General features: G+C 67.7%; 55 protein-coding genes, 1 tRNA gene, 2 pseudogenes and 1 riboswitch. Of the genes and pseudogenes, 32 read left to right on the forward strand and 26 right to left on the reverse strand.

The features are described 5' to 3' along the window. Both A3A5_RS45670 and A3A5_RS38540 read right to left on the reverse strand, forming a co-directional pair. Positions 1-209: transposase (locus A3A5_RS45670; RefSeq protein WP_198293143.1), on the reverse strand; the 209-nt coding region annotated here is incomplete at its 3' end. A gap of 29 nt (positions 210-238) precedes the next feature. Beyond that, positions 239-595, reverse strand: a pseudogene (locus A3A5_RS38540) (LysR family transcriptional regulator); the annotation flags it as partial. Between the two features lie 151 nt (positions 596-746). Between A3A5_RS38540 and A3A5_RS0113740 the strand changes: the two are divergent. From A3A5_RS0113740 to A3A5_RS0113755, 4 genes are all read left to right on the forward strand, one after another. Beyond that, entirely contained in the window at positions 747-1730 is a 984-nt protein-coding gene (locus A3A5_RS0113740; RefSeq protein ID WP_018311146.1) for a tripartite tricarboxylate transporter substrate binding protein, read from the forward strand. A 52-nt stretch (positions 1731-1782) separates the two neighbouring features. Next, a complete protein-coding gene (gene ggt, locus A3A5_RS0113745; protein ID WP_018311147.1) occupies positions 1783-3408 on the forward strand; it encodes a gamma-glutamyltransferase in 1626 nt (541 codons plus the stop codon). Positions 3409-3582: 174 nt separating this feature from the next. Beyond that, positions 3583-4470 carry a PhzF family phenazine biosynthesis protein gene (locus tag A3A5_RS0113750; RefSeq protein WP_018311148.1) on the forward strand — a complete coding sequence of 296 codons (888 nt, stop codon included), beginning with the start codon at positions 3583-3585 and terminating at the stop codon, positions 4468-4470. A gap of 58 nt (positions 4471-4528) precedes the next feature. Continuing rightward, positions 4529-5146 carry a pyridoxamine 5'-phosphate oxidase family protein gene (locus A3A5_RS0113755; protein WP_018311149.1) on the forward strand — a complete coding sequence of 206 codons (618 nt, stop codon included), beginning with the start codon at positions 4529-4531 and terminating at the stop codon, positions 5144-5146. Positions 5147-5155: 9 nt separating this feature from the next. Here the strand turns inward: A3A5_RS0113755 and A3A5_RS0113760 are convergent, their stop codons facing one another. Continuing rightward, positions 5156-6610, reverse strand: a complete 1455-nt coding sequence (locus tag A3A5_RS0113760) for a CoA transferase (RefSeq protein WP_018311150.1) — start codon at positions 6608-6610, stop codon at positions 5156-5158. Positions 6611-6876: 266 nt separating this feature from the next. On the opposite strand from A3A5_RS0113760, the gene A3A5_RS0113765 reads away from it, so the two are divergent. The 7 genes from A3A5_RS0113765 to A3A5_RS0113795 all read left to right on the forward strand — a co-directional run bounded on the left by A3A5_RS0113765 (position 6877) and on the right by A3A5_RS0113795 (position 11409). Next, the gene (locus A3A5_RS0113765; RefSeq protein ID WP_018311151.1) at positions 6877-8634 is read left to right on the forward strand and encodes a glutamine--tRNA ligase/YqeY domain fusion protein; all 1758 of its coding nucleotides are present in this window, start codon (positions 6877-6879) and stop codon (positions 8632-8634) included. Continuing rightward, the gene (locus A3A5_RS0113770) at positions 8634-8876 is read left to right on the forward strand and encodes an RNA-binding S4 domain-containing protein (RefSeq protein WP_010813694.1); all 243 of its coding nucleotides are present in this window, start codon (positions 8634-8636) and stop codon (positions 8874-8876) included. Before A3A5_RS0113765 ends, A3A5_RS0113770 begins: the two co-directional genes overlap by 1 nt. A 64-nt stretch (positions 8877-8940) precedes the next feature. Further along, positions 8941-9324, forward strand: coding sequence for an MAPEG family protein (locus A3A5_RS0113775; protein WP_018311152.1), 384 nt, complete (start codon positions 8941-8943; stop codon positions 9322-9324). 14 nt (positions 9325-9338) lie between these two features. Beyond that, positions 9339-9926 carry a YceI family protein gene (locus A3A5_RS0113780; protein ID WP_018311153.1) on the forward strand — a complete coding sequence of 196 codons (588 nt, stop codon included), beginning with the start codon at positions 9339-9341 and terminating at the stop codon, positions 9924-9926. A 107-nt stretch (positions 9927-10033) separates the two neighbouring features. After that, positions 10034-10342 (forward strand): hypothetical protein, encoded by a 309-nt coding sequence (locus A3A5_RS0113785; RefSeq protein WP_013957575.1) that lies wholly within the window; start codon positions 10034-10036, stop codon positions 10340-10342. A gap of 111 nt (positions 10343-10453) precedes the next feature. Further along, entirely contained in the window at positions 10454-11002 is a 549-nt protein-coding gene (locus A3A5_RS0113790) for a YaeQ family protein (RefSeq protein WP_018311154.1), read from the forward strand. A 59-nt stretch (positions 11003-11061) separates the two neighbouring features. After that, positions 11062-11409 (forward strand): FKBP-type peptidyl-prolyl cis-trans isomerase, encoded by a 348-nt coding sequence (locus tag A3A5_RS0113795; protein WP_018311155.1) that lies wholly within the window; start codon positions 11062-11064, stop codon positions 11407-11409. A gap of 80 nt (positions 11410-11489) precedes the next feature. On the opposite strand, the gene A3A5_RS0113800 is transcribed toward A3A5_RS0113795, so the two are convergent. Continuing rightward, complete coding sequence (locus A3A5_RS0113800) at positions 11490-11810, reverse strand: hypothetical protein (protein ID WP_013957577.1); 321 nt, start codon at positions 11808-11810, stop codon at positions 11490-11492. 257 nt (positions 11811-12067) lie between these two features. Between A3A5_RS0113800 and A3A5_RS0113805 the strand changes: the two genes are divergently transcribed. Next, positions 12068-12805, forward strand: a complete 738-nt coding sequence (locus tag A3A5_RS0113805; RefSeq protein ID WP_018311156.1) for a gamma-glutamylcyclotransferase — start codon at positions 12068-12070, stop codon at positions 12803-12805. 17 nt (positions 12806-12822) lie between these two features. Beyond that, complete coding sequence (locus tag A3A5_RS0113810) at positions 12823-13623, forward strand: ankyrin repeat domain-containing protein (protein WP_018311157.1); 801 nt, start codon at positions 12823-12825, stop codon at positions 13621-13623. 69 nt (positions 13624-13692) lie between these two features. Here the strand turns inward: A3A5_RS0113810 and A3A5_RS0113815 are convergent, their stop codons facing one another. Further along, the gene (locus A3A5_RS0113815; RefSeq protein ID WP_018311158.1) at positions 13693-15408 is read right to left on the reverse strand and encodes a long-chain fatty acid--CoA ligase; all 1716 of its coding nucleotides are present in this window, start codon (positions 15406-15408) and stop codon (positions 13693-13695) included. 236 nt (positions 15409-15644) lie between these two features. Between A3A5_RS0113815 and trxA the strand changes: the two genes are divergently transcribed. Both trxA and A3A5_RS0113825 read left to right on the forward strand, forming a co-directional pair. Continuing rightward, on the forward strand, positions 15645-16490 hold the full coding sequence (trxA, locus tag A3A5_RS0113820; protein WP_018311159.1) for a thioredoxin: 846 nt from the start codon (positions 15645-15647) through the stop codon (positions 16488-16490). Positions 16491-16559: 69 nt separating this feature from the next. Then, a complete protein-coding gene (locus A3A5_RS0113825) occupies positions 16560-16937 on the forward strand; it encodes a cupin domain-containing protein (protein ID WP_018311160.1) in 378 nt (125 codons plus the stop codon). 6 nt (positions 16938-16943) lie between these two features. On the opposite strand, the gene A3A5_RS0113830 is transcribed toward A3A5_RS0113825, so the two are convergent. Beyond that, positions 16944-17384, reverse strand: a complete 441-nt coding sequence (locus tag A3A5_RS0113830) for a bacteriohemerythrin (protein ID WP_018311161.1) — start codon at positions 17382-17384, stop codon at positions 16944-16946. Positions 17385-17507: 123 nt separating this feature from the next. Here A3A5_RS0113830 and A3A5_RS0113835 point away from each other — a divergent pair, with 123 nt between their 5' ends. Further along, the gene (locus tag A3A5_RS0113835) at positions 17508-18086 is read left to right on the forward strand and encodes an ATP-binding protein (RefSeq protein WP_018311162.1); all 579 of its coding nucleotides are present in this window, start codon (positions 17508-17510) and stop codon (positions 18084-18086) included. 22 nt (positions 18087-18108) lie between these two features. On the opposite strand, the pseudogene tcdA reads toward A3A5_RS0113835, so the two are convergent. Then, positions 18109-18974, reverse strand: a pseudogene (gene tcdA, locus A3A5_RS38545) (tRNA cyclic N6-threonylcarbamoyladenosine(37) synthase TcdA). A 211-nt stretch (positions 18975-19185) separates the two neighbouring features. Here tcdA and A3A5_RS0113845 point away from each other — a divergent pair. From A3A5_RS0113845 to A3A5_RS0113865, 5 genes are all read left to right on the forward strand, one after another. Next, positions 19186-21543 (forward strand): AsmA family protein, encoded by a 2358-nt coding sequence (locus A3A5_RS0113845; protein ID WP_018311163.1) that lies wholly within the window; start codon positions 19186-19188, stop codon positions 21541-21543. 303 nt (positions 21544-21846) lie between these two features. Next, positions 21847-23040, forward strand: coding sequence for an MFS transporter (locus A3A5_RS0113850; protein WP_018311164.1), 1194 nt, complete (start codon positions 21847-21849; stop codon positions 23038-23040). Between the two features lie 144 nt (positions 23041-23184). Beyond that, complete coding sequence (gene pdxH / locus A3A5_RS0113855; RefSeq protein ID WP_018311165.1) at positions 23185-23823, forward strand: pyridoxamine 5'-phosphate oxidase; 639 nt, start codon at positions 23185-23187, stop codon at positions 23821-23823. A gap of 232 nt (positions 23824-24055) precedes the next feature. Then, positions 24056-25297: a cyclopropane-fatty-acyl-phospholipid synthase family protein gene (locus A3A5_RS0113860; RefSeq protein WP_018311166.1), complete on the forward strand. Its 1242-nt coding sequence runs from the start codon at positions 24056-24058 to the stop codon at positions 25295-25297. Between the two features lie 15 nt (positions 25298-25312). Beyond that, positions 25313-26392, forward strand: coding sequence for a DUF72 domain-containing protein (locus A3A5_RS0113865; protein ID WP_026200764.1), 1080 nt, complete (start codon positions 25313-25315; stop codon positions 26390-26392). Positions 26393-26523: 131 nt separating this feature from the next. Here the strand turns inward: A3A5_RS0113865 and msrA are convergent, their stop codons facing one another. From msrA to A3A5_RS0113890, 5 genes are all read right to left on the reverse strand, one after another. Then, the gene (gene msrA, locus A3A5_RS0113870) at positions 26524-27066 is read right to left on the reverse strand and encodes a peptide-methionine (S)-S-oxide reductase MsrA (protein ID WP_018311168.1); all 543 of its coding nucleotides are present in this window, start codon (positions 27064-27066) and stop codon (positions 26524-26526) included. A 78-nt stretch (positions 27067-27144) separates the two neighbouring features. Beyond that, positions 27145-28680 carry a class I adenylate-forming enzyme family protein gene (locus A3A5_RS0113875; protein ID WP_018311169.1) on the reverse strand — a complete coding sequence of 512 codons (1536 nt, stop codon included), beginning with the start codon at positions 28678-28680 and terminating at the stop codon, positions 27145-27147. Continuing rightward, a complete protein-coding gene (locus A3A5_RS0113880; protein WP_018311170.1) occupies positions 28677-29930 on the reverse strand; it encodes an acyl-CoA dehydrogenase family protein in 1254 nt (417 codons plus the stop codon). The genes A3A5_RS0113875 and A3A5_RS0113880 overlap by 4 nt, the downstream gene beginning before the upstream one ends. An 88-nt stretch (positions 29931-30018) precedes the next feature. Next, positions 30019-30840 carry an alpha/beta fold hydrolase gene (locus tag A3A5_RS0113885; protein ID WP_018311171.1) on the reverse strand — a complete coding sequence of 274 codons (822 nt, stop codon included), beginning with the start codon at positions 30838-30840 and terminating at the stop codon, positions 30019-30021. Then, entirely contained in the window at positions 30837-31907 is a 1071-nt protein-coding gene (locus A3A5_RS0113890) for a hypothetical protein (protein ID WP_018311172.1), read from the reverse strand. Before A3A5_RS0113890 ends, A3A5_RS0113885 begins: the two co-directional genes overlap by 4 nt. Before the next feature lie 160 nt (positions 31908-32067). Between A3A5_RS0113890 and A3A5_RS0113895 the strand changes: the two genes are divergently transcribed. Both A3A5_RS0113895 and A3A5_RS0113900 read left to right on the forward strand, forming a co-directional pair. Next, the gene (locus tag A3A5_RS0113895) at positions 32068-32625 is read left to right on the forward strand and encodes a flavin reductase family protein (RefSeq protein WP_018311173.1); all 558 of its coding nucleotides are present in this window, start codon (positions 32068-32070) and stop codon (positions 32623-32625) included. A gap of 17 nt (positions 32626-32642) precedes the next feature. Then, positions 32643-33098: a MarR family winged helix-turn-helix transcriptional regulator gene (locus A3A5_RS0113900; RefSeq protein WP_018311174.1), complete on the forward strand. Its 456-nt coding sequence runs from the start codon at positions 32643-32645 to the stop codon at positions 33096-33098. Here the strand turns inward: A3A5_RS0113900 and A3A5_RS0113905 are convergent. Then, on the reverse strand, positions 33095-33580 hold the full coding sequence (locus tag A3A5_RS0113905) for an Lrp/AsnC family transcriptional regulator (RefSeq protein ID WP_013957609.1): 486 nt from the start codon (positions 33578-33580) through the stop codon (positions 33095-33097). The two genes, A3A5_RS0113900 and A3A5_RS0113905, sit on opposite strands and share 4 nt — an antisense overlap. A 158-nt stretch (positions 33581-33738) precedes the next feature. On the opposite strand from A3A5_RS0113905, the gene kynB reads away from it, so the two are divergent. From kynB to kynA, 3 genes are read left to right on the forward strand one after another with little or no spacing between them, the layout of a single operon-like run. After that, complete coding sequence (gene kynB / locus A3A5_RS0113910) at positions 33739-34389, forward strand: arylformamidase (protein ID WP_018311175.1); 651 nt, start codon at positions 33739-33741, stop codon at positions 34387-34389. A gap of 36 nt (positions 34390-34425) precedes the next feature. After that, complete coding sequence (gene kynU, locus A3A5_RS0113915) at positions 34426-35682, forward strand: kynureninase (RefSeq protein WP_018311176.1); 1257 nt, start codon at positions 34426-34428, stop codon at positions 35680-35682. 13 nt (positions 35683-35695) lie between these two features. Further along, positions 35696-36583, forward strand: coding sequence for a tryptophan 2,3-dioxygenase (gene kynA, locus A3A5_RS0113920; protein ID WP_018311177.1), 888 nt, complete (start codon positions 35696-35698; stop codon positions 36581-36583). Positions 36584-36630: 47 nt separating this feature from the next. Here the strand turns inward: kynA and A3A5_RS0113925 are convergent, their stop codons facing one another. Next, entirely contained in the window at positions 36631-37440 is an 810-nt protein-coding gene (locus tag A3A5_RS0113925) for an IclR family transcriptional regulator (RefSeq protein WP_018311178.1), read from the reverse strand. Between the two features lie 248 nt (positions 37441-37688). On the opposite strand from A3A5_RS0113925, the gene A3A5_RS0113930 reads away from it, so the two are divergent. Beyond that, positions 37689-38882 carry an acyl-CoA dehydrogenase gene (locus tag A3A5_RS0113930; protein ID WP_018311179.1) on the forward strand — a complete coding sequence of 398 codons (1194 nt, stop codon included), beginning with the start codon at positions 37689-37691 and terminating at the stop codon, positions 38880-38882. Positions 38883-39033: 151 nt separating this feature from the next. Here the strand turns inward: A3A5_RS0113930 and A3A5_RS0113935 are convergent, their stop codons facing one another. Beyond that, a complete protein-coding gene (locus A3A5_RS0113935; protein WP_018311180.1) occupies positions 39034-39672 on the reverse strand; it encodes a peroxiredoxin in 639 nt (212 codons plus the stop codon). Positions 39673-39927: 255 nt separating this feature from the next. Between A3A5_RS0113935 and A3A5_RS0113940 the strand changes: the two genes are divergently transcribed. The 3 genes from A3A5_RS0113940 to A3A5_RS0113950 all read left to right on the forward strand — a co-directional run bounded on the left by A3A5_RS0113940 (position 39928) and on the right by A3A5_RS0113950 (position 41317). Beyond that, positions 39928-40254, forward strand: coding sequence for a YqjD family protein (locus tag A3A5_RS0113940; protein ID WP_010813729.1), 327 nt, complete (start codon positions 39928-39930; stop codon positions 40252-40254). A gap of 179 nt (positions 40255-40433) precedes the next feature. After that, complete coding sequence (locus A3A5_RS0113945) at positions 40434-40814, forward strand: phage holin family protein (protein ID WP_010813730.1); 381 nt, start codon at positions 40434-40436, stop codon at positions 40812-40814. Further along, complete coding sequence (locus A3A5_RS0113950; RefSeq protein WP_018311181.1) at positions 40811-41317, forward strand: DUF3318 domain-containing protein; 507 nt, start codon at positions 40811-40813, stop codon at positions 41315-41317. Before A3A5_RS0113945 ends, A3A5_RS0113950 begins: the two co-directional genes overlap by 4 nt. A 21-nt stretch (positions 41318-41338) precedes the next feature. Here the strand turns inward: A3A5_RS0113950 and A3A5_RS0113955 are convergent, their stop codons facing one another. The 11 genes from A3A5_RS0113955 to ybgC all read right to left on the reverse strand — a co-directional run bounded on the left by A3A5_RS0113955 (position 41339) and on the right by ybgC (position 52029). Next, the gene (locus A3A5_RS0113955) at positions 41339-44239 is read right to left on the reverse strand and encodes an EAL domain-containing protein (protein WP_035812600.1); all 2901 of its coding nucleotides are present in this window, start codon (positions 44237-44239) and stop codon (positions 41339-41341) included. Positions 44240-44356: 117 nt separating this feature from the next. Continuing rightward, positions 44357-44432: transfer RNA gene (locus A3A5_RS0113960), tRNA-Lys, on the reverse strand. Positions 44433-44488: 56 nt separating this feature from the next. Continuing rightward, positions 44489-45604, reverse strand: coding sequence for a YeeE/YedE family protein (locus tag A3A5_RS0113965; protein ID WP_018311183.1), 1116 nt, complete (start codon positions 45602-45604; stop codon positions 44489-44491). A 27-nt stretch (positions 45605-45631) separates the two neighbouring features. Then, positions 45632-46315 (reverse strand): 7-cyano-7-deazaguanine synthase QueC, encoded by a 684-nt coding sequence (gene queC / locus A3A5_RS0113970; RefSeq protein WP_018311184.1) that lies wholly within the window; start codon positions 46313-46315, stop codon positions 45632-45634. Positions 46316-46442: 127 nt separating this feature from the next. Next, positions 46443-47201 (reverse strand): tol-pal system protein YbgF, encoded by a 759-nt coding sequence (ybgF, locus tag A3A5_RS0113975; RefSeq protein WP_026200765.1) that lies wholly within the window; start codon positions 47199-47201, stop codon positions 46443-46445. Between the two features lie 17 nt (positions 47202-47218). Then, the gene (pal, locus tag A3A5_RS0113980; RefSeq protein ID WP_018311186.1) at positions 47219-47725 is read right to left on the reverse strand and encodes a peptidoglycan-associated lipoprotein Pal; all 507 of its coding nucleotides are present in this window, start codon (positions 47723-47725) and stop codon (positions 47219-47221) included. Between the two features lie 15 nt (positions 47726-47740). Continuing rightward, positions 47741-49114, reverse strand: a complete 1374-nt coding sequence (gene tolB, locus A3A5_RS0113985) for a Tol-Pal system beta propeller repeat protein TolB (RefSeq protein ID WP_018311187.1) — start codon at positions 49112-49114, stop codon at positions 47741-47743. A gap of 208 nt (positions 49115-49322) precedes the next feature. Then, positions 49323-50393 carry a cell envelope integrity protein TolA gene (tolA, locus tag A3A5_RS0113990; RefSeq protein WP_018311188.1) on the reverse strand — a complete coding sequence of 357 codons (1071 nt, stop codon included), beginning with the start codon at positions 50391-50393 and terminating at the stop codon, positions 49323-49325. 36 nt (positions 50394-50429) lie between these two features. Beyond that, a complete protein-coding gene (tolR, locus tag A3A5_RS0113995) occupies positions 50430-50873 on the reverse strand; it encodes a protein TolR (protein WP_018311189.1) in 444 nt (147 codons plus the stop codon). Positions 50874-50944: 71 nt separating this feature from the next. Then, positions 50945-51628: a protein TolQ gene (gene tolQ / locus A3A5_RS0114000; RefSeq protein ID WP_018311190.1), complete on the reverse strand. Its 684-nt coding sequence runs from the start codon at positions 51626-51628 to the stop codon at positions 50945-50947. Next, entirely contained in the window at positions 51625-52029 is a 405-nt protein-coding gene (gene ybgC / locus A3A5_RS0114005; protein WP_026200767.1) for a tol-pal system-associated acyl-CoA thioesterase, read from the reverse strand. The genes tolQ and ybgC overlap by 4 nt, the downstream gene beginning before the upstream one ends. 155 nt (positions 52030-52184) lie before the next feature. After that, a riboswitch (ZMP/ZTP riboswitch) is annotated at positions 52185-52330 on the forward strand. 127 nt (positions 52331-52457) lie between these two features. Between ybgC and glyA the strand changes: the two genes are divergently transcribed. Further along, positions 52458-53705, forward strand: coding sequence for a serine hydroxymethyltransferase (glyA, locus tag A3A5_RS0114010; protein WP_018311192.1), 1248 nt, complete (start codon positions 52458-52460; stop codon positions 53703-53705). Positions 53706-53860: 155 nt separating this feature from the next. After that, positions 53861-54328, forward strand: coding sequence for a transcriptional regulator NrdR (nrdR, locus tag A3A5_RS0114015; RefSeq protein WP_026200768.1), 468 nt, complete (start codon positions 53861-53863; stop codon positions 54326-54328). Positions 54329-54480: the final 152 nt, after the last annotated feature.

Raw genomic sequence — 54480 nt, forward strand, 5'->3', positions numbered from 1 at the left:
GTCACGGATGTCCTGTTGTCACAGTGCGTGCACATGTATCGCCCGTCTCCGAGTCGCCATCCGCCAGCTTGGCCGCAAGCCGGACAGACGAATCCGGTCGGCCAGCGCAGCCATTCCAGGTAATCCAGGCAGTCAGCATCGGACTGAAACCATGTCTGGAATTCACCGAAGGAACGAGGGTAGTCAATGTCTGCGGTTGGAAGCTCCATGCTCGAAGTATGGAATAGCTCCGGTTAAATGGATACCCCAGAGTGCGCTTCATATGCGCCACCGCATGTGACAGCCCGCCCATCACCGACACCACCGCACCCACCGCCACCGCGCCCGCCATGGCTTCGTCCGAGGCCAGCGGCAGGCGCATCTCGTCATACAGCGCCAGCATGCGCCGCGCCTGCGGCAGCAGCGCGCGGCCGTCGGCATTGAGCACGGCCACGCGGCCGTTGCGGTCGAACAGTTCGCGGCGCAGCTCGGTTTCCAGTGCCCGCATCTGCAGGCTGACGGCGGCCTGGGTCAGCGCCACCTGTCCCGCGGCCGCGGCAAACGAGCCATGATCGGCCACGGCGACAAAGGTACGGAGGAAGCGGACAGTGCTCATGGGTTCACACAAAAAGAGGGATCAGGCGCATCGTCGACAAGGCGCGATACTTAAAATTTCCTTGTGACATTGGAAAGAAATATTAGCTTTCTTTGTGACCGACCGCGCGGAATAATGAAGGCCGGCTCATGAATCGACACCGGAGACAAAAATGAAATCCTGGCTGCGCCGCTTCGGCATCGGCATCGGCCTTGGCTGCGGGCTTTGCCTGGCCGCCACGCCCGCACTGGCCGACACCTATCCCAGCAAGCCGATCCGCCTGATCGTGCCCTTCCCGGCCAGCGGCGCGACTGACCTGCTGGCACGCGCCATCGCGCAGAAAGTGGGCACCAGCATGGGCCAGCAGATCGTGGTCGACAACCGCCCCGGTGCCGGCGGCGCGATCGGCTCGGACATGGCCGCCAAGGCTGCGCCCGATGGCTATACGCTGCTGATCGCCACCACCAGCACGCATTCGATCGGGCCGTATATCAACACCCGCCTGCCATACAACACCGAGACCGACTTCACCCCGGTCAGCCAGGTGGCGATCGCCACCAACCTGCTGGTGGTGCCGAACAGCCTGCCGGCGAAGAACGTGCGCGAGCTGATCGACTACGCCAAGAAGCATCCCGGCGAACTGAACTACGCCTCCAGCGGCAACGGCACCGTGGTGCACCTGACCGCCGAGGCCTTCAAGGCGCAGGCGGGCGTGTTCATCACCCACATCCCCTACCGCGGCACCGCGCTGGCCGTGCCGGACCTGATCTCGGGCAAGGTGCAGGTGCTGTTCGACAGCATCGTGTCGGGCCTGCCGCATGTGAAGGACGGCAAGCTCAAGGCACTGGCGGTGACCAGCGCCAAGCGCTCGCCGCTGGCGCCGGAAATCCCCACGGCGAGTGAGTCGGGCCTGCCCGGCTTCGAGTCCGATACCTGGTTCGGCATCTACGGCCCCAAGGGCCTGCCGGCGGATATCGTCAACCGACTGAATGCCGAATTCAACAAGGCCATCCAGTCGCCCGAGGTCAAGGAACGCCTGGGCAAGCTCGGCGCCGAGCCGGTCGGCGGCACGCCGGCGCAGTTCGCCGCCATGGTGAAGAAGGACAGCGCGCGCTGGGGCAAGCTGATCAAGGATCGCAAGATCACGGCAGAATAAGGGCCGCAGAATTTGCGCCACAGACGCACCGAGCACAAGGACACAGACAAGCATGCAGAACTTCAACTGGACCAACCCCTACCCCTCCGTGCGCATCCCGCTGTTTGCGCGCAACGTGGTCTCCACCTCCCACCCGCTGGCCGCGCAGGCCGGCCTGCGCATGCTGCTCAAGGGCGGCAATGCGGTCGATGCGGCCATCGCCGCGGCCGCCGCGATCACCATCGTCGAGCCGGTGTCGTGCGGCCTGGGCAGCGATGCCTTTGCCATCCTGTGGGACGGCAAGGAACTGCACGGCCTGAATTCGTCGGGCGTGGCCCCGGCGGCCTGGAGCCCGGAATACTTCAAGAACAAATACGGCACCGATGCCAACGGCCTGGCCAACCGCCCGATCCGCGGCTGGGACTCGGTCACCGTGCCCGGCGTGGTCGCCGGCTGGGCCGCGCTGCATGAGCGCTTCGGCAAGCTGCCGTTCGCCGACCTGATGGAGCCGGCGATCGAGATCGCCGAGCGCGGCTATGCCGTGCCGCCGGTGGTGGCGCACAAGTGGGCCGCCGCGGTGCCTGAGCTGAAGGACCAGCCCGGCTATGCCGAGACCTTCATGCCCAATGGCCGCGCACCCGCCGTGGGCGAGAAGTTCACCATGAAGGCAGCCGCCGAAACGCTGCGCAAGATCGGCGCAACCCGTGGCCGCGCCTACTACGAAGGCGAGATCGCCGAGCAGATTGCCGCCTTCAGCCAGCAGTGCGGCGGCGCCATGACGCTCGATGACCTGCGCAACTACCGCCCCGACTGGGTCAAGCCGATCAGCAAGTCCTACCGCGGCTATGAGCTGCACGAGATCCCGCCGAACGGCCAGGGCATCGCCGCGCTGATCGCGCTGGGCATCCTGGACCAGTTCGACATGTCTTCGATCCCGGTAGACTCGGTCGATTCGCAGCACCTGCAGATCGAGGCAATGAAGCTGGCCTTTGCCGACCTCTACCGCTACGTGGCCGACCCACGCAGCATGGAAGTCACGCCCGAGCAGATGCTTGACGATGCCTACCTGAAGTCGCGCGCGAAGCTGATCGACATGCAGCGCGCCACGCATTTCGACTTCGGCATGCCCAAGGTGGGCGGCACCATCTACCTGACCGCCGCCGACGAGAACGGCATGATGATCTCGTTCATCCAGTCCAACTACATGGGCTTCGGCTCGGGCGTGGTGGTGCCTGGCACCGGCATCAGCCTGCAGAACCGCGGCGTGGGCTTCTCGATGGATCCGAAGTCGGCCAATGTGGTGGCGGGCGGCAAGCGTCCGTTCCACACCATCATCCCGGCCTTCCTGACCAAGGACGGCCAGCCGGTGATGAGCTTCGGCGTGATGGGCGGCGACATGCAGCCGCAGGGCCACCTGCAGACCGTGGTGCGCATGCTGGACTACCAGCAGCAGCCGCAGGCCGCCTGCTGCGCGCCGCGCTGGAAGGTCAACCGCGACTTCACGCTGGATGTGGAAAGCACCATGGACCCGGCCACGGTCGAGGGCCTGAAGGCGCGCGGCCACCAGCTCAAGTCGGTGGACGATCCGTACATGGATTTCGGCTCCGGCCAGTTCATCTGGCGCCTGTCGGACGACGCCGAGCACGGCTACGTCGCGGCCAGCGACAGCCGGCGCGATGGCCAGGCGGTGGGGTTCTGAGCCAGCTGGCTCAGTTGCCTTCGCCAGCGATACGCCCGGGTCCGCCCGGGCGTTTTTCATGGCGAGGCAGCACTGTCCGCAACTGGCCCGCTCGCGATCGGCCCAACTGTGCATGGCGTGTCCGCCCCCGCTCCGTACACTGGCGATCAACCAGCCTCCGGAGTTCCCCGCGCCATGACCACCTATGCTTTCCGCCTGCTCAACGTCTTTGCCGAATCCACCTTCGGTGGCAATCCGCTGTGCGTGTTCGAGGATGCGCGCGGGATGGACGATGCCACCATGCAGGCGCTGGCGCTGCAGTTCAACCTGTCGGAAACCACCTTTATCCTGCCGTCGGAGAGTGCCAGCGCGCGGGTGCGCATCTTCACGACGGGCTATGAGATGCGCTTCGCCGGCCATCCGGCGCTGGGCACCGCGCACGTGGTGCGCGAACTGGCCGGCACCGGCGACGCGCTGACGCTGGAGTTCCCGGCGGGCGTGGTGCCGGTGACCGCGCAGGGCGATGTCTGGACCTTCACCGCCCCCCACAGCGGCAAGCCGAAGACCGCGCCGGCCGGCCTGCCCGATGCCGACATGGCCAGCCTGCTCGGCCTGCAGGAACGCGACCTGCTGGTGTCGCCGATGTGGGTCGACACCGGCGCCGACCAGCTGCTGGTGGCGGTGCGCAGCATCGATGCCGTGCGCCGCGCCGACCCCGACAGCGCGCGCCTGCAGATCTGGCCGCAGAGCAGCCTGGGCCGCAAGACCGCCTATGTCTTTGCCTTCGACCCGGAGCAGCCCGGCCGCGTGCTGTCGCGCTACTTCTTCACCAAGCAGGGCGGCGGCGTGGCCGAGGATCCGGGCACGGGCTCGGCCTGCGCCAACCTGGGCGGCTGGCTGCTGGCCACCGGCCACGCGCTGCCGGCCGCGGGATTGGCGGCGGCGGGGTTGGCGGAATACGCGATCGACCAGGGCGAGGCGGTGGGCCGCCCCTGCCGGCTGCGCCTGGCGGTCGATGCCGAAGGCGCCATCCGCGTGGGCGGCCGCGTGCTGGAGATCGGCCGGGGTACCGTGACCGTGTAACAGCATCTGCGCTACATTGACGGTTTCGCCCCCCGCCGACCCACGCCCCCCGCCTGTCATGACCTCGCACGCCATCACCACGCTGGCCGAACTGGAAGCGCTCTACGCGCAGCCGGCGGCCCCGTCGCTGTCCAAGGAAGTCGACTACCTGCACCCGCACTACCGCGCCTTTATCGAGGCGGCGCCCTTCTGCCTGCTGTCGACGGTGGGCGAGGACTGGGCCGAATGCTCGCCGCGCGGCGACGGACCGGGCTTTGTGCAGGTGCTGGACGAACGCACTTTGCTGCTGCCCGACCGGCGCGGCAACAACCGCATCGACAGCCTGCGCAATATCGTTGCCGATCCACGCGTGGGGCTGCTGTTCGTGATCCCCGGCATCAACGAGACCATCCGCGTCAACGGCACCGCGCAGATCAGCGTCGACCCGGCGCTGATCGCGCGCAGCATGGTCGACGGCAAGGCCCCGACCACGGTGCTGGTGGTCACGGTGCAGTCAGTGTTCTTCCAGTGCGCCCGCGCGCTGATCCGCTCGCGGCTGTGGGCAGCCGATGCGCAGGTGGCGCGCCAGTCGCTGCCCAGCAACGGCGAGATCCTGGCCACGCTGACCGACAACGCCATCGACGGCGCCGCCTACGACCGCGACCTGCCCGAGCGGCAGCGCACCACGCTCTACTGATTTCGCCGCCTATGCCCTCGGCAGCCACTCCGGCGCGTGCGTGCCGAGCGGCTCGGACGGCAAGGTCCAGCGCGCCCGCGTTTCCGACAGTTGCGCCGCATGGCGCACCACCGTCAGCATGCCGAAGCCCGACGGCACCGCCTCTAGCAGGTCGGCAATGTCGTCGATCTTCTGCTCGGGCGCCTTGAGCCCGTCCGGCACGCGCCCCAGGCCGCGCAGCCACTGCCCCACCTGCGCCAGCGACACCCGCACATGCCAGCTGCCGCCCTCCACGGCGCGCCGGTGCAGCGCGGCCATCGCGCCGAAGGCCAGCAGGTAGCCCGCGGCGTGGTCCAGCACCTGCGCCGGCAACGGGCGCGGCGTATTGCAGCCGGCCTCGCCGCCGGCCGCCCGCGCTTCGGCATCATTGAAGCCGGTGGCGGTCTGCACCAGCGAATCGAACCCGCGCTTATGCGACCACGGCCCCACGTGGCCATAGGCGCTCAGCGACACGTAGACGATGCCCGGACGCGCGCGCGCCGCGGCCTCCGGCCCCACGCCCAGCTCGGCCAGGCCGCCGGGGCGATAGCCCTGCACCATCACGTCGGCACCGTGCAGTAGCTTGTGCAGCGTGCGCTTGTCGTCCGGATCGCGCAGGTCCAGCTGGCAACTGCGCTTGCCGCGGCCGGTGTCGATCACCAGCGGCGCAATCGACGGCAGGTGCGCGGCGGTGACCAGCAGCACATCGGCGCCATGCGCGGCCAGCGTGCGGCCCGCCACCGGGCCGGCGATGATGCGGGTGAAATCGAGCACGCGCACGCCCGACAGCGGCTGCGCGTCCGCGGATGCGGGCGCCGGCAGCGGTTGCGGCGGGGCGTCGCCGATGCGCTCCAGCGTCACCGGCGGCAGGCCGTGCAAGGCGGCCGCCTGCGGATGGCGGTCCCATTCCTCGAAGCTGCGCAGCGCGGCGACTACCAGGCCGGCGTCGGACGCCGCGGTCTCGAAGGCTTCGGCATCCCGCTTGTCCAGCGCGGCCTGCACGGCTGCCTTGTCATTGGTGGCGCAGCCCAGCAAGCGCACCACGCCGTCGCGGTGGTGCGGAAAATTGGTATGCAGGCGCACCCAGCGGCCGTCGCCGCAGCGGTAGATGCCGGCCAGCTTGTCCCACAGCTCGGGCGCGGGGCCGCCGTCGACGCGCAGGTAGCGTTCGCTGCGGAATTCGGTGATGGCGTGGCGCATGTCGACGCTGACGTCCTGCCAGCGGCCGGTGCGGCTGTGCCACAGCGCGGCGGCGGCCAGCGCCGCGGCGCCAAGGCTCGCCTGGGCGGCGGTGCCCACGGCAAAGCTTGACGGCAGCACCGGCTCCGCGCCGTCCAGCTTCAGGTGCGCCAGCGCCTCGGCGGGCAGGCCGGCATCGCGCCACAGCGCGGCAACGACATCAGAGGGCTCAAGCGGCACTGGCGCCGCATCGGGTTGGGCGTTCATGAGCATTCCTGCAGCGATGGACCAAAAGCCGGCCACCGCGGGCCGGCACGCTTCCATGCTACTCCGACACATCACTTTCGTCGCAGCCAGGCGCATCCGCGCGGGCGCAAATCCGGGATACGGGCGGAAATCCGCGGCGGCTCGCGGCGTGCGGCGGCTCCGGCACGGTAAAATCCCGTTATTGGCATTCCGCCACGCAATCTGACGACCCGGCCCGACGCACCCAGACACACCCAGACGCTTCAGGCCGGCCAACCGGCGCCATCATGAGCCACGACCACAAGCCTACCGACAGCACCCCCGCCGCTTCCAACTTCCTGCGCAGCATCATCGACCAGGACCTCGCCGCCAGCACCTATGCCGGCCGCCAGGACCAGGCCGGCGCACCGCTGCCGACCGTCATCACCCGCTTCCCGCCGGAGCCCAACGGCTACCTGCATATCGGCCACGCCAAGAGCATCTGCCTGAACTTCGGGCTGGCGCGCGACTACGGCGGCCGCTGCCACCTGCGCTTTGACGACACCAACCCGGTCAAGGAAGACACCGAATACGTCGATTCGATCATCGACGCGGTGCACTGGCTGGGCTTTTCCTGGGACAGCGAGGGCAAGGACGGCGCCAAACAGCCGCACCTGTACTACGCCAGCGACTACTTCGACCAGCTCTACGCCTTTGCCGAGACCCTGATCGAGCGCGGCGCCGCCTATATCGACAGCCAGACCGCCGAACAGATCGCGGCCAGCCGCGGCAATTTCTCCGAGCCGGGCAAGCCCTCGCCCTACCGCGACCGCAGCGTCGAAGAGAACCTGCAGCTGTTCCGCGACATGCGCGCCGGCAAGTACAGCGACGGCGAGCACGTGCTGCGCGCCAAGATCGACATGACCGCGCCCAATATCGTGATGCGCGACCCGGTGCTCTACCGCATCCGCCATGCGCATCACCACCGCACGGGCGACAAGTGGTGCATCTACCCGATGTACGACTTCACCCACTGCATCTCGGACGCGCTGGAGAACATCACGCATTCGCTGTGCACGCTGGAGTTCGAGAACAACCGCCCGCTGTACGACTGGGTGCTGGAGCACCTGCGCGACAGCGGCGTGTTCCGCGACCCGCTGCCGCACCAGTACGAGTTCGCGCGCCTGAACCTGACCTATGCCATCACCAGCAAGCGCAGGCTCAAGCAGCTGGTCGATGAAAAGCGCGTGGACGGCTGGGACGATCCGCGCATGCCCACGCTGGTGGGCGTGCGCCGCCGCGGCTACACCCCGGAATCGATCCAGCTGTTCTGCGACCGCGTGGGCGTGGCCAAGGCTGACAGCTGGATCGACATGAGCACCCTCGAAGGCGCGGTGCGCGACGACCTGGACGGCCGTGCCGCGCGCGGCGTGGCCGTGCTGGACCCGCTGCGCCTGGTGATCGACAACTACCCCGAAGGCCAGAGCGAAGAATGCTCGGCGCCGGTGCACCCGAAGCAGCCGGAACTGGGCCGCCGCGTGTTCCCGCTGTCACGCGAGCTGTGGATCGAGCGCGAGGACTTCAACGAGACCCCGCCCAAGGGCTACTTCCGCCTGTTCCCCGGCAACAAGGTGCGGCTGAAGTACGGCTACGTCATCGAGTGCACCGGCGTGGACAAGGATGCCGACGGCAACGTGATCGCCGTGCACGCCAGCTACCTGCCCGAAACCAAGAGCGGCACGCCGGGCGCCGACAGCGTCAAGGTGAAGGGCGTAATCCACTGGGTCAGCGCGGCGCACGCGTACGAGGCCGAAGTGCGCCTGTACGACCGCCTGTTCAACGACCCCAACCCGGACGCCGGCGGCAAGAACTTCCTGGATGCGCTCAACCCGGATTCCAAGCAGGTGATCACTGCCTACCTGGAGCCGGGCCTGCGCGAAGCGCAGCCGGAAGACCGCTTCCAGTTCGAGCGCCATGGCTACTTCGTCGCCGACCGCAGCGATTCGCAGCCGGGCAAGCCGGTCTTCAACCGCATCGTCGGTCTGAAAGACAGCTGGGGCAAGTGATGGCCAAACCTGGCAAGGCAGCCGTGCAAACCATCACCTTCCCACTCGAGGGCGAGTTCATCGCGCTCAATGACCTGCTCAAGCTGGCGGGCGTGTGCGACAGCGGCGGCGCCGGCAAGGCGCTGGTCGCCGCCGGCGAAGTCTCGGTGGACGGCGCGCCCGAATCGCGCAAGACTGCCAAGATCCGTGCCGGGCAGGTGGTGGGCCTGGCGGGCATCGAGATCCGCGTGGTCGCCGCCTGACCGCGCGGGACGGGCCGGTGGCGCCAGTGATGGCGGCCGGCATTGCAACCGAAAGGACTGGAATATGCCGATCGCTTTCTGGTGCGTGCTGCTGGCCGGCATCCTGCCGCTGGCGACGGTGGCCATCGCCAAGGCCAGCGGGCCTGGCTATGACAACCATGACCCGCGCGGCTGGCTGGAGCAGCAGTCCGGCCGGGCGCGCCGCGCCGACATGGCGCACCGCAATCACTTCGAGGCCTTCCCCTTCTTTGCCGCCGCCGTGCTGGCCGCCAGCCACCTGCAGGCGCCGCAGGCCCGCATCGACGAGCTGGCGGCAGTCTTCATCGTGGCGCGCCTGCTCTACACCGTGTGCTACGTGACCGACCGCGCCACGCTGCGCACGCTGTGCTGGACCATCGGCTACCTGTCGGTGGTGGGGATGTTCCTGCTGCCCGTGTTTGTCCACTGAACGCCGACTGAGCCATGGCCGCGCGCGCGCTGGCACTTGCTGCCGCCCTGGGCATCACCGCTGCGCAGGCGGCGCCGCTTGAATACACCATCGATCCGGCGCACACCACCGTTTATTTCTCCGCCAGCCATTTCGAGCGCAGTTCGGTGCGCGGGCGCTTCGGCAAGATCGACGGGCGCCTCGTCTATGACGCGGACAGCGGCGCCGGCGCACTCGATGTGACCGTGGACCTGGCCTCAGTCGATACCGGCAACCGCACCCTGGATGGCGTGCTGCGCTCGGCACAATTCTTTGATACTGCCCAGCACCCGGTGGCGCGGCTGCGCGCGGACCGCTTCCTGATGGAGGGCGGCCGGTTGGCTGCCGTGGAAGGTGAGCTGACGCTGCACGGCGTCACGCAGCCGCTGCGCCTGCAGGCCGAGCGCTTCCGCTGCGGCGAGGTGAACTTCTTCGGCGTGAGCCGGCAGGTCTGCGGCGGCGACTTCCGCGCCGAGGTGCCGCGCAGTGCCTTTGGCATGACCCGCTTCCTGCCAGAGGTAGGCGACACCGTGACGCTGCAAGTGGCGGTCGAGGCATCGCCCGCGGGCAGCACCCCACGGTAAGCCTATTCGTCACCTCTGGCGCAAATTTCTCTTGTAGAATCAGCGCTTTGCCCAATTCCCGCCACGCTCGCCTGCGTGTGCCTGTTGGGGCGCGCGAGACCGAGACCATGTTCGACATCCATTCCGGCGACATCGTGGCCGCCGCACTGGCAGCTGCCGGTGCCTGCCTGGCCTGCAGCATTCCGGGCGACTTCCTGCGCCGCTTCCCGCTGTGGGCAGTGCAGACCTACGGCCGCGGCGCGCTGCTGATGCCGTTCCTGGCGATGATGGTCGGCACCTGGCTGTTCCGCCTCGGGGTGGCTGGCCAGATCGATACCACCGCCGGACAGGCGCTGATCGTTGCCGCCGGCTTCCTGAGCACGCTGCTGCTGTCGGCGCTGCTGCGCTTCTACCTCAAGGAATACCGCAAGCGCTGAGCCGCTGCGCGAGTATGCCGGGCCGGCAAGCCGTGTCCGGCAAATGGCGTATGATGCGGCCTTTTGCGTCTCCCGCACCCCAGCCGGGGCGCCTGCCGCACACTTCACCTCATGGCGCTCAAATCCACCATCTTCAAAGCTGACCTGTCGGTTTCCGACATGGACCGGCCCTACTACGGCAGCCACAGCCTGACCATCGCCCAGCACCCGTCCGAGAATGACGCGCGCATGATGGTGCGGCTGCTGGCCTTTGCCTGCGAGGCCACCGAAACGCTGGCCTTCACGCGCGGCCTGGACGAACCCGACGAGCCCGACCTGTGGGACAAGCGCCTGACCGGCGACATCGCCCACTGGGTCGAACTGGGCCAGCCCGACGAATCGCGCCTGAAGCGCGCCGCCGCCCGGGCCGAGCGCGTGACCGTCTATACCTACAACGCCGCCAGTGCGCGCGAATGGTGGAAGGGCATGGCGGGCAAGGCCGGCAAGCTGCGCAACGTCACCGTCTACAATGTCCCGGCGGAAGCGGTCGAAGCCCTGGCCGCGCTGGCGCAGCGCGCCATGCGCCTGTCGGTGACGATCCAGGACGGCGACATCTGGGTGGCCGACGACGACCGCAATGTGCAACTGACGCTGGATGTGCTCCAGCGCGCCCAAGCCTGAACGCAGCCGCGCTGCGTTCTCCTCTCACCACGTCTGTTCCCATCGGAAGGAAATACGCCATGCAAACCACGCCCTCTGGCCTGCAATACGAAGACACCACCGTCGGCGCCGGCGCCGAAGCCATCGCCGGCAAGCACGTCACCGTGCACTACACCGGCTGGCTGTACGAGAATGGCCAGGCTGGCCGCAAGTTCGATTCGAGCAAGGACCGCAACGACCCGTTCGTGTTCCCGCTGGGTGCCGGCCATGTGATCCGCGGCTGGGACGAAGGCGTGCAGGGCATGAAGGTAGGCGGCGTGCGCCGCCTGGTGATCCCCGCCGACCTCGGCTACGGTGCCCGCGGCGCCGGCGGCGTGATCCCGCCGAACGCTACCCTGCTGTTTGAAGTGGAACTGCTGGCAGTCTAAGCCGGCAAGACGGTTGTCGCGCCTGCACAGGCAGGGGCGACAACCGCGGCAACTACCCGTTTTGCTGGCGCGCCCGCGCCTCAGAACCCGATGGCGGCATTGCCGACATCGACGCGGACCTTGTCCCGGTCCAGCAGCCGCGCCGCATGGCGGGCATAGTCCTGCGCCCAGGCAGGATCGCCGGAAAAGCGCGCTTCTCCGGAAAACTTGGCGACATTCAGGATCTTGTCGATCACCAGCACCTTGCCGACCGGGCTCGACGCCTGGCAGTCCAGCTCGGTGTATTCCCGGTCGAACCAGCGCCACGCGGCGTCCTCGGTGACCGCGGCCAGCTCGTCCGTGCCGATCGTGAAGTCATATTCCTTGCCGCTGCCGAACACCACCGTAAGCGTACGTGCCATCGCAGGTTCCCCCTGGTCGGATTGAGGCCACCATTGTAAGGACATGGCAGCCGCGCGGGCCAGCAATTCACGGCCGCCTGATCGCGGACAAAGGTGCGGCAGCGCTCTTCCGCGGCGAGTGACAGAGACGGCACGCCGCCGCAACCGTTGCGAACCGCCCACACCCGCCCCGCTCGCTCAGACAATTCCGAGGAAAACTGGCACTTATGTCATTTCCCCCACCTTCCCGAGGGGCAGCTTTGATTTATGCTTGCACCATGGCCATCACGCGACAGGACCTCGAATCCGACCGTCTGCGCACCTCGCTGTGCAGTACTCCGGTCGCCTCCTCGCTGCTGCCGGAAGCCGTGTTGGAGCAGTCCCTGTCCGATGCGCTGGCGCGCCGCCCGGAAGATCCCGCGCTTGGCGGCGATGTCTGGCTGTTCGGCTATGGCTCGCTGATCTGGAACCCGATGGTGGTGCACACCGAGCGCCAGCGCGCCACGGTGCACGGCTACCACCGCGGCTTCTACCTTTATTCCCGCATCAACCGGGGCACCTGGGACAACCCGGGCCTGGTGCTGGGCCTGGACCGGGGCGGCTGCTGCCACGGCATGGTGTTCCGCATCCCCAGCCATGTGGTCGAGCAGGAATTCCGCGTGCTGTGGCGCCGCGAGATGCTGACCGGGGCCTACCATCCGCGCTGGCTGCGCATCCGCACCGGCGATGCCTGCGCGCCTGAGCAGCGCGCCCTTGCCTTCGTCATGAACCGCTCGCACGAGTCATACGCTGGCCGGCTGCCGGATATCAGCGTGGTCGAGCGCCTGCGCCACGCTGCCGGACTGTACGGCCCCGCGCGCGAATACCTGCAGCAAACCCTGCTGGGCCTGGCCACCAACGGCGTCGACGATCCCTACCTGGGCCGGCTCTGGCGCCAGCTGCAGGCCGACGATGCCGAGCGCGCCGCCCTCGACGACGCAGCGCCCCTGCCTGCCTGCCCCCACGAAACCGTCTGAGCCAAGGAGCTGCCGCCATGACGCGCCCCGCCTCCCGCACCCGCAGACAGGCACTCAACGAGCTGCTGGGCCTGATGGGATTGCTGATGGGGGGCGGCCTGCTGGCGGCCCAGGGCGGGCAAACCCTGGCGGCACGGCCCGCCGGCGGCGCGGCCAGCCAGCCCGCCGCCCACCCGCCGCGCAGCGCGGCCATGCAGCCGCCGCCACGCCGCGACGCCATCGGCACGCTCGACCGCAACCTGATCACCGCCGCCGGCGCCGGTGACCAGGAACTGGTGGCGCGCCTGCTGGCCGCCGGCGCCTCGGCGCGCGCGGCCGATGAACGCGGGCGCAGCGCCCTGCTGGCGGCCGTGCAGAACCGGCACACCGAAGTCGCGCGCACGCTGCTGCTGGCCGGCGCCGATGTGAACCTGAAGGACGCCGATGCCAACAGCCCCTTCCTGCTGGCAGCCGCCACCGGCCAGGCCGACATGGTGCGCCTGGCGCTGGCGCACAGCGCCGACCTGGCCAGCACCGACCGCTATGACGGCACCGCGCTGATCGCCGCCAGCCAGCATGGCCATGTCGAGGTGGTGAAGCTGCTGCTGAAGGCCGGCGTTGCCGTGGACCATGTCAACGACCTGGGCTGGACCGCGCTGCTGGAAGCGGTGATCCTGGGCGATGGCAGCACCCGCTACGAGGAAACGGTGCAGTTGCTGCTGGATGCCGGCGCGGACGCCAACCTCGCCGACCGCGAAGGCGTGACCCCCACGCGCCATGCGCGCGAGCGGGGCTACAAGACGATGGTGAAGATGCTGATGCGGGTGCGGGGGCATTGAGGGCCGGCACCGCGTTAATGAAAAAGGCTGGTCGATCGACCAGCCTTTTTCGTTGGCTGCCCGGCTGCCTCAGGCTGCGGGCTTCTCCCCTGCGCCCGTGTTGCGCGCATTCTCGCTTTCCTGCAGATGGCGCCACATCACCTTGCCGGTGCCCGACTTCGGCAGCGCCTCGACGAACTCCACCACGCGCGGGTACTTGTAGGCGGCCATGTTCTCCTTGGCCCATTCGATGATCTGCTCCGGCGTGGTCTTGCCCCTGGCATGGGCGCGCAGCACCACCACCGCCTTGACGGTCTCGCCGCGGTACGGGTCGCGCGTGCCGATGATGCAGGCCTCCTGCACGTCCGGATGCTTGTACAGCAGGTTCTCGACCTCGGCCGGCCACACCTTGAAGCCCGATGCATTGATCATGCGCTTGAGGCGGTCGGTGATGAAGAAGTAGCCCTCTTCGTCCATGCGGCCCAGATCGCCGGTGCGGAAGAAAGTCTTGCCCTCGAACTCGATAAAGGCTTCGCGGGTGGCGTCCTGCTTGCCCCAGTAGCCCTTGAACACCTGCGGGCCGCTGACGATGATCTCGCCGATCTCGTTGGGCGGCAGTTCCTTGAGCGTGACCGGGTCGACCACGCGCGCGTCGGTGTTGAAGGTCGGCACGCCCAGGCACTGCAGCTTGGGCCGGTCCGACGGGTTGCTGTGCGTCGGCGCCATGGTCTCGGACAGGCCGTAGCCTTCCAGATAGCTCAGCCCGAACTGCTCGCGCAGGCGCTCGGCCACGGCCTGTGGCATGGCCGCGCCGCCGCCCCCGATATAACGCAGGCTGGACAGGTCGAACTGGCCCATGTTGGGGCTGGCCAGGAAGTCGATCACCATGGTCGGGATATTGGTCCAGTGCGTGACCTGGTAGCGCGAGATCAGGCGGCCGGCCACCTCGCGGTCCCAGCGCGGCAGCATCACCACGGTGGCGCCGCTGTAGATCGGGCCGTTCATGCCGTACTGCATGCCGGTGACGTGGAACAGCGGCAGCACCGACAGAACCACCGATTCGGCGCCCGAGCCCGACCAGGTCGCGCCGCCGACGATGTTGTGCATCACCGAGCGGTGCGTGTGGATGCAACCCTTGGGGAAGCCGGTGGTGCCCGAGGTGTAGGGCATCACCGCCATGTCGTCCGGGCCGGCGGTGTGCGGGCCGGGCTGCAGGCCGGCGCCCAGCGCCTCGGGCCACGCGGTGGCGCCCGCGGGCAGCGGATGCGGCGTGGTCAGCCAGGCTGGCGGCGCGTCTTCCGGGTGTTCGTGCGTGGGCGGCAGTGCATCGGCATACTGGGTCACCAGCAAATGCTGCAGACGCTCGGCCGGCGCCAGCTCCGCCTGCGCCTGCTCGACCCCGGCGGCCAGGTCGGCGGTGAAGATCGCCACGCGCGCCTGCGCATCGGTCACGTAATGCTTGAACTCCTCGGCGCGGTTCATCGGGTTGACCGGCACCACCACCGCGTCAGCGCGCAGGATGGCGTAGTAGCTGACGATGAACTGCGGGCAGTTCTGCATGTACAGCAGCACCCGGTCCCCCTTCCTCACGCCCGCCTTCTGCTGCAGCCAGCCGGCCAGCGCGGTGGCCTGCGCCTCCAGTTCACGAAAGGTGATGGCATTGCCGAAATAGCGGACTGCGGCCTTTTCGGCATAGCGGAGCGCCGAGACCTCCAGGTTGGCCCAGATCGAGGTCTCCGGCAGCACGATGGCGGTCGGCAGGCGCTTCGGCCAGAACTGGAAATGCGGGCGGGCTGGGGTCTGCATGCAACGTCTCCTGTGCGGTCTCGCGGACCGGGTCTTTCGGTATGGTCAAGGACTATAACCGAACGATCGTTCTATTTTCAACCAGAGACTTTCCCGAACACTGCGGGCGCGGGATTGGCACGGGGCGTTGCATTCGGCGCCTTCGCCCTCACAATAGAGGTATAGATTGCCCTGACTTGCCCCTTCGGGCGGCCCGCCGCTGGCCGCTCCCGCCTCTCCCAGATCCAGGATTCCCCATGAGCGACGTCACCCTTCAGAATTTCGAGACCGAAGTGATCGAGGCCTCGCGCCAGGCGCCCGTGCTGGTCGACTTCTGGGCGCCGTGGTGCGGTCCCTGCCGCACGCTGGGCCCGATGCTCGAACGGCTGGAGGCCGAGGCCGGTGGCCAGTGGAAGCTGGTCAAGGTCAATGTCGACGAGAACCAGGACCTGGCCGCGCACTTCGGCGTGCGCAGCATTCCGCACGTGGTGGCAATTACCGACGGCCAGGCGGTGGACCAGTTCATCGGCGTGCTGCCTGAGTCCGGCCTGCGTGAATTCCTGGGGCGGCTGATGCCCAAGCCCGCGCAGATGGCCCTGCACGAAGCGCTGCAACTGGCCGCCGAGGGCGACCGGGCCGGCGCCGAGGCGAAGTTTGACGAAGCCATTGCGCTCGACCCCGAGACCGATGCCGCCCGGCTGGCCTATATCGGCTTCCTGCTGGACGGCAATGCGATCGCCGCCGCCAGGTCGCAGTTCGAGGCCCTGTCGCCACAGGCCGCGCAGCAGGACGCCCATGCCGCGCTGCGCACGCGCATGGATGCGATGGAGGGCCTGTCCGGCCTGCCAGACGAGCCCACCCTGAGCGGGCGCATCGCCGCCGACCCGCGCGACCTGGCGGCGCGGCTGGACCTGGCCAGGCTGCTGATTGCGCGCCAGCAGTACGAGCCGGCGCTGGAGCAGTTGCTGGAAATCGTGCGCACCGACCGCACCTTCGAGGACGATACCGGCCGCAAGACCATGCTGTCGGTGTTCGAGATGCTGGCCGACCGGCCCGACGTGGTGTCACACTGGCGCCGCCAGCTGAGCACTGCGCTGAACTGAGAGGCCGGGCCGCGGCCCCGGCGCGGTAAACTGGCGGACTCACTTCCGCCATTTTTCTTGCCAGCCGCCATGCCAGCGCCCCGCCTGATCGACTTCAAGACCGAGCCCGCCCCCAGCCACGACCGCCCGCGCCCAGACCGGCTGGTGTCAGGCAACCCCGACCGCACCACCTGGACGCACTACAGCGCGCAGCACGGCGACTTCGACTGCGGCATCTGGGCGTGCGAACCCGGGGCCTGGCGCATCGCCTTCCCGGCCGGCAAGGAAGAGTTCTTCCATGTCATCAGCGGCCGGATCCGCATCAGCGACGATGCCGGCCAGGCCTGTGACTTCGGCCCCGGCGACGCCTGCGTGATCCCGGCCGGCTTTACCGGGCTGTTCCAGGTGCTGGCGCCGGTGCGCAAGTATTTCGTGGTGATCGACCGTGACGCCGCCCACCTGGCCTGATTGCGCTCAGGCCGCGGTGACGGGGCCTTCGACCAGCGTGAAGCCGTGCTCGCGCATATGCGCCACCATCATCGCGTCCATCGACTTGACATGATGGTCGAACCAGCCTGAGAGCTCGGCCACCAGGCGGCGGCCCAGCTGGAACTCGGCATCGGTGTGCACCTTGTCGCGCACCGCGGTGGCCACGGCCAGCACCTGCTGGTGCTCGCCCGCGTGGCAATGGCGCGGGCCGAAGCCCATCGCCTCCATCCACTGCTCTTCCTGGGCGAAATGATGGCGGGTATGGTCGATCCATTCGTCCATCGCCGCCAGGAAGCCGGCGTCGTCGGCGCCGGCCACCGCGGCCAGCAGCTGCACGAACTCGGCATGGGTGGCGTCGGTGACCGGTTCGCCCAGATGGAGGTGGCCCGGCAGGCCGGCGCAGGAAAGCTGGTCTTTGGCGTCCATGGGATCGACGGCAATCGTTGAGGAAAACCGCAAGGATACCGAATCGGCGCGGCCCGGGCCTGATCTGGCGCAAGCCAGGGGTATGCTGTGGGCGATGCGCCCTGTCCGCTACACCTATCCCTCATGCCACGACTGATCTTCTTCTGCGGCCATGCCGGCACCGGCAAGACCACCCTCGCCCACCGCCTGATCGGCCCGCTGATGCAGGCCACCGGCGAGCCTTTCTGCCTGCTCGACAAGGACACCCTGTACGGCCGCTACAGCGCCGCAGCCATGGCCGCGATCACCGGCGACCCCAATGACCGCGACAGCCCGGCCTACCTGGACAACCTGCGCGACCCGGAATACCAGGGGCTGCTCGACACCGCGCGCGAGAACCTGGCGCTGGGCATCAGCGTGATCGTGGTCGGCCCGCTGTCGCGCGAGGTCAAGGCCCACCTGCTGCATGACCCCGAGTGGCTGCACGTGCCCGCCGGCACCACGGTGCGCACGGTCTGGGTTCATCTGCCGGAAGACGAGGCCCATGCACGCATCATCCGGCGCGGCAATCCCAACGACGCCTACAAGCTGGGCCACTGGGAGGCCTACCGCACCCGGCGCTTCATGCCGGCTCCCAAGGACTATCCGGAACTGATCTTCTTCGACAACCAGGCACCCGGCGACGCCGAGATCGACGGGCTGCTGCGCGCGCTGATCGCCTGAGCGGCCGAGCGGCCGAGCGGCTTCAGCCGCGCGCGATCTCGCCGATCACCGCCGACGCCGCGACAAAACCGAATACCGCCGTCACCGCCACCGACGAGCCAAAGCCCGCGCACGCCAGCCCCTGCGGGCCGCGCATGGCTGGCCCGGCTGCCCGTCCACCGGCGGTGCCTCGTCGATCTCGCAGGCCTGCTGCTCGGGTTCCGGGTATTGCAGTGGCTCGTCCGAATAGACCGCGGCAATGCCGAACTTCTTCTTCGGGTCGCGCGTGAAGCCCCATTGCTTGCGCAGGCCGGCGCGCACCTTGGACAGCAGCGGGTCCTGGATCGTGCGCGCCAGGTCGTCGATACGCACGCGCGTGGGGTCGAGCTGGCCGCCCGCGCCGCCGCAGGTGATCACCGGCACGCCCTGGCGCCGGGCCCAGCCGAGCATCCCGGTCTTGACGCGCACCGCGTCGATGGCGTCGATCACGTAGTCATAGCCGGCGCCGAGCAGCTCGGGCACGTTGTCCGGCGTGACGAAATCATCGACCTGCGTTACCTGGCAGCGCGGGTTGATGGCCACGATGCGCTCGGCCATCGCCTCGACCTTGGCGCGCCCGTAGGCATCGCCCAGCGCATGGATCTGGCGGTTGGTGTTGGACAGCGCGATATGGTCCAGGTCGATCAGCGTGATGCGCCCGACCGCATTGCGCGCCAGTGCCTCGGCCGCCCAGCTGCCGACGCCGCCAACGCCGACCACGCACACGCTGGCCGCCTCCAGGCGGGCCAGGCCGGCGGCGCCATAGAGCCGCGCCACGCCGCCGAAGCGGCGGTGGTAGTCATCTTCGGCCGGGCTTTCGTGGGTCAGCGGCTCGGGCAGGCCGGCCAGGTCGCGTGCGGCATCGTTCATACTGGAGGAATCAGGTCGATGGAGGTCGGCAGGGCAGGCGCCCGGCTGCGCCGGGGCAAGAATCCGGCATTTTCCGGCGGCGATGTCAGCCAATCGCCGACAAAGTCAGGAAGCGCGCAACTATACAATAGACGTGCAGTGGTCCGTTCGCCGCCCCGCGCTGGCGTGGGCGGGCCCGGACCTGCCCCCGCCAGACAGGAGAGGCCGCCTCATGCCCGTGCGCCGCAAGGTTGTTCTGTGGAGTGTGCTGACCCCGGTTGCGCTGATCGCGCTGCTGGTGGTCGTGATCCTGACCTTCGACTGGAACCGCCTCAAGCCCTGGCTCAACGACCGCGTCTCGCAGGCCATCGGCCGGCCCTTTGCCATCAACGGCGACCTGACCGTGACCTGGCGCCACGGCGAGGGCGAGAAAGGCTGGCACACCCTTGTGCCGTGGCCGCGGCTGTCGGCGCGCGACATCACCATCGGTAATCCCGACTGGGCCAAACAGCCCCATCTGGCAAGCGTGCGCGAACTGATCTTCGTGCTGCGTCCGATACCGCTGCTGGCACACCAGATCGCAGTGCCGACCATCGTTGTCGACAGCCCGGCGGTGTGGCTGGAGCGCCTGCCGGACGCCCGCAACAACTGGACCCTTGAGTTCGGCCCCAAGAAGGGCCCGTCCGAATGGGAACTGGATATCGGCGAGGTGGTGCTTGCGCGCGGCAACCTGGCGCTGGCTGACCAGTTCAAGAAGATCGAGCTGCAGGCGGAGCTCGACACCATCGGCGACAACCCGCTCTATGACAAGGCCCGCGACGGCGCGCTGGTGGCGCCCGAGGCGTCCCAGGTGCCGCCCGGGCCGCCCGCCAGTGCGGCCGCGGCCGCCTCCGCGCCGGCGGCTTCGGCATCCGGCGCGGCCAGCGCACCCGGGGCCTCGGGCCCGCCAGCCTCGGCCACCGCCGCCAACGGCCGCTACGGCATGCGCTGGAAAGCCACCGGCCGCTACAACGAGGCCACCATCAACGCCAGCGGCAAGGCCGGCACGGTGCTGAGCCTGCGCAATACCGACGTGCCCTTCCCGATCCTGGCCGATGTGCGGGTTGGCACCACCCGCGCCGTGATCGAAGGCACCGTGACCAACCCCGCCCATCTGGCCGCGCTGGACATGCATCTGACGCTGACCGGCGACAGCATGGCCAAGCTCTATGCGCTGACCGGGGTGGTGCTGCCGTCCACGCCCCCGTATCAGACCCGCGGCCGGCTGATGGCAACGCTGCGCAAGCAAGGTTCGGTCTACGAGTACCAGAAGTTCACCGGGCGCGTCGGCGGCAGCGACCTGTCCGGCACGCTGACCTTCACCAAACGTGACCCGCGCCCGTTGCTGGCGGGCAACCTGGTGTCGAACCAGCTGCGCTTTGTCGACCTGGCCCCGCTGATCGGCGCCGATGCCAAGCCCGGCCGCCCCGCCAAGGACAGCCCGGTAGCCCAGCCCTCTGACAAGGCACTGCCGGTGGCCCCGTTCCGCACCGAGCGCTGGGACGAGATCGACGCCGACGTGCGCTTCACCGCCAAGCGCATCATCCGCGATGCCGAACTGCCGATCAGCGACCTGGTCACCCACCTGAAGCTGCAGGACGGCGTACTGCTGCTCGACCCGCTCAACTTCGGCGTGGCCGGCGGCAACCTGGTGTCGACCATGCGCCTGGACGGCAAGCGCGAGCCGATGGGCGCCATGGTCGACATGACCGCGCGCCACATGAAGCTCAAGCAGCTGTTCCCCACCTTTGACCTGATGCGCGCCAGCATCGGCGAACTCAACGGCAGCGCCAAGCTCTCGGCCACCGGCAATTCAGTGGCGGCGCTGATGGCCTCTTCCAACGGCGAAGCCAAGCTGCTGGTCGAGAACGGCACGGTCAGCAAGTTCCTGCTTGAAGCGATGGGGCTGAATCTGGGCAGCGTGGTGATCCGCAAGCTGTTCGGCGACAAGCCGGTGCGGATCAACTGCGGCGTCAGCGACTTTGCCTTCACCGACGGCATCGCGCGCGCGCGCACCTTCGTGCTGGATACGGACGATGCGGTGATCGAGACCACCGGCGGCATCGACCTGCGCAATGAAAAGCTGGCGCTGACCATCCATCCGGACTCCAAGGGCCTGCGCGTGTTCTCGCTGCGCTCGCCGCTGTATGTGGGCGGCACCATGAAGAAGCCGTCCGTCAGCCCCGATATCGGGGTGCTGGCGCTGCGCGCCGGCGGCGCGCTGTCGCTGGCGCTTCTGGCACCGGTGGCGACGGCGGTGCTGCCGCTGGTGGACCTGTCCCCGGGCGGCGAAGACAACCTGTGCGCAACGCTGCTGGCTGACCTGCGCAAACGCCCGGTCGCGCCGCCACCGGGCAAGACCTACAAGGATCCGCGGACCGGCAAGAGCGGCATGGTCGCAGGCAAGCCGATCCCGAAGGAAACGCCGGGCACCGCCGCGCAGGCTGACGCCCAGACCCGCCAGCCGGCACGCCCCGGCGAGCGCGACGAGCGCAAGCTGCCGCCGGCGCCGACGCGCCCGGGCAACGATGCCTTGTACAAGGGCAATTGAAGTGCGTGCGCAGTGTGTCGCCTGGCGGCCACGCGTCCGCCCTTGCCTGAAGCAAAATCGCAACACTTTGCCCCGCTGCGACGCCCTGCCGCACGCAGCCGTTGTGCCGCGCCCACGCCCGGCGCATAATTAAACGGCCATTTACAAGAAGTTTAAGCATGGCAAGCATCGGAGGCGGCGCGGGTTCGCCCGTCTGCATCCTTCTGAAGGCGCGGCTGCGGCCGCCCTTTGTTTCCTCTTTGTTTCCCGCCTCGGCATGGCCGCCGGCCGCCATGAGCGCGGTCACCGCGAGCCCCCGTTCCCATGTCGCTGCCGCACGCCGCCGTCCCGCCGATCACCTGGCTGATCGCGCTGACGGTGTGCAACCACGTGGCCTTCAATGCCAGCCGCGTGGTGGTGTCGCTGTTCGCCATCTCCCTCAAGGCCTCCACCGTCACGCTCGGCGTGCTGATGTCGCTGTATGCGGTGCTGCCGATGCTGCTGGCAATCCGCGCCGGCAAGCGCATCGATGAGATCGGGCCGCGCAAGCCGATGACCGCCGGCTCGCTGATGGTGGTGGCGGGCACGCTGCTGCCGGCGCTCTGGCACGACCTCGGCGCGCTGTACCTGTCATGCGCGCTGATCGGCGTGGGCTTCATGCTGGTGCAGGTGGCAATGCAGCTGCTGATCGGCCAGGTCTCCACCAGTGAGACCCGGCTGCGCAACTACACCTGGCATGCGCTGGGCCTGTCGGTGTCCGGCACGCTCGGGCCGGTGGCGATGGGCTATGTGATCGAGAATGCGGGCTTCCGCCCCGCCTTCGTGGTGCTGGCGGCGGTGGGGCTGGTCGGCCAGGCCGGCCTGCAATGGGTGCGTCCGCGCCTGCCGGCGCAAGGCGGCAATGCCGGGCGCATCGCCATCGAGGACGGCAGCCGCCGCTCCACACTGGACCTGCTTCAGCATCCCGAGCTGCGCGCGGTCTTCATCGCCAGCGCGGTGCTGTCCGCCGCATGGGACCTGCACGCCTTCCTGATCCCGATCCAGGGCTCGCGCATCGGCTTGTCGCCGTCGTCGATCGGCTGGGTGCTCGGCGCCTTCGCCATTGCCACCTTTGCCATCCGCGTAGCGATGCCGGCGGTGTCGCGCCGGCTCTCGGAGTGGAAGATCATCCGCGGCGCGCTGCTGGTGGGCGCGCTGGCCTACCTGGTCTACCCCTTCGTCACGCAGTTCTGGCTGATGTGCGGGCTGGCCTTCGTGCTGGGCCTGGCGCTGGGCAGCGCCCAGCCCAATGTCATGAACATCCTGCACACGGCGTCGCCGCACGGCCGCGCCGGCGAGGCACTGGGCTTGCGCTCGGCGGTGCTCAATACCAGCCAGGTGGTGTGGCCGCTCACGTTTGGCGTGGTCGGCACGGCGCTGGGCATGCTGCCGATCTTCCTGTCGATGGCGGGCGCAATGGGCGCGGCCGGTTACTACTCGCGGCGCCAGGGGCGCAAGGTGCTGCCACCGCCGGTTTAGCCCCCCTGCAGGTGACGCTGCCAATACGCTTGTCGCCACGCAAATGCGATCCCCGATGCATTCGCTATACTCGAATCAGCCGGACCTGCGGCCCCCGCCCCCGGGCGCACCGCGCATCCCGACCGATACTCTGATGATTGCGACATGACTCAACTTGCCGACCTTCGCCGTACCTATGTGCTGGGCTCTCTGTCCGAAACCGACGTAGCGCCCGACCCGATGAGCCAGTTCAAACGCTGGTTCGACGAGGCGGTCACGGCCAAGCTGCCCGAACCCAATGCCATGACCCTGGCCACGGTCGACGCCGACGGCCAGCCGTCCGCGCGCATCCTGCTGCTCAAGGGCATCGATGACCGGGGCTTCACCTTCTTCACCAACTATGAAAGCCGCAAGGGCCTGGACCTGGCGGCAAACCCGCGCGCGGCGCTGCTGTTCCACTGGGTGCAGCTGGAGCGCCAGGTACGCGTCGAAGGCCGCGTCGAGAAAGTCTCGGACGACGAGAGCGACGCCTATTTCGCCACGCGCCCGCTGGGCTCGCGCGTGGGCGCCTGGGCCTCTGCGCAAAGCCGCGAGGTGCCCGGCCGCGACGTGCTGGAGCAGCGCGAGCAGGAATACCGCAGCAAGTTCGGCGAAAACCCGCCGCGCCCGCCGCACTGGGGCGGTTACCGCCTGGTGCCGACCGCGCTGGAGTTCTGGCAGGGCCGGCCGTCGCGGCTGCACGACCGTATCGCCTTCCGCCTGCAACCCGGCGGCGACTGGCAGATCGTGCGACTGTCGCCCTGACGAGGCTGGCGCGCGTCTGAACATGCGCCAACAGCGCCGAACGGGTCGCTAGTGGAGTCTTCTGGGCGGTGCGCTGCACAGGCTGCGTAATTGGATTAAAGTGAGACAGGCGTCGCTTGGCTACTCTTTTCTTGCAGCGTTCGCGACGGATTGGGCAAGGTTCCAGCTCAGTACCAACCTTGTCTGATGCGTCGGCCGAAGCGTGTGCCGCAACCATCGGGAGGTAAAGCGCATGTTTTTCAAGCAAGCCCTGGAAAAGCAACTCGACAATTGGATCGCCGACCTGCGAGAGAATGCCGATCTGCCGGTCAGCTTGCGGCTGTGGAATGGCACCGAATACCCGCTCGGGCACTTCGACAAGCCGGCTGTCACGCTGACCGTACGCGAGGCCGCGGCCCTGCCGCTGCTGCTGACGCCGAGCCTGGACAACCTGGGCGAAGCGTATGTGCAGGAGAAAATCGACTTCGAGGGCAGGCTGACGGACATCATCAAGGTCGCCTACGGCTTCTCGGCCGCGGCCACGCACCGCGCCGGCGGCGCGCTGTTCAAGGTGGCGCAGCACTTCGCGCATACCAAGCAGGAAGACAAGAACTCGATCCAATACCACTACGACGTCTCCAACGACTTCTACAAGCTGTGGCTTGATCCCAACATGGTCTACTCCTGCGCCTATTTCGAGCACGGCGACGAAGACCTGGCCACGGCGCAAGTCAAGAAGATCGACCACATCCTGACCAAGATCCGGCTGCAGCCGGACCAGACCCTGCTGGACATCGGCTGCGGGTGGGGCGCGCTGGTGCTGCGCGCCGCGCAGAAGTTCGGTGCGCGCTGCGTGGGCATTACGCTGTCGCAGAACCAGTTCGACCTGGCCACCGAGCGCGTCAGGGCCGCGGGCCTGTCCGACCGCATCGAGATCCGGCTGCAGGACTACCGCGACACCGCCGGCACCTTCGACCGCATCACCAGCGTCGGCATGTTCGAGCATGTGGGCAAGGACAACCTGCCCGGCTATTTCAGCCGCATCCGCGAACTGCTGGCCGACGACGGCTATGTGATGAACCACGGCATCACCTCGCCCGACCCGGACAACGGCGCGACGCCGATGGACGGCGCCGAGTTCATGGACCGCTATGTGTTCCCGCAGGGCGAGCTGCCGCATATCGGGCTGGTGCTGCGCACGCTGCAGCAAGGCGGCCTGGAAGCCTTCGACGTCGAACTGCTGCGCCGCCACTACGCGCAGACGCTGCACCACTGGGCCGACAACTTCGAGGCCCGCGGCGACACCATCCGCAGCCTGGTCGGCGAGAAGAAGTACCGCATCTGGCGGGTCTACCTGGCCGGCTGCGCGCATGCCTTCGAGACCGAGAAGATGTCGATCTACCAGGTGGTCTGCCACAAGGCCGGGCTGCCGGCCGATACCCTGCCGTGGTCGCGCCGTTATATCTACGACCAACCCATTGGCCGCAACGACTGAAGGCAACGCTGGCGCTTGACTGAAGACCTCTTTGGCGGGCTGCCCCTGCCCACCCCACCTGCCCCGCCGGAACGGCCCGCCTCCCACCCGGGCGCGGCGCTCCCGTGCGCACCTGCCGGCAAACCCGCGCGCGGCAAGAGCGTGCAACCCACACCGGCGGACGAAGCCCTGCGCGCGCTCGCTGCACAGCTGCCATCGAACCTGTACTTCGGCACGTCCTCCTGGGCTTACCCCGGCTGGAACGGGCTGGTCTATGACGGCGAGTACGGCGACAGCCTGCTGTCGCGCAAGGGCCTGGCCGCGTATTCGCGCCATCCGCTGCTGCGCGCCGCCGGCATCGACCGCGGCTTCTACGGGCCGATCCCGCTGGCGGACTACCTGTCCTACGCCGCGCAGGTCCCCGACGGCTTCCGCTTCCTGGTCAAGGCGCCCGCCAGCGTCTGCGATGCCTGGCTGCGCGGCTCCGACGGCGCCGGCCGGCTGGCCAACGCCGCCTTCCTGGATGCGCAGATCGCGGTGCGCGACTTCATTACGCCCGCCACCAGCGGGCTGGGCAGCAAATGCGGGCCGCTGCTGTTCCAGCTCTCGCCGATGGGTCCGCTGGCCGACAGCGCCGCGTTCCTGGAACGGCTCGACGCCTTCCTGGGCGCGCTGCCGGCGCTCGATCCGTCGATCACCCCGCACGCGCGCTACACCGTGGAGTTGCGCGACCCGGCACTGCTGACGCCGCGCTATATCCGGCTGCTGCGCCGCCACGGCGTGCGCTTCTGCCTGTCGGCGCGCGACCGCCTGCCGCCGGTGCCGCGCCAGGCCGCGGCGCAGGCGCTGATGGACGAGGAAGCGCCAGGTCCGCTGATACTGCGCTGGATGCTGCATGGGGGCCGGCCCTACGCCTACGCGGAAAAGCGCTACGCGCCCTTCGACCGCATTGTCGACGACGACCCGGACACCCGCCATGCCATCGCCGATGTGGTGGCGCGCACGCTGCGCGCGGGGCAGCCTGCCATCGTCATTGTCAGCAACAATGCCGAGGGCTGCGCGCCGCTGAGTTGCGTGCGGCTGGCCGAGGCGATTACTGCAAGGCTGGAGCGGTGAACGGCTGACGACCGGCGCACAGTGGCCGACAGGCCGCTCCCTCGGGCAACGGCCACCGAGTCCGTGCCGCAGGTGATTGTTTGCGCAGGGAAATTAGGGCCGGTTTTGGCACCAACCCAAACGCCCATCCCCTACTTCCGCAACTTCCCCCCAAACTGCTTTCGAAACTTGGCCAATTTCGGCGAGATCACAAAGGCACAGTACCCCTGGCTCGGATGGTCCTGATAGTAGTTCTGGTGACTTGCCTCAGCGCGCCAGTATGGCTGTTCCGGCTCGACTTGCGTAACAATCGGCGCATCAAAAACCTTGGCAGCAGCCAACTCCCGCATCACGTATTCCGCCGTGGCCCGCTGCGCCTCTGAATGCGTAAAGATCGCCGACCGATATTGCGGCCCCACATCGTTGCCCTGCCGGTCCGGCGTGGTCGGATCGTGGATGGCGAAGAAGATCTCAAGGATCTGGCGAAAGTTGATCACCGACGGATTGAAGGTGACACGCACCACCTCGACGTGCCCGGTGCCACCCTCGCAGACTTGCTGGTAAGTCGGGTGATCCACATGCCCGCCGGTATAACCGGACTCCACCGCCACCACGCCATCGACCTGCTGGTAAACCGCTTCCAGGCACCAGAAGCACCCGCCGCCCAGCGTAGCCGTTTCAAGTCCATGTTCCATTTGCGCCGCCCCCTTGCGTTGTCGTCTGTGGTGTCACGGCCTCAAGCATAAGCGCAGATCGGCACCTCTGCAGTGGATTCAGCCAGGCTGGCGCTGTGCCTCCAGCATCGCACGCAGTTGCGGCTTGAGCACCTTGCCCAGCGCGCTGCGCGGCAGGTCGTCCAGCAGCACCACCTCGCGCGGCAGCTTGAAGCGGGCAATGCGCGTGGCCAGCAGTTCGCGCAGCGGCTCCGCCCCCAGCGCGTCGCGCGGCGCGCCCGGCGCGGGCACGATCACCGCCACCGGCACCTCGCCCCAGCGCGCATCGGCCACGCCGACGACCGCGCACTCCTGCACGCCGGGCAGGCCGACCAGCACGTTCTCGATCTCGGCGGGATAGATGTTCTCGCCACCCGAGATGATCATGTCCTTGCTGCGGCCGACGACTTCGATGCAGCCGCCGGCATCGCGGTGCGCAAGGTCGCCGGAATGGAACCAGCCGTCGGCCAGACCGCTATCAGGCTGGTTCCAGTAGCCAGCCATCAGGTTGGCGCCGCGCACCCAGAGTTCACCGACTGCGCCCTGCGCCACCTCGGCACCGTCCGGGCCGGCCAGCCGCACTTGCGCCTCCGGCTGCGGCCAGCCGGCATAGCCAGGGCGGGCCACCGCATCCTGCAGCTTCAGCACCACCGACACCGGACCGGTCTCGGTCGCGCCATAGACCTGCCCCAGCGGCACGCCGCGCGCATGGAAGGCCTCGATATACGACCGCGGGATGGTCGACGAGCCCGCCATCACGCCGCGCAGCGCTGACAGGTCGGCCCCGGGCCAGCCGGGATGCTCCAGCACCGCGCGCAGCGTGGCCGGCACCATCAGCGACAGGCTCGGCCGCGCCTGCGCGACCGCGCCGAGCCAGGCATCCGGCGCAAAACGGTCGTGCAGCGTGACTTGCGCCCCGGCCAGCAGCGCCGGCAGCGTCTGGATGCACAGCCCGCCGACATGGAACATCGGCAGCACCGACAGCACGTGGTCATCCGCGGTCATGCCGTGCGCCCACCAGCTGGCGCGCGCATTGGCCAGCAGCCCGGCCTGCGTATGCACCGCGCCCTTGGGCTTGCCGGTGGTGCCGGAAGTGTAGGCGAGCAGCAGCGGTGCATCGTCCGGCACCGGCGGATGGGTCACGCCGGACGGAGCGGGGTAGTCGATCAGCCGGTCGAGATGCGCGAGCTGGCAGCCGCCGCCAGCCTCCTGCGCCAGCCCTTCATGGCGCTCGTCATGGAACAGCGCGGCCAGTTGCGCGTGGGCGGCGATCGTACGCAGCTCCGCCGGCGCCAGCCGGTAGTTCAGCGGCACGAACATCGCCCCGGCACGCGCGCAGGCAAACAGCAGCACCAGCTGCAGCTCGTGGTTCAGGCACAGCGTGCCGACGCGGTCGCCCGCGCGGATGCCCCACGTTGCTGCCAGGTGGGCGCTGGCACGCTCGACGCGCCGCCACAGCTTGCCGTAGGTGAAGGTGCGGCCAAGGTAATGCAACGCCGGCCGCCCCGGCGCCGCGGCGGCATGGCCATGCAGCATGGCCGGCAGCGCCCCCGCCCCGGCTGCGCCCGCACGCATGGCGCGGCTGGTGGCGCTCATTCGTCGCGCTCGCCGGATTCGTACAGGGTCTCGCGCCCCATGCGGTCCAGGATCAGCTCGGCCGTCCAGGGCAGCATCAACGCGCCGCAGCGCGAGTCGCGGTAGAGCCGCTCCAGCGGCAGGTCCTTGAGCATCGACTGCCCGCCGCAGGTGCGGATCGCCAGCCGGGCGATGTCGTTGGCCCCTTCCATCACGGTGTAGTGCGCGGCGTACAGGCGCAGGCGCTCATCCTTGGTCGGATTGGGCCTGGCCTCATGAATCACGCGCCAGAAGATCGAGCGCATGGTTTCCAGCTGGATGCGCATCTGCGCCACCGCGATCTGCTTGGTCGGATACATGCGGCGCTTGACCGGCGGCTGGCCCGGCACCTCGCCGCGCAGGTACTGCACGGTGAAGTCGTAGGCCGCCTGCGCCACGCCCAGGTAGGTCGGCGACAGCGTGAAGAACATCGCCGGCCAGGTCTGCGCGGCACGGTAGTAGACGCCGCGCGGCATCAGTTGCTCATGGTCGGGCACGAACACGTCCTTGAGCAGCAGCGTGCGCGACACCGTGCCGCGCATGCCCATCGGGTCCCACTCGCCGGTCACGGTCAGCCCTTGCGCCTTGCCGGGCACCGCGATATAGAGCGTGTCGCGCATGTCGGGGTGCTGGTCGCCGCGGTCCTCGGTGCACAGGATGCCGTAGTAGTCCGCCGCGCCCGACAGCGAGGCGAAGATCTTGCGCCCGTTCAGCACCCAGCCGCCATCGACCTTGCGCGCGGTGGTGCCGAACGGCGCCTTGCCCGCGGCGGCGGCGGAGCCTTCGGAGAACGGCTGCGCATAGACCGCGCCGTCGCGCACCACGCGTGAGAAATGCAGCCCGCGCCGCGCCTCGTGCTCGGCGCGCTGGTCAGGCGTCATGTCGATGCCGTCGGACAGCACGCCGGTCCACATGGTCGAGCAGATATGCATGTTGTATGTCAGCGCCGTGGCCCCGCAGAAGCGGCCGATCTCGGCGCCCACCATGCAGTAGGTGGCAAAGTCCGCGCCCTCGCCCCCGAACGCCTGCGGCACGCACAGGGCCAGCAGGCCGGCCTCGCGCAGGTCGTCATAGTTGGCGAAGGGGAAGCTGGCCTCGCGGTCCCAGGTGGCCGCGCGCGCCGCAAAGCGTTCGCGGCCCAGGCGGTTGGCCAGCGCCAGCAGGCGCGCTTGTTGCGGGGTGAAGTCCGCCGTACCGATGGCGGGAATGAAGTCGAGCTGTCCGGATGGCATATCGCGGTCTCCTGGTTTCCTGCTCGCGCCGGGTGCGGTGGCGGCGCGGCGGCGGTTCTTGTGTTGTGTTGCCGGGAAGCGGCGTGGTTCAGTGCAAGGGGAAGCGCCGGTGCAGGAAATCCAGCACCGCCTCATTGAACGGCTCCGGCCGCTCCATGCAGGCCAGGTGGCCGACATCCGGCAGGCAGCGGTACTCTGCGCCAGGGATGCGCTGCGCCATGCGCTGCATCACCTCGGGCGCGGCATTGGTGTCGTGCTGCCCGGCCAGCGCCAGCACCGGCACCGCGATGCGCGGCAGCGCGTCGCGCTGGTTGAAGCGCACCAGCGCACCCAGCGCCGCGCGGTAGGTGGGCGCGGGCACCGCCGCCATCACCGAGGTGGCAAAGGCCAAGGCTTGCGCATCGGCATCGAGCGCGACCATGGTGCGCACCAGCCCGGCGGCCATCTCGGCCATGGTCCTGCCGGCGTCCAGCGGCGCGGTGCGCGCGGCGATGAACTCGCGCTGCCAGGGCCCATCACCCTTGCCAAAGGCGGGCGAGGTGCCGGACAGCACCATGCCGTCGATCAGCGCGGGCATGGCCGCGCAGGCCTGCTGCGCCACCATGCCGCCCATGCTGTGGCCCAGCAGCACCACGCGCCGCCCGGCCTCGCGCTCGGCCTGCAGCAGCGGCGCCAGCGCTTGCGCCAGCCCGTCGAAGTCATAGGGGTCGATCAGGGCGCTGTCGCCGTAGCCCGGCATGTCCCAGGCCACGGCACGGTAGCCGGCCTGCGCCAGTGCCTCGCCCTGCGCGGGCCAGGCGGCCTTGCCGCCGCCGATGCCATGCAGCATCACCACCGCCACCGGGCCATCGCCCCAGGCCAGGGTGGCGATGCCGTTGGCGAGGCGTTGCATCATCGGGGCCGCGCTCATGCCGCCGCCTCCACCAGCGTGCCCGCCTCCACTTCATTGCGGCCGTCGAGCGATACCGTGCAATTGCGCAGCGGCAGGTCGAAATGGCCCAGCGTGTGGCGCCCGGCCACCTCATTGGCGCCGGTCGAGAACAGGAAATTGCCCGCGAACGCGCGCAGCTCGGTGCCATTGCAGTCGCGCTTGTCGTAGAAGGTCATCGCGTCCCAGCGCGCCAGCCGGTTCAGTCCCCAGCCCACGTGCGAGACCGCGTACGCATCGCGCGTGCCCTCGCGGTCGGCCCAGGCCTGGTAGTAGCCGCGCATCATGTCGGCATCCACGCCCTGCCCCTCGACGCCGACGATGTAGTCGTCCTCGATATGGCACACCACGGTATCGCGCAGGTAGGTCTTGAAGGTCAGGTTGACGTCGCCCGGCGCTAGCACCAGCGTGCCATTGACCTGGCGGCCGGCCGGGAACGCCAGGCACAGCCCGCCGGGCCAGTGCGAGACCTGCCCGGGCTTGTTGCAGAAGCCCCAGACCCCGCCCACGCGGGCGTCGGCCAGGCCGATGCGCAACTCGGTGCCGGCCGGCGAATGCACGCGCATTTCGCGCGCGCCGCGCAGGCGCTTCATGGCCGCGCGCACGGTGCCTTCCAGCGCCGGGTCGGGCTGGCAGCGCTCCAGGATCTCGGGATGTTCGTTGCTGATCATCAGCATGCGCGGCACGATGCCGTCGGCGCCGCGCAGGATCTGCGGCAGTTCCGGCGCGTGCAGCAGGCCTTCCACGGTGCAGTCCAGCACCAGGTGGCAGCGAGACAGGGCCGCCACCACCGGAGCGAGGCGCTGCAAGGCATCGCTGGCGCCGGTTGAGCGCACCGGCGCGGGCGCACTAAGTGCCGGTGTCGGCACCTGAATGCGCACCGGGGTGGCGCCCAGCGCCTGCACGGCCAGTTCGGCCAAGGCCACGTTGACAGGACGGGATTGCGACTCCGTTACAATTCCAACAACTTCCGCACCCTGCAGGGCACAGAGTTCCAGCGTGCGCCGGAACGCCGCCAGCCAGCGGTGTTCGATCTGCTCGATGAGCATGACGATTGTCTCCTGCTTGTTGTATCGGCGGCAGTGACTGCCTTGTTGTGTGCGCCAGCCCAGCGCCGCGGCGCGCAAATAAGCGCATGGCCGGGCTTGAACTTGCTGCCCCTGGCGCGAATAATATATATGAAATTTCATGAACTCCAGCGGAGCCCCCATGGGCATGCCTGAGGCCCAGCCACAGATCGCCAGCGCCGCCGCACCAGATTTCGATGCGCAGCACTTCCGCCGCACCCTGTCGCAGTTCGCGACCGGGGTGACGGTGATCACTACACGCGCCAGCGCCGAGTCTGTCGCCGCCGGCGCGCCGCCGTTCATCGGCATCACCGCCAGTTCGTTCAATTCGGTGTCGCTGGATCCGCCGCTGGTGCTGTGGAGCATGGCCACGCGCGCCAACAGCCTGCCGATGTTCCGCGACGGCACGCACTACATCATCAACGTGCTGTCGGCCTCGCAGCTGGAGTTGTGCCAGCGCTTTGCCACACTCAAGGGCGACCGCTTCGCCGGCGTGGACTACCGGCTCTCGGCCACCGGCCTGCCGATCCTGTCCAATGCGCTGGCCTGGTTCGAATGCCACAACCGCAGCCGCTACGACGAGGGCGACCACATCATCTTCGTGGGTGAAGTCGAGCGCTGCGGCGTGCTCGATGGCAGCGACGGCCCGCTGGTATTCCAGGGCGGCCAGTTCACCACCACCGCCCCCCGCGACCCCTGAACGGCACCGGGCCCATCATGGCGGACCTGCCTGCGCAATCCTCCCTGCCCTTTGTCGATGGCTACCTGGCCTACCTGCTGGCCCGCGCCAGCCACCTGATCTCGGGCGAATTCCATCGCGAGGTGGAAGCCAGCGGCCTGTCCGTGCAGGAATGGCGCGTGCTGGCCACGCTGGCCGACCGCCCCGACTGCACCATCGGCATGCTGGCGGAGATTACGCTGACCAAGCAGCCGACGCTGACCAAGCTGGTCGACCGCATGGCCGTCGACGGCCTGGTCAGGCGCCGCGCCGGCGAGACCGACCGCCGCCAGACCCTGATCTCGATCACGCCCCGCGGCCACGCGGTGGCGCAGCCGCTGCTGGAACGCGCGGCGCAGCACGAACGCGCGGTGCTGGACGACTTCGGCACGCGGCAGGGCGCGCTGCTCAAGGAAACCCTGCGGCAGCTGATCGCGCTGCATACGCAACGCTAGGCGCCCTCCGCCCCCGCCTTCAGGATCGCCAGCGGCGAACTGTCCACCTTGATCCGCTGCAGCACGATATTCGAGCGGATATCCATCACGCCCTTGGTGCGGTACAGCCGGTTCACGATGAAGTCCGAGTAGTGCTTCAGATTGCGCGCCTGCACCCGCAGGATGTAGTTGCTGTCGCCGGTGATGATGTACGCCGACAGCACTTCCGGCCACGACTGCACCGCGGCGATAAAGGTGTCGTGCCAGCCTTCCACGTCATGGCGCATCGACACCTGCACGATCGCCTCAAGCTCCAGCCCGAGCTGCTCGGCGTCGAACCAGGCGCGGTAGCCGCCGATCACCCCTGACTCTTCCAGCAGGCGCACCCGCCGCAGGCATGCCGATGGCGACAGCGCCACGCGGTCGGCCAGGTCCTGGTTGCTGATGCGGCCGTTCTCCTGCAGGCAGGTCAGGATGCGCAGGTCGGTGGGATCGAGGTTCATTCGAATTTCCTTCGACAAATCATCAATTCTTCGCATTTTATGCGAAAGATGACGGTATCGACGGTCCATTTAGCAAGCCTCTTGCCGCCGATTTTGACTATGATTTCCGACATCGAGGCAGACAACGACGGCGCCTTGCAAAGGCGCCGCGCACCCTTATGACCGCCCCCCATCAAGACCCGCGCCGGCTGTGGGACATCAGCCCGCCGCTCTCCCCCGCCACCCCGGTCTGGCCCGGCGACACGCCGTTCCAGCAGCAGCCGGCCTGGCAGATGGACGAGCACTGCCCGGTGAATGTCGGCCGCATCACGCTGTCGCCGCACACCGGGGCCCATGCCGACGCGCCGCTGCACTATGCCGCCGACGGCGCGCCGATCGGCGCCGTGGCGCTCACGCCCTACCTCGGCACCTGCCGCGTGATCCATTGCATCGGTGCCTCGCCGGTGGTCGAGCCGCGCCATATCGAACACGCACTGGCCGGCCTGCCGCCGCGCGTGCTGCTGCGCACCTACCGGCAGGCACCGCTGGCGCAGTGGGACCCGCACTTCTGCGCGGTCGCGGCCGAAACCATCGCGCTGCTGGCCGCACATGGCGTGCAGCTGGTGGGCATCGACACGCCGTCGCTGGACCCGCAGGAATCCAAGACCATGGACGCGCACAACGCCGTGCGCCGGCACGGGCTGGCCATCCTGGAAGGCATCGTGCTGGACGAGGTCGATGCCGGCGACTACGAACTGATCGCGCTGCCGCTGCGCTTTGCCGGGCTTGACGCCAGCCCGGTGCGCGCGGTGCTGCGCAGCCTCGACTGAACCACTCCCGAACAACCCCCTGGCCAATCCCACGACATGATGACATTTGACCGCGAGCACTGTATCCGGCTCGATGAGCAAGACCCGCTGCGCCCGCTGCGCGACCAGTTCGCGCTGCCCGAGGGTGTGATCTACCTCGACGGCAACTCGCTGGGCGCCCGCCCGCGCGACAGCGCCGCGCGCGCCGCCCAGGTGGTGGCCGAGGAATGGGGCGAGGGCCTGATCCGCAGCTGGAACACCGCCGGCTGGTTCGAGCTGCCGCAGCGGCTGGGCAACAAGCTGGCCCCGCTGGTGGGCGCGGGCCACGATGAAGTAGTGGTCACCGACACCACCTCGATCAACCTGTTCAAGGTGCTGGCCGCGGCGCTGCGCGTGCAGCAGACGCGCGACCCGGCGCGCAAGGTAATCGTGTCGGAGGCCAGCAACTTCCCCACCGACCTGTACATCGCGCAAGGCCTGGCCGATCTGCTGCAGCAGGGCTATTCGCTGCGCCTGGTCAATTCGCCGGCCGAGATCGACGCCGCCGTGGGCGCCGACACCGCCGTGCTGATGCTCACCCACGTCAACTACAAGACCGGCGAGATGCTGGACATGGCCGCGCTGACCGAGCTCGCCCATGCCCGCGGCGCGCTCACGGTGTGGGACCTGTGTCACTCCGCCGGCGCCGTGCCGGTCAGCCTGAAGGCGGCCGGGGCCGACTACGCCATCGGCTGCACCTACAAATATTTGAACGGCGGCCCCGGTTCGCCCGCCTTCGTCTGGGTCGCGCCCGCGCTGCGCGACGCCTTCTGGCAACCGCTGTCGGGCTGGTGGGGCCATGCCGCGCCGTTCGCGATGGATCCGCAGTATCGCCCGGTGGAAGGCGTGCGCCGCTTCCTGTGCGGCACGCAACCGGTGACCTCGCTGGCGATGGTCGAGTGCGGGCTGGACATCTTCGCCCAGACCAATATGCAGGTGCTGCGCGCCAAGTCATTGCTGCTGACCGACCTGTTCATCGAACTGGTGGAGGCGCGCTGCGGCCACCACCCGCTGACGCTGGTCACCCCGCGCGAGCACGCGCGCCGCGGCAGCCAGGTCAGCCTGGAACATCCGGAAGGCTATGCGCTGGTGCAGGCCCTGATCGAGCGCGGCGTGATCGGCGACTACCGCGAGCCGCGCATCGCCCGCTTCGGCTTCACGCCGCTGTACACCAGCTTCGCCGACGTGTGGGATGCCGTGGAAATCCTGCGCGACGTGCTGGACAGCGGCGCCTATCGCGACGCGCGCTTCCAGACGCGCGGCCAGGTAACCTGATCGGGAGCGCATCATGAGTGAATTCAAGGGATGCCCTTTTTCCGGCGCGGCCGGCACCGCAGGCCAGGCTGCGCCGCAAGGTGACAGTTGGCACGGTGCGCAGATGGATTTCGCCAAGGACATGAGCTACGGCGACTATCTCGGCCTGGACCAGATCCTGAACGCGCAGCATCCGCTGTCGCCGGACCACAACGAGATGCTGTTTATCGTGCAGCACCAGACCACCGAGCTGTGGATGAAGCTGATGCTGCACGAGCTGCGCGCCGCGCGCGAATCGGTCAAGACCGACAGCCTGCCGCCGGCCTTCAAGATGCTGACGCGGGTGTCGCGCATCATGGACCAGCTAGTGCAGGCGTGGAACGTGCTGGCGACGATGACGCCGCCGGAGTATTCGGCGATGCGGCCCTACCTGGGCATGTCGTCAGGCTTCCAGTCGTATCAGTACCGCGAGATCGAGTTCATCCTCGGCAACAAGAACGCTGCCATGCTGAAGCCGCATGCGCACCGGCCGGAGCATCTGGCGCTGGTGGAAACCGCGCTGAAGACGCCGTCGCTGTATGACGAGGCGATCCGGTTGATGGCAAGGCGTGGTTTTTCGATCGATGCGGACTGCGTCGAGCGGGACTGGACCCAGCCCACCGCGTATAACGCTTCGGTCGAGGCCGCCTGGCTGGAGGTCTATCGCAATCCCGGCGCGCACTGGGAACTGTATGAACTGGGCGAGAAGTTTGTCGACCTGGAAGATGCGTTCCGGCAATGGCGCTTCCGGCATGTGACCACGGTTGAGCGGGTGATTGGCTTCAAGCGGGGTACCGGCGGCACGGAAGGCGTCAGCTATCTGCGCAAGATGCTGGATGTGGTGTTGTTTCCGGAATTGTGGAAGTTACGCACGGACCTGTGATCCCCGCGCACGTCCGCGAACATGAGCGGGCCCGGCCTTAACCTGTCTTAACCCGCCGGGTCCGACAGCCTGCCCGCCAGCGCCCGCAACGCCGGCGCCAGCGTCTGGTGGAACACCGCCTCATCCACCGCCCCATAGGAAGCACTGCAACTCAGCATGTGCAACTCCTTCTCCCCCACCGGCCGGAACGCCACCGCACAGGCATGGATGGCCGGATGCCAATCCCGGAACGACGCCGCATAGCCGCGCTGCTGCGCCTCGGCCAGGGCCACGCGCGTGGCCGCCTCCTGCTGCTTCCACTGCTCCGGGAACGCCTGGCTGAACTCAGCCATGACCCGCTCGCGCCGCGCCGCAGGCAGCGCGGCCAGGTATGCCCGCCCCATCGAACTCGACACCAGCGACAGCCGCGAGCCCACGCCCAGGCCCAGCATCACGCCCGCATCGTTGCGGATCGATTCCAGGTAGATCACCTCCATGCGCTCGCGCTTGCCCAGCGAGACCGAGACCCCGTATGACTGCGCGAACGCCAGCATATGCGGCCGCGCCAGCGTCACCACGTCGGACGCCGACAGGTAGGCATAGCCCAGCGCCAGCACGCCGGCATCCAGCGCGTACTTGCCCAGGCTCTCGTCATAGCGCAGGTAACCCAGCTGCACCAGCGTGCCGGCCAGCCGGCTCACCGTGGCCTTGGGGAAGCCGGTGCGGCGCACGAAGTCCTGGTTGCCGAGCATTGCCTCGCCGGTGCGGAAGCAGCGCATCAGCTCCAGCCCGCGCGCCAGGGCGGTGACAAAGTTGGGATCGCTGTCGCGCACCGGCGCCGGCGGCGTGGCATCGGGAGAAAGTGACGGACTGGTCAAGGGCGGCTCCTCTCAGGTCGGCGGTTGTCCGCTCATCGCACAAAGGCATGGGTGTCGGGGGTTTTGCCTGTTGCACGGCAAAGCCATTGCGATATACTAATTCAACGGAACACAGTTCCGCAATGCGGAACCACAAAAATCCTCCGCGAAGATCACCGAACCCGTCATGATTCCCGGAAACCCCGGTGCGGCAAGCGGCCCCTGGCCCGCCCCCGGTGCTTTCCCCCGCGCAACCGAAGGAGACCTGCATGGCTGCCAACGCCGAATTTCACTGGGCCGACCCCCTGCTGCTGGACCAGCAACTGACCGCCGAAGAACGCATGGTGCGCGACGCCGCCGCAGCGTACAGCCAGGACAAGCTGATGCCGCGCGTGCTGCAGTCCTTCCGCAATGAGAAGACCGACATCGAGATCTTCCGCGAGATGGGCGAACTGGGTCTGCTCGGCCCGACCATCCCCGAGCAATACGGCGGCCCGGGCCTGAACTACGTCAGCTACGGTCTGATCGCGCGTGAAGTGGAGCGCGTGGATTCGGGCTACCGCTCGATGATGAGCGTGCAGTCGTCGCTGGTGATGGTGCCGATCCATGAATTCGGCACCGAAGCGCAAAAGCAGAAGTACCTGCCCAAGCTGGCCACCGGCGAATGGATCGGCTGCTTCGGCCTGACCGAGCCGAACCACGGCTCCGACCCGGGCTCGATGGTCACCCGCGCCAGGAAGGTCGACGGCGGCTATGAGCTGACCGGCGCCAAGATGTGGATCACCAACTCGCCGATCGCCGACGTGTTCGTGGTCTGGGCCAAGCTGCAGGGCGACAATGGCAAGGACGAGATCCGCGGCTTTATCCTGGAAAAGGGCTGGAAGGGCCTGTCCGCACCGGCCATCCACGGCAAGGTCGGCCTGCGCACCTCGATCACCGGCGAAATCGTGCTGGACCAGGTGTTCGTGCCGGAAGAGAACATCATGCCGGGCGTGAGCGGCCTGAAGGGCCCGTTCACCTGCCTGAACTCGGCCCGCTACGGCATCGCCTGGGGCGCGCTGGGCGCCGCCGAATTCTGCTGGCACACCGCGCGCCAGTACACCCTGGACCGCAAGCAGTTCGGCCGCCCGCTGGCCGCCACACAGCTGGTGCAGAAGAAGCTGGCCGACATGCAGACCGAGATCACGCTGGGCCTGCAAGGCTGCCTGCGCCTGGGCCGCATGAAGGACGAAGGCACCGCCGCAGTGGAAATCACCTCGATCATGAAGCGCAACTCGTGCGGCAAGTCGCTCGACATCGCCCGCGTGGCGCGCGACATGCTGGGCGGCAATGGCATCTCGGATGAGTTCGGCGTGATCCGCCACGTGGTGAACCTGGAGGTGGTCAACACCTATGAAGGCACCCACGACATCCACGCACTGATCCTGGGCCGCGCCCAGACTGGCCTGCAGGCCTTCTTCTGATCGCTATCCGCGACTTGCGCACAGGCTCTCCGTAATAAAAAGGCCCGGCTGCAAAGCCGGGCCAAGCACACTACCAAGGAGACGACGAGGCTGCCCCCGTCGATAAAACACCTGTCCTGCACGCCGGCCCCGCCTTCACGCGGGGCCGCGTTCATTTGTTGGGCTGGGGCGTCAGGCGCAGGTACGGCCGCACCGCCTGGTAGCCCTTGGGGAATTTCTCGCGGATCACCGCTTCGTCCTTCAGCGAGGGCACGATCACTACGTCGTCGCCGTCCTGCCAGTTGCCCGGCGTGGCCACGCTGTGGTTGTCGGTCAGCTGCAGCGAGTCGATCACGCGCAGGATCTCGTTGAAATTGCGCCCGGTGCTGGCCGGATACGTGATGATCAGGCGCACCTTCTTCTTCGGGTCGATGATGAACAGCGAGCGCACCGTCAGGGTCTCGTTCGCGTTCGGGTGGATCATGTCGTAGAGCTGCGACACCTTGCGGTCGCCATCGGCCAGGATCGGGAAATTGACCTGGGTCGACTGCGTCTCGTTGATATCCTGGATCCAGCCGCGGTGCGAGTCCACGTTGTCCACCGACAACGCGATCGCCTTGACGCCGCGGCGCGCGAATTCATCCTTCAGCCTGGCCGTCAGGCCCAGTTCAGTGGTGCACACCGGGGTGTAGTCGGCCGGATGCGAGAACAGCACGCCCCAGCTGTCGCCAAGCCACGCATGGAAGCGGATGCGGCCTTCGCTCGAATCCTGCTCGAAGTCCGGGGCGATATCGCCAAGACGCAATGCCATGTTCTGTTCTCCTGATTTCGGGGTGGAACCAGAGTATCCGGATTGATATCCAACCCAAACGAATATAAAGTCACTACAAAATCACTCGAAGTCATAAGACATCTTCTGACATTCATCACGCGCGCTTTCCGGCATGCTTGCTAAACCAGGCGCCGCAGAGTCACGCTTGCTGGCGTGTAGCCTTGAAACCACGGCCGCCCGCCACATATGCTAAGTATCAGACCGACAAATGCCGTTAGCCTCGGAGCGTAGAAAATGTCAGAATCCGCACAAACCGAACCAACCGCCCGCAAACAGGAGAAACTGATGAGCGATGTCAAGACCGTTCTGTCCGACGCCGAGGAACTGCTGAAGCAAGCCGCCTCGACCACCGGGGAAAAGGCCGCCGAACTGCGCGAGCGTGGCATGGGCCTGCTCAAGCAAGCCAAGGAAAAGGCCCAGGACCTGCAAGACGCCGTCGTGACCAAGAGCAAGGCCGCCGCACGCGCCACCGACGACTACGTGCATGACCACCCGTGGCGCGCCGTGGGCGTGGCGGCCGGCGTAGGCCTGCTGATCGGTCTGCTGCTGAACCGCAAGTAATCGATGCCAACCCGGCGCGGCATGCTGGTGCCGCGCCTGAGCGGCAACCCGGTCATCGGGTTGCCCAGTGGCCGGGGCGCAAGCATGTTGGCGACACACCATGACGCCACACCCGGCCCCGCCTGCTGGAAAGGCGCGTACGGCCACGCCGTCGCGCCGCTCTTTCACGCCGGAGCCGCATGAGCGAATCCCCCCCTTCCCCCAAGTTCCTCGAATCCGTGCGCAACCTGGCCGGGTCGCTGGTGGCAATGATCCAGACCCGCCTCGAACTCGCCAGCGTGGAGCTTGCCGAGGAACGCACGCGCCTGATGAAGGTCGCGCTGCTGGCCTGCTTCGGCCTGGTGTTCTTTGGCATCGGGCTGGTCACCCTGACCGGGCTGATCGCCATCCTGTTCTGGGACACCTACCGCTGGCAGGCGCTGGGCGCACTGACGGTCCTTTACCTGGTGCTGTGCGCGATTTGCCTGGCGTACGCACGCAACCTGGTGCGCAACGCCCCGCCGATGCTGGAGGCCACGCTCGCCGAAATCGACAAAGACCGGGAGATCCTGCGCCGATGAGCCCCCTGGAACCCGACGACAGCGCTGCCGGACACGACCGCCGCAATCACCCGCGGCGGGCCCGGTTCACGCAAGAGGTGCGCCTGCCGCTGGCGGTGCGCAAGGAACTGCTGCTGACCCGCGCCGCGCTGGAACGCTACGACTGCCTGCAGGCCCTGCACGAGGTGCGGGGTGGCGCGCACCGCCTGGGCACTATCGGCCACTGGCTGCCGCGCATCGCCCGTCCGGGGTCGTGGATGAAAGTGGTCGGCATGACCAAGGACTACCCGCTGCTGAGCACCGCACTGACGCTGGCGCTGCCGCTGGTCAAGCGCACGCCGGTGCTGCGCTGGACCTGGAAGCTGTCCAAGGTCGGCCTGGCAGCCGGCGCCGCCTACTGGGTGTACAACACCTGGCGCGAGGCCAGGCACCAGGCCGTGCCGCCCGCAACCGCGCCGACACCCGCGCCGGCCGGCACCCCGCCCGGCGCCGATACCGGCTTCCGCGATCCGCTCGTTCCCTGACCCACGGCCTGGCCTGGCGGCTCAGCCCGCCAGCGCCAGCGCCGGCCGGTCGCCGGCCTCGGGATCCGCCGGGGCAAACGGCACCGGTGCCGCAATGTGGTAGCCCTGCACCAGGTCCACGCCCAGCTCGCGCAGCCGTTCGAGCATGGCCTCGCTCTCAACGAATTCCGCAATGGTCTTCTTGCCCATGGCGTGGCCGATGCGCTGGATCACCTCCACCATCACCAGGTTGACCGGGTCGGCCAGCATGTCGCGCACAAAGCTGCCATCGATCTTCAGGTAGGCCGCCGGCAGGTGCTTCAGGTAGGTGAACGACGACATGCCCGCGCCGAAGTCATCCAGCGCAAACTGGCAGCCCAGCTGCTGCAGCTGCAGGATGAACGCGCCGGCCTGCGCCAGGTTGGCGATCGCCGCGGTCTCCGTAATCTCGAAGCAGATGCCATCCAGCGCGATGCCAAAGCGCTGCGCCTGCTCGCGCACGAAATCGGGGAACTGGATGTCCGCCAGCGACGAGCCTGACAAGTTGATCGCGCAGGTGGCAATCTCCGCCTGCCGTTCCGCCAGGGTGCCAAACGCGGTCTCGACCACCCAGCGGTCGATCATCGGCATCAGGTTGTAGCGCTCGCAGGCCGGCACGAAGGCCATCGGGGGCACCAGCCGGCCGCGTTCATCGACCATGCGCAACAGCAGCTCCACATGGCGGCCCGTCTGCGGCAGCGCGCCATCGTGCGCCGGCAGGATCTCCTGCGAATACAGGCAGAAGCGGCCAGCCGCCAGCGCCGCATGCACGCGGCTGACCCACTCCATCTCGCCGTGGCGCGCCTGCACCACGCTGTCCAGCGGATGATAGACCTGCACGCGGTTGCGTCCGCCCTCTTTGGCCACATAGCAGGCCGCGTCGGCCGCGCTCAGGGCCTCGGCGACGCTGACGGTCTGTCGGTCCAGCGTGACCAGGCCGATGCTGACGCCCAGCGTGAAGGTGCGCTGGCGATGCGCAAAACGGAAACATGCAATGGCTTGGCGCAAGGCCTCGGCCACGCTTTCGCCATCGGCGGTGCCGCAATGCTCCAGCAGCACGCCGAACTCGTCGCCGCCCAGCCGGGCCAGCGTGTCGCTGCGGCGCAGCTGGCTGTGCATGACCTCCGCCATCTGCCGGATCAGCTCGTCGCCGGCGGCATGCCCGCAAGTGTCGTTGACCACCTTGAACTGGTCCAGGTCCAGGTACATCAGCGTATGGGTGGTGCCTTCCTCGCGTGCCCGCGTGATCGCCGCGCCCAGCCGGCGCTCGAACTCGGCGCGGTTGACCAGGCCGGTCAGCGCATCGTGGCTGGCCTCGTATGCCAGGCGCGCCGCATGGGCGCGTTCCTGGCTGATATCGTGCAGCACAACTACCACGCCGATGGCCTGCGCGGCCCGGTCGCGGATCAGCGCCACCGATGGCTTGACCGCCAGCGCCTGTCCGGGCAGCCCCGACACATCGCGCTGCACCAGCTGCGCCGACCGGCTGCGCCAGCGCTGCCGCAGCGCCAGCGTGACAATATCGGGCAGCGGCGCCAGGCTGTCCTCGTCGCGCAGCACGCAGACGCTGCTCAGCGGCAGGCCGCGGGCGTCCGCTTCGCGCCAGCCGGTCAGGGCCTCGGCCGCGGGGTTGAGCGATTCCACGCGACCCCACACATCGGCCGTCACTACCGCGTCGCCGATGGCCTGCAGCGTGACCTGGGCGCGCTCCTTTTCGGCAAAGAGCTGTGTCTCGTAGCGCTTGTGGTCGGAAATATCCGTGAGCGACCCCGCCATGCGCGCACGCCGGCGCCCCGGCCCGCGCACCAGCCGGCCGCGCGCGCGCACCCACAGGTAATCGCCGGCGCGGTTGCGCAGGCGGAATTCGGCGTCGTAGGGCTCGCCGCTGCGCAGATGGCGCGCCAGCTTGGCCTCGAAGGCGGCCAGCTCGGAAGGATGCAGCAGGCCCAGCACGGTTTCGCGCGCATGCGGCAGCTCGGCGTCCTGGTAGCCCAGCATCTGCGCGCAGCGCGGCGAGAAGTAGAGCTCGCCACGGCCGAGATGCCAGTCCCACAGGCCGTCGTTGCTGCCCTCTACCGCCAGCTGCAGCTGCTCTTCGCGCTGCGCCAGCGCCTCGCGCAGCCGGCGCTCGCGCCGCAACGGCGCCAGCGAAAGCAGGATCGCCGACATCAGCAGCGCTGCCGCCATCACCGCGCTGCCGGTGGTAAGCAGCCGCGTCACGCGGCGCGAGGCCTGGCCCAGATGGCCCGAAAAGGCCCGCTCCAGCGGCGTCAGCCTGGCGTCGATCTGCGCAATGTTGCGCAGCACCGGCGCCAGGCACTCGCCCCCGCAGCCGGGCTGGCCGGTCAGCCGGCGCAGGGCCAGTGCCTGTTCGTGCAGGGCAGAGATCTCGATGTCGCCAGCGGCCCACACGCGGATCGCGGCATCGACCTCCTGGATATGGCGGAAATTCCGGTAGAGCCGCACCATCCGCGGAATGTCATCGGGATGGTTGCCGCCGGCAAGGAGCCCTTCATGGATGCGCTCCAGGTCAGGCTCGTCGCGGTCGAGCTCCAGGCGCGCGCGGTGGTCGCCCAGCGGGATCGCGATCGACGCCAGGTATGCCTCGAAATCCGCCGGCTCGCGATCCTCGCCGAAGCGCAGCAGGTGCAGCACGGCGTTCTTCTGACCCCTGGACCACTGGCTCTCGCCCGCGACAAAGGCACGCGCAGCCGACAACAGGTCCAGGCTGGCGATGCTGAACAACGCCAGCGCAACAACCACCGGTACGAACGGCCAGATGATGCGCAGCACGTGCCCGCTGGCCGGCAAGGAAACGCCTGCTCGCCGCATAGGGTCTTGTTGGTGGGCCGTGTCTCGCGGCCATTCTGATGGTCCGCGGTCCATACGCCGCGGTTGACCCATTGTGCTGCGCAGGCAGGTTCAAGTCTCTACCTCGAACTAGTTAAAGCACCCCCTACCAGCGGGGCATGCCAGACGCAAAAAGGGCCTGTGACTTGCGCCACAGGCCCTTCGTAATACTGGTGGGTCGTGCGTGACTCGAACACGCGACCAACGGATTAAAAGTCCGCTGCTCTACCGACTGAGCTAACGACCCGAAAAAACAGAACCGCGATTATAGTGATGCGGTTCTCGATGTGTCAAGCACGCGCCTCAGGCCATGCGCTCCAGACGCCATATCTGGTAGCGGAATGCCAGCACTGCACCGGCCAGGATACCCGCCAGCGCGATAAACGAGCCAAGCGCCAGGGTCGACACGCCCGACAGGCCCTGCCCGACCGTGCAGCCCAGCGCGGTCACGCCGCCCGCACCCATCAGGATGCCGCCGACCATATGATTGGCGACGTCCTCGGCATTGCCGAAGCCTTCCCAGCGGAAGGTGCGCGTCACCAGGGCATAGACCGCCGCGCCGGCGATCACGCCGAACACACTGACGATGCCGACCGTCGCCACCTTGCTCTTGTCGCTGAACATCATCAGCCAGTCGAGCGTGTAGGCATAGGGAGCGACAAAGCTCAGGCTTTCCATGCGGCCGCTGTTGGTCGAGACGAACAGTTCTTCAAGCGTGTTGGGGTCTTCGGCCACGTAGCCGAGGTGGCCCGAGACATACCACATTGCCACGATGATCAGCCCGACGCCGATGCCGCCAAGCAGGTTGTCGAACGAGCGGAAGCCGCGGCCCGCCAGCGCCCACAGCACCAGCACGCCACCCAGCGCCAGTCCCAGGCCCAGCTGCAGCGCGCCGCGCGCGAGCCCCGTGCCCTGCGCCAGCACGGACGGCAGGTCTTGCGTGGTGGGCAACGTCAGCGCCACCGCGTCGACGGTATTCACGCGCACCACGCCGAACAGCCCGCGCAGCGTCATGTAGGCCGACAGGCCCAGGAAGACAAAGACCACCAGGGACTTCAGGTTGCCGGCGCCGATGCGCACCAGTGTCTTGCTGCCGCAGCCCGACGCCAGCACCATGCCGAAACCGAACATCAGCCCGCCGGCCAGCGCCGACAGCCAGCCCAGCTTGCTGGGGGTGTAAATGGTCTTGGTGGGGTCGATCGCGCCGGTCCAGGCCAGCACGCCGGTGCCGATCATGGCCACGCCGATCGCCAGCACCCACATGCGCATGCGGCCCCAGTCGCCCATATTGACGATGTCAGAGACCGCGCCCATGGTGCAGAAGTGCGTGCGCTGCAGCATGGCGCCAAACAGGAAGGTCAGGACGAACGTGCTCAGCAGCACGGTGCGCGAGAGCGCGGCGAGGTCGATTTCAGGCATGTCGGGGGCGTGGACGGCAGCTTGTGATCAGGCAGCGGCCTGGTAGCGGGTCGGATCGGGCACTCCGGCGGCTTCAAAGCCGGCCCGGCGGATGCGGCACGAGTCGCACACGCCGCAGGCGCGGCCGTCGTCATCGGCCTGGTAGCACGACACCGTCAGGCTGTAGTCCACCCCCAGCGCGATGCCGGCGCGGATGATCTCGCCCTTGGTCATGTCGATGATGGGCGCATGCACGCGGAAGTGGTCGCCCTCGACCCCGGCCTTGGTGGCGAGGTTGGCCAGCGTTTCATAGGCCGCGACGTATTCCGGGCGGCAGTCCGGGTAACCGGAGTAGTCAACCGCGTTGGCGCCGAAGAACAGGTCGCGCCCCCCGACAGCCTCGGCCCAGCCGAGCGCCAGCGACAGCATGATGGTGTTGCGCGCCGGCACATAGGTGACCGGGATGCCGTCGGAAGCGCCATCGGTCGGCACCGCCAGCGCGTCGTCGGTCAGCGCCGAGCCGCCGAAGCGGCGCAGGTCCAGGTCGACGATCTCGTGGCGGGTGGCGCCCAGCGCGGCCGCCACGCGCTTGGCGGCTTCCAGTTCAGAGGAGTGGCGCTGGCCATAGCGCATCGACAGCGCATAGGTCTCGAAGCCCTGGGCGCGGGCCATGGCGAGTACGGTGGCGGAGTCGAGTCCGCCGGAGAGCAGGACGATGGCGCGTTGGGTCATGATCGGGAGCGCGCCGTCTGGGCGCGCAAAAGATTCAGGCGAATCATGTATTTTAGCGCGACCCAAGAAGAAGGCCCGCCAAAGCGGGCCTTGCAGACAGGACCGGGCGTGCCGGCCGCTTCCGGTGTTACTTCAACGTCTTCAGCCGGTTGCTGGCCGCCTGCGCGCCTTCGGTGCCCGGATACTTGGCCACCACCTGCTCCAGCGTCTTGCGCGCGGCCGCCTTCTGGCCGGACTCGAGCTGGTTGTTGGCGACCGCGATCATCGCGTCCGGCACCTTGGGGTGCGTCGGGTTGGCGTTGATCATGTTCTGCAGCACCGAGGTGGAGCCCTTGTAGTCGCGCTGCGCATACAGCGAGTTGCCGAGCCAGTACTGTGCCAACGGCACATACGGGCTCTGCGGGTACTTCTTGATGAACGCCGTGAACGAACTCCCGGCGCTCTTGAAGTCGCCCGCCTGGAACTGCTTGAGCGCGGCATCGTATTCGGGCTTTTCGCCCGGCTGCGACAGGCCTTCGCGGCCTTCGACGGTGACCTGCTGCGGCTCGAACTTCTTCAGGCGCGCATCGAGGTCGGCGTAGTAGTCCTTCTGCTGCTTCTGCAGCGTGTCCACCGTGTTCTGCAGCACTTCGTTCTGGCCGCGCAGCCGCGCCACTTCCTGGCGCAGGCCCTCGAGCTGGTTCTGCATGTCGAGCGTGGTGCGGCTGTTCTGCTCGATACGCTGCGTCGCGGTCGCCTGGAAACCGTTGAACTGGTCGCGCAGGCTGATGACCGCCTTGCGGGCCTCGTCATCGTCGAACACTCCGGCATGCGCCTGTGACAGCGGCAGCATGCCGCCGCCGGCGNNGGNGGCGAGCCACAACAGGGTGGAAACGCGTGCTTTCATGGAAGGCAGTCCACAGATCAGTAGTTGATGTCCGCGCGGCGGTTCTCGGCCCACGAGGCTTCATCATGGCCGGTGGCCTTGGGCTTTTCCTTGCCCAGGCTCACGGCTTCCATCTGGGCGTCTGGCACGCCCATCGAGGCCAGCGAGCGGCGCACGGCTTCGGCGCGCTTCTGGCCCAGCGCCAGGTTGTACTCGCTGGTGCCGCGCTCGTCGGTGTTGCCCTGGATCAGGATCTTGCGGCCCTTGTTGGCGCCCAGATACTTCGAGTGCTCGGTCAGCATTCCCTGGTAGTCCGACTTGACGCTGTAGCTGTCGAAGTCGAAGTACACGCTGCGCTTGGCCAGCGGGCTGTTCGGATCGTTCAGCGGATCGGCGGCCGTCACCGGGGTCACGGCGCGCGCATCGGCACCGGTGCCCGCGCCGGCGCCGGCTTTGGCGGTGTCGTCCAGCTTGACGCCGGAGCTGCAGGCGCCAAGGGCCAGCAGTGCGGCAACGGCAAGGGTTTTGCTCATCAGTTGGGGCATGGTGAATGACTCCTGTTATTGCATGAAAGGACCCCAGGACGGCTCGCGAACATCGCCGGACTGGAGGGACAGAACCTGCCGGGTACGCCCGTCAGTGGAAACCGCCGCCAGCACCGCGCGACCGCCCACGCGGGTGGCATAAAGGATGTACTTGCCATTGGCGGCAAAGCTGGGCGCTTCGTCGTTGGCCGTATCGGTCAGCGACGTCACGTCGCCGTTGGTCAGGTCCTGCAGCTGCAGCTTGAAGCCGCCCGCGCGCGAGATGTACGCCAGGTACTTGCCGTCCGGCGAAATACGCGGGCTCACGTTGTAACTGCCCTTGAAGGTGACACGTTGCGCCCCGCCGCCTTCCTCGCCGGAAGCGGGCATGCGGTAGACCTGCGGCGCACCGCCGCGGTCGCTGGTGAAGTAGATGCTCTTGCCGTCCGGAGAATACTGCGGCTCGGTGTCGATGGCGCTGCTGCGGGAGAGGCGGCGGATGCCGGAGCCGTCCGCATTGACCTGGTAGACCTGGGTATTGCCGTCGCGCGACAGCGCCAGCGCCAGGTACCGGCCGTCAGGCGACCACGAGGGCGCGCTGTTGTTGCCCTTCTGGTTCGACACCAGCGTGCGCTTGCCGCTGGCCAGGTCGTGCACATACACCACCGGCTTCTTGGCCTCGAACGAGACATAGGCCACGCGCGCGCCGTCCGGCGACCACGACGGCGAGATGATCGGCTCGTTGCTGGTCAGCGCCACCTGCGCATTCTGGCCATCGGAATCGGAAATCAGCAGCTGGTAGCGGCCGCCCACCTTCGACACGTAGGACAGGCGCGTGGCAAACACGCCGCGCTCGCCCAGCAGCTTTTCGTAGATGTAGTCGGCGATCTTGTGCGCGGTCACGCGCAGCTGGGACTGGTTGACGGTAAAGGCCAGCCCGCCCAGGCTCTGGCCCTTGACGGTGTCGTACAGGCGGAAGCGGACCTCATACTTGCCGCCGGCGGCCGGGGTCACGCTGCCGGCGACGAAGGCATCGGCGCCGCGCGACTTCCAGCTACCGAGGTCGACATTGGCGGATTCCGCCACCGTGGCACCGCCCGGATCGACATTGCGCAAGCGCCCGCTGCGCGCCAGGTCGGCGCGGATGATCGCGGTCAGGTTCTGCGGGGCCTGGGCCTCGCCCTGGAAGTTGGCGGTCGCAACCGGGAGCTGGCTGGAACCAACCCCGGAGATCTCAACGTTGAGTTGCGCGTGCGCGGCGCCGGCTGCCATCGTCATCGCCGCGGCCAGCCAGGCCATCAGCGCGCGGCGGCCGGCCAGGGGGACCGGGCCGATGGCACGTTGGGATTCGGGTTGGGTTGCGTTGTGCCGCCTCGCGGACAGCCAGTTGGGGGCCCAAAGCTTTCGCATGCTGCTCCTCAGTCGATTTCAAGTTTCGTCGGGCACGGCAGGCAATCGGCAACACGGGCAAATACGGCATTGCGGCGCGTGGCGCATGCCCCGTCTGCGTGCGTATCGCACACTGCCGGCCGCGTCAGGCAACCTGCCATGCTAGCGCTGGGACCAAGACCCAGCGATGAAGGTTGCATTATGTTGCAAATCATGCCGCCCAGGTCACTCAGTCCTTCGGCCGGAAGGTAATGGTGAAGCTGGCCGGCGCCTTGCCGTTCTCATCACGCGGCAGCGGGTCGGAACGTTCCACCGCGCGCAGCACGGCATTATCCCAGCCCGAGTTGCCGCTGGACTTGGACAGCCGCGCCGACAGCAGCGAACCATCCGGCGCCAGCTGCACCGACACCACCGCGGTCGGGTTGCCCGGCACGTCCTCGGTAAAGACGATATTCGGCTTGACGCGGCGGCGCACGCGGTCGGAATAGCCCGGCGACGCCTTGCCACCGCCGCCGGCACCCGCGCCGGCCGTACTGCCCACGCCGCCACCGCCCGCGCCGGAGCCGCCGGCCAGCGCCTGCAGGCGCGCCAGCTCGCTCTTGCGCTGGGCATTGGCGGCAGCCTCGCGCTTGGCCTTGGCGTCGGCATCCGCCTTGGCTTTGGCCTTGGTCTCGGCATCAGCCTTTGCCTTGGCGTCAGCCTTGGCCTTGGCGTCCGCCTGGGCCCTGGCCTTGGCGTCCGCTTCCTTGCGTTCTGCTTCCTTGCGTTCTGCTTCCTTGCGTTCTGCTTCCTTGCGTTCTGCTTCCTTGCGTTCTGCTTCCTTGCGCTCGGCCTGTTCCTTGCGCTGCTGGTCCTGCTGCGCTGCCTTCTTCTTCGCGTCGTCCTTGCGCTGGGCTTCCTTGCGGTCGGCTTCCTTACGTTCCGCCTCTTTACGCTCGGCTTCCTTGCGCGCAGCCGCCTGCTTGCGCTCGGCCTCTTCGCGCGCTGCCGCCTCGGCACGGCGCTTCTGGCGCTCCAGCGCGATGTCGGCGTCGTCCTCGACCTTGCTCTTCACCTCGGGCAGCGGCGGGGCCGGGCGCGGCTGCACCACCGGCTCCGGCGGCGGCGGCGGGGGCGCGGTGGCGGCCGGAATCTCTTCCCACAGCTCGGCCTCGGCGCCGACGGGGGTGCTGCTCTGCAAGCGCACGCCGTAGTACAGCACGACGGCCAGCAGCATATGCATGAAGAGCGCGAACAGGAAGGAACGCAGGGTTCCCCGCTCCTTGACCGGCTGGTAGGGATAGGCGGCGACGGTCTTCATCAGGCGCAACGGCAATCAGATAGGCGCTTCAATGCGTCAGGAGGTCTTGGACTTGACCATCAGGCCGACGCGCTTGATGCCATCGGCTTTCAGGATCGACATCACGTCCAGCACCGCCTCATACTTGACCGCGCGGTCGGCGGCAATCACCACCGGCTGGTCGGGATTCTCGTTCTGGCGCTGGTGCACAAAGTCGAGCAGGCCCTGCTTGTCGAGCTTGCGCTCGAAGGCGTTGCCGGCGTTGTCCTTGCCGCGCGCGATGAGCTGGCCGCTCTCGTGCACGGTGACCACGATCGGCGGCGCCTTCTGCTGCGGCGTGGCGTTGGCCACGGTGGGCAGGTCGACGGTGGCGGGGCTCACGATCGGCGCCGCCACCATGAAGATGACCAGCAGCACGAGCATGACGTCGATATACGGCACGACATTGATCTCGGCGCTGGCCCGGCGGCGCGAGCCGCCGCGGCGCTGAATGGCTGCCATTGCAGGACTCCTGGAAACGCCGGCCCGGGCTTGCGCCCGGACCGTCTGGATTAGATTCGATACGTGTGCAGTTAGCGCGCCTGCCGTTGCAGGATGTTCAGGAACTCTTCCATGAAGCTCTCGAACCGGATCGCCAGGCGGTCGATCTCCGTGGCATAGCGGTTGTAGGCGATCACCGCCGGAATCGCCGCGAACAGGCCGATCGCGGTCGCCACCAGCGCCTCGGCAATACCGGGGGCTACCGATGCGAGCGTCGCCTGCTGCACATTCGACAGGCCGCGGAACGCGTTCATGATCCCCCAGACCGTGCCGAACAGGCCGATATACGGGCTCACCGAACCGACCGACGCCAGGAATGGCAGATGCGATTCCATCACATCCATCTCGCGCTGGTAGGCCGCGCGCATCGCGCGCCGGGCCGCATCGAGCAGCGCGCTGGCTTCGTTGCCGCGCTCGCGCGCCTTCAGGAACTCTCCCATGCCGGATTCAAAGATCCGCTCCAGCGCGCCGGTGTTGTGGCGGTTGTTGAGGGCACTGTTATAAAGCGCCTGCAGGTCGCCGCCGGCCCAGAAGTCACGTTCGAACCCCTCGGTCTGGGTGCGCGCCGAGCGCAGCGCCAAGTGCTTGCGGAAGATATAGGTCCACGAAAACAGGGACATGACGAGCAACAGCGCCATGACGGCCTGTGCCAGCAGGCTGGCGTGGAGCACCAGCGTTATGATCGACATGTCTTGCGTGACGGTCACGGGATTCATCGTGCGGACTTGATGGTAGCTAAAACGGGGTCGGGAATCGGGGCGGGACGGCAAGTGCTTCGATCGACACACCCAACACGGATCGCGCCCGAGGCCAGCATCACCTCGCCACGCCAGGCTTCCTGGGAGAACTGGACCGAGGCCGGGCCGACCCGGTCGATGCGCGTGCGGATCTCGAGCTGGTCATCCAGCCGGGCGGGCGCATTGTAGTCCACCGCCGTGCTGCGGACGATAAAGACCACGCCCGCCTCGTCGGCGAGCGACTGCTGCTCGATGCCGAGCGAACGCAGCCACTCGGTGCGGGCGCGCTCGAAGAACTTCAGGTAGTTGGCGTAGAACACCACACCACCCGCGTCGGTGTCTTCCCAGTACACCCGTAGGGTCCAGACAAAGTTTGTCATGGCCGCGATTGTAACGGAGAGCGATCGCGGTTTCGTGTAAACCCGCATGGCGACTTTGCAACAGCAAGTTGCTGGCCAGCCCTTGCCAGTCCTTGCCTGGCGGGGCCGACGGCTTGCAGCGGGCGCCCGCCTCGCGCTACACTGCGCGCAACCATTCCATCTTGCGCGACTGGCGAAGTCAGTGGGCACTACCACGAGGAAGCGCAAGTTCTCTGGCGTGACGTTCATTACGCGTTCGCGTAACGTTCAGCACGCCTAGGCGTGAAGTTCTTTGCGCCTGCCGCTCGCCTGGGCAGCGAATGGGAAGCAGGGTGCGCCCTGCACCGACGGTTACAAAGTGCCGCCGGTGCTGGTCGCCGCTAGCCTTCCCCGCGCGCCCTACCCCCGATGCGTGAATCGGATTCCCTATTTTTCAGACGAGTTTCGCCATGTTCGAACGCAGCCGTTTTACGATCGACCAGATCGACCCCGAGGTCTTTGCCGCCATCCAGCAGGAAAACCAGCGCCAGGAAGACCACATCGAGCTGATCGCCTCCGAGAACTACACCTCGCCGGCCGTGATGGCCGCCCAGGGTTCGCAGCTGACCAACAAGTACGCCGAGGGCTATCCCGGCAAGCGCTACTACGGCGGTTGCGAGTACGTCGACATCGTCGAGCAGCTGGCCATTGACCGCGTCAAGCAGCTGTTCGGCGCCGAAGCCGCCAACGTGCAGCCCAACTCGGGCTCGCAGGCCAACCAGGGCGTGTACTTCGCCGTGCTCAAGCCGGGCGACACCATCATGGGGATGAGCCTGGCCGAAGGCGGCCACCTGACCCACGGCATGGCGCTGAACATGAGCGGCAAGTGGTTCAACGTGGTCAGCTACGGCCTGAACGCCCAGGAAGACATCGACTACGACGCGCTGGAAAAGCTGGCGCAAGAGAAGAAGCCCAAGCTGATCATCGCCGGCGCCTCGGCCTTCGCGCTGCGCATCGACTTCGAGCGCATCGGCCGTGTGGCCAAGTCGATCGGTGCCTACTTCATGGTCGACATGGCCCACTACGCCGGCCTGATCGCCGCGGGTGTGTACCCGAACCCGGTGCCGCACGCCGACTTCGTCACCACCACCACGCACAAGAGCCTGCGCGGCCCGCGCGGCGGCGTGATCCTGATGAAGGCCGAACACGAGAAGGCCATCAACTCGGCGATCTTCCCCGGCATCCAGGGCGGCCCGCTGATGCATGTCATCGCCGGCAAGGCAGTGGCGTTCAAGGAAGCGCTGACCCCCGAGTTCAAGGAATACCAGCAGCAAGTGGTGAAGAACGCCGCCGTGCTGGCCGAGACCCTGATCGCGCGCGGACTGCGCATCGTCTCGGGCCGCACCGAGAGCCACGTGATGCTGGTTGACCTGCGCGCCAAGAACATTACCGGCAAGGAAGCCGAGCGCATCCTGGGTGAAGCGCACCTGACCGTGAACAAGAACGCCATTCCGAATGACCCGGAAAAGCCGTTCGTGACCTCGGGCATCCGCGTTGGCTCGCCGGCCATGACCACGCGCGGCTTCAAGGAAGAAGAAGCCCGCATCGTCGGCAACCTGATCGCCGATGTGCTGGACAACCCGCACGACGCCGCCAATATCGCCAGCGTGCGCGAGCAGGCGGCAGCCCTGACCAAGCGTTTCCCGGTCTACGGCTGATGCATCGAGGCCGCCCATGCGTGTTCGCATGAGCGGCCGGCAGCTCCGCAAGCCGGCGCCCCGGGGCGCCGGCTTGCGGGCCTCGCCAACCCGCCCCGCCACCGCAGAACGACAACACGGACAAGGCGACGGGGTTCAACTGAAGGTGGTCCGGCATGAAATGCCCCTTTTGCGGTCATTCCAATACCCAGGTACTCGACACGCGCATGTCGGAAGACGGCGATGCCGTGCGCCGGCGCCGCCGCTGCGAAGCCTGCGACCGCCGCTTCACCACCTATGAGCGGATCGAGCTGTTCTTCCCCGCCATCGTCAAGAAAAACGGCTCGCGCGTGGACTACACCCGCGCCAAGCTGAAGGATTCCATGCGCCTGGCGCTGCGCAAGCGCCCGGTCTCGGCCGAGGCCATCGACGAAGCCATCACCCGCATCGAAGAAAAACTGCTGGCCCTGGGCGAAAAGGAAATCCCCAGCAGCCAGGTCGGCGAACTGGTGATGCGCGAATTGCGCAAGCTCGACAAGATTGCGTATATCCGCTTTGCTTCGGTGTACCGGAGCTTTGAGGACGTGTCGGAATTCCGCGAAGTGCTGGACGAGTTTGCGGCGTCCACCCCCCGGAAGGGGTAGCAAAGTAACAAAATCGTTGTTTAATCCCCGTTGCTCTCCCGCAAGGCCCGCTTGTCGCATATTAAAAGGGCCGGGATCCTACTCGCCCGTAGGCTATACACGCACGCTGGCCGCTGCGATGCAGTCTGCCCAGGTGCTGATGGGACTGGGCA

The organism is Cupriavidus sp. UYPR2.512, assembly GCF_000379565.1.
In the GTDB taxonomy this organism is placed as follows: domain Bacteria; phylum Pseudomonadota; class Gammaproteobacteria; order Burkholderiales; family Burkholderiaceae; genus Cupriavidus.

Excerpts from the sequence above, each read along its gene's own strand:
- A3A5_RS0113740 (WP_018311146.1), top strand. The coding sequence starts at position 747 with ATGAAATCCTGGCTGCGCCGCTTCGGCATCGGCATCGGCCTTGGCTGC.
- ggt (WP_018311147.1), top strand. The coding sequence starts at position 1,783 with ATGCAGAACTTCAACTGGACCAACCCCTACCCCTCCGTGCGCATCCCG.
- A3A5_RS0113750 (WP_018311148.1), top strand. The coding sequence starts at position 3,583 with ATGACCACCTATGCTTTCCGCCTGCTCAACGTCTTTGCCGAATCCACC.
- A3A5_RS0113755 (WP_018311149.1), top strand. The coding sequence starts at position 4,529 with ATGACCTCGCACGCCATCACCACGCTGGCCGAACTGGAAGCGCTCTAC.
- A3A5_RS0113760 (WP_018311150.1), bottom strand. The coding sequence starts at position 6,610 with ATGAACGCCCAACCCGATGCGGCGCCAGTGCCGCTTGAGCCCTCTGAT.
- A3A5_RS0113765 (WP_018311151.1), top strand. The coding sequence starts at position 6,877 with ATGAGCCACGACCACAAGCCTACCGACAGCACCCCCGCCGCTTCCAAC.
- A3A5_RS0113770 (WP_010813694.1), top strand. The coding sequence starts at position 8,634 with ATGGCCAAACCTGGCAAGGCAGCCGTGCAAACCATCACCTTCCCACTC.
- A3A5_RS0113775 (WP_018311152.1), top strand. The coding sequence starts at position 8,941 with ATGCCGATCGCTTTCTGGTGCGTGCTGCTGGCCGGCATCCTGCCGCTG.
- A3A5_RS0113780 (WP_018311153.1), top strand. The coding sequence starts at position 9,339 with ATGGCCGCGCGCGCGCTGGCACTTGCTGCCGCCCTGGGCATCACCGCT.
- A3A5_RS0113785 (WP_013957575.1), top strand. The coding sequence starts at position 10,034 with ATGTTCGACATCCATTCCGGCGACATCGTGGCCGCCGCACTGGCAGCT.
- A3A5_RS0113790 (WP_018311154.1), top strand. The coding sequence starts at position 10,454 with ATGGCGCTCAAATCCACCATCTTCAAAGCTGACCTGTCGGTTTCCGAC.
- A3A5_RS0113795 (WP_018311155.1), top strand. The coding sequence starts at position 11,062 with ATGCAAACCACGCCCTCTGGCCTGCAATACGAAGACACCACCGTCGGC.
- A3A5_RS0113800 (WP_013957577.1), bottom strand. The coding sequence starts at position 11,810 with ATGGCACGTACGCTTACGGTGGTGTTCGGCAGCGGCAAGGAATATGAC.
- A3A5_RS0113805 (WP_018311156.1), top strand. The coding sequence starts at position 12,068 with ATGGCCATCACGCGACAGGACCTCGAATCCGACCGTCTGCGCACCTCG.
- A3A5_RS0113810 (WP_018311157.1), top strand. The coding sequence starts at position 12,823 with ATGACGCGCCCCGCCTCCCGCACCCGCAGACAGGCACTCAACGAGCTG.
- A3A5_RS0113815 (WP_018311158.1), bottom strand. The coding sequence starts at position 15,408 with ATGCAGACCCCAGCCCGCCCGCATTTCCAGTTCTGGCCGAAGCGCCTG.
- trxA (WP_018311159.1), top strand. The coding sequence starts at position 15,645 with ATGAGCGACGTCACCCTTCAGAATTTCGAGACCGAAGTGATCGAGGCC.
- A3A5_RS0113825 (WP_018311160.1), top strand. The coding sequence starts at position 16,560 with ATGCCAGCGCCCCGCCTGATCGACTTCAAGACCGAGCCCGCCCCCAGC.
- A3A5_RS0113830 (WP_018311161.1), bottom strand. The coding sequence starts at position 17,384 with ATGGACGCCAAAGACCAGCTTTCCTGCGCCGGCCTGCCGGGCCACCTC.
- A3A5_RS0113835 (WP_018311162.1), top strand. The coding sequence starts at position 17,508 with ATGCCACGACTGATCTTCTTCTGCGGCCATGCCGGCACCGGCAAGACC.
- A3A5_RS0113845 (WP_018311163.1), top strand. The coding sequence starts at position 19,186 with ATGCCCGTGCGCCGCAAGGTTGTTCTGTGGAGTGTGCTGACCCCGGTT.
- A3A5_RS0113850 (WP_018311164.1), top strand. The coding sequence starts at position 21,847 with ATGTCGCTGCCGCACGCCGCCGTCCCGCCGATCACCTGGCTGATCGCG.
- pdxH (WP_018311165.1), top strand. The coding sequence starts at position 23,185 with ATGACTCAACTTGCCGACCTTCGCCGTACCTATGTGCTGGGCTCTCTG.
- A3A5_RS0113860 (WP_018311166.1), top strand. The coding sequence starts at position 24,056 with ATGTTTTTCAAGCAAGCCCTGGAAAAGCAACTCGACAATTGGATCGCC.
- msrA (WP_018311168.1), bottom strand. The coding sequence starts at position 27,066 with ATGGAACATGGACTTGAAACGGCTACGCTGGGCGGCGGGTGCTTCTGG.
- A3A5_RS0113875 (WP_018311169.1), bottom strand. The coding sequence starts at position 28,680 with ATGAGCGCCACCAGCCGCGCCATGCGTGCGGGCGCAGCCGGGGCGGGG.
- A3A5_RS0113880 (WP_018311170.1), bottom strand. The coding sequence starts at position 29,930 with ATGCCATCCGGACAGCTCGACTTCATTCCCGCCATCGGTACGGCGGAC.
- A3A5_RS0113885 (WP_018311171.1), bottom strand. The coding sequence starts at position 30,840 with ATGAGCGCGGCCCCGATGATGCAACGCCTCGCCAACGGCATCGCCACC.
- A3A5_RS0113890 (WP_018311172.1), bottom strand. The coding sequence starts at position 31,907 with ATGCTCATCGAGCAGATCGAACACCGCTGGCTGGCGGCGTTCCGGCGC.
- A3A5_RS0113895 (WP_018311173.1), top strand. The coding sequence starts at position 32,068 with ATGGGCATGCCTGAGGCCCAGCCACAGATCGCCAGCGCCGCCGCACCA.
- A3A5_RS0113900 (WP_018311174.1), top strand. The coding sequence starts at position 32,643 with ATGGCGGACCTGCCTGCGCAATCCTCCCTGCCCTTTGTCGATGGCTAC.
- A3A5_RS0113905 (WP_013957609.1), bottom strand. The coding sequence starts at position 33,580 with ATGAACCTCGATCCCACCGACCTGCGCATCCTGACCTGCCTGCAGGAG.
- kynB (WP_018311175.1), top strand. The coding sequence starts at position 33,739 with ATGACCGCCCCCCATCAAGACCCGCGCCGGCTGTGGGACATCAGCCCG.
- kynU (WP_018311176.1), top strand. The coding sequence starts at position 34,426 with ATGATGACATTTGACCGCGAGCACTGTATCCGGCTCGATGAGCAAGAC.
- kynA (WP_018311177.1), top strand. The coding sequence starts at position 35,696 with ATGAGTGAATTCAAGGGATGCCCTTTTTCCGGCGCGGCCGGCACCGCA.
- A3A5_RS0113930 (WP_018311179.1), top strand. The coding sequence starts at position 37,689 with ATGGCTGCCAACGCCGAATTTCACTGGGCCGACCCCCTGCTGCTGGAC.
- A3A5_RS0113935 (WP_018311180.1), bottom strand. The coding sequence starts at position 39,672 with ATGGCATTGCGTCTTGGCGATATCGCCCCGGACTTCGAGCAGGATTCG.
- A3A5_RS0113940 (WP_010813729.1), top strand. The coding sequence starts at position 39,928 with ATGTCAGAATCCGCACAAACCGAACCAACCGCCCGCAAACAGGAGAAA.
- A3A5_RS0113945 (WP_010813730.1), top strand. The coding sequence starts at position 40,434 with ATGAGCGAATCCCCCCCTTCCCCCAAGTTCCTCGAATCCGTGCGCAAC.
- A3A5_RS0113950 (WP_018311181.1), top strand. The coding sequence starts at position 40,811 with ATGAGCCCCCTGGAACCCGACGACAGCGCTGCCGGACACGACCGCCGC.
- A3A5_RS0113955 (WP_035812600.1), bottom strand. The coding sequence starts at position 44,239 with ATGGGTCAACCGCGGCGTATGGACCGCGGACCATCAGAATGGCCGCGA.
- A3A5_RS0113965 (WP_018311183.1), bottom strand. The coding sequence starts at position 45,604 with ATGCCTGAAATCGACCTCGCCGCGCTCTCGCGCACCGTGCTGCTGAGC.
- queC (WP_018311184.1), bottom strand. The coding sequence starts at position 46,315 with ATGACCCAACGCGCCATCGTCCTGCTCTCCGGCGGACTCGACTCCGCC.
- pal (WP_018311186.1), bottom strand. The coding sequence starts at position 47,725 with ATGCCCCAACTGATGAGCAAAACCCTTGCCGTTGCCGCACTGCTGGCC.
- tolB (WP_018311187.1), bottom strand. The coding sequence starts at position 49,114 with ATGCGAAAGCTTTGGGCCCCCAACTGGCTGTCCGCGAGGCGGCACAAC.
- tolA (WP_018311188.1), bottom strand. The coding sequence starts at position 50,393 with ATGAAGACCGTCGCCGCCTATCCCTACCAGCCGGTCAAGGAGCGGGGA.
- tolR (WP_018311189.1), bottom strand. The coding sequence starts at position 50,873 with ATGGCAGCCATTCAGCGCCGCGGCGGCTCGCGCCGCCGGGCCAGCGCC.
- tolQ (WP_018311190.1), bottom strand. The coding sequence starts at position 51,628 with ATGAATCCCGTGACCGTCACGCAAGACATGTCGATCATAACGCTGGTG.
- ybgC (WP_026200767.1), bottom strand. The coding sequence starts at position 52,029 with ATGACAAACTTTGTCTGGACCCTACGGGTGTACTGGGAAGACACCGAC.
- glyA (WP_018311192.1), top strand. The coding sequence starts at position 52,458 with ATGTTCGAACGCAGCCGTTTTACGATCGACCAGATCGACCCCGAGGTC.
- nrdR (WP_026200768.1), top strand. The coding sequence starts at position 53,861 with ATGAAATGCCCCTTTTGCGGTCATTCCAATACCCAGGTACTCGACACG.